At 70.1% G+C, this 57,671-nt stretch carries 50 protein-coding genes and 2 pseudogenes (2 of these 52 only partly in view); 33 read left to right on the top strand and 19 right to left on the bottom strand.

All coding sequences use genetic code 11. From position 1 onward, the window contains the following. Together G3I71_RS12775 and G3I71_RS12780 are read right to left on the bottom strand one after the other, a co-directional pair. Window positions 1–267, bottom strand: partial view of an HtaA domain-containing protein gene (locus G3I71_RS12775; protein WP_164314128.1) — the start only. The gene continues 1,272 nt to the left of window position 1, outside the view; the window shows 267 of its 1,539 coding nt (coding positions 1–267); its start codon is at window positions 265–267; the stop codon falls past the left edge of the window. Between the two features lie 71 nt (window positions 268–338). Then, window positions 339–1,808, bottom strand: a complete 1,470-nt coding sequence (locus G3I71_RS12780) for an HtaA domain-containing protein (RefSeq protein WP_164314129.1) — start codon at window positions 1,806–1,808, stop codon at window positions 339–341. A 131-nt stretch (window positions 1,809–1,939) separates the two neighbouring features. On the opposite strand from G3I71_RS12780, the gene G3I71_RS12785 reads away from it, so the two are divergent. The 7 genes from G3I71_RS12785 (at window position 1,940) to G3I71_RS12815 (ending at window position 9,583) form a co-directional block, all read left to right on the top strand. Beyond that, window positions 1,940–2,992 (top strand): ABC transporter substrate-binding protein, encoded by a 1,053-nt coding sequence (locus tag G3I71_RS12785; RefSeq protein ID WP_164314130.1) that lies wholly within the window; start codon window positions 1,940–1,942, stop codon window positions 2,990–2,992. After that, entirely contained in the window at window positions 2,989–4,077 is a 1,089-nt protein-coding gene (locus G3I71_RS12790) for an iron ABC transporter permease (protein ID WP_164314131.1), read from the top strand. The genes G3I71_RS12785 and G3I71_RS12790 overlap by 4 nt, the downstream gene beginning before the upstream one ends. A gap of 134 nt (window positions 4,078–4,211) precedes the next feature. Further along, window positions 4,212–5,027, top strand: a complete 816-nt coding sequence (locus G3I71_RS12795) for a heme ABC transporter ATP-binding protein (RefSeq protein ID WP_164314383.1) — start codon at window positions 4,212–4,214, stop codon at window positions 5,025–5,027. 218 nt (window positions 5,028–5,245) lie between these two features. Continuing rightward, window positions 5,246–6,385 carry an iron uptake system protein EfeO gene (gene efeO / locus G3I71_RS12800; RefSeq protein WP_164314132.1) on the top strand — a complete coding sequence of 380 codons (1,140 nt, stop codon included), beginning with the start codon at window positions 5,246–5,248 and terminating at the stop codon, window positions 6,383–6,385. A gap of 15 nt (window positions 6,386–6,400) precedes the next feature. After that, window positions 6,401–7,702 carry an iron uptake transporter deferrochelatase/peroxidase subunit gene (gene efeB / locus G3I71_RS12805; protein WP_164314133.1) on the top strand — a complete coding sequence of 434 codons (1,302 nt, stop codon included), beginning with the start codon at window positions 6,401–6,403 and terminating at the stop codon, window positions 7,700–7,702. 5 nt (window positions 7,703–7,707) lie between these two features. Further along, window positions 7,708–8,619, top strand: coding sequence for an iron uptake transporter permease EfeU (efeU, locus tag G3I71_RS12810; RefSeq protein WP_164314134.1), 912 nt, complete (start codon window positions 7,708–7,710; stop codon window positions 8,617–8,619). A gap of 25 nt (window positions 8,620–8,644) precedes the next feature. Then, on the top strand, window positions 8,645–9,583 hold the full coding sequence (locus G3I71_RS12815) for a hypothetical protein (RefSeq protein ID WP_343242946.1): 939 nt from the start codon (window positions 8,645–8,647) through the stop codon (window positions 9,581–9,583). A gap of 22 nt (window positions 9,584–9,605) precedes the next feature. On the opposite strand, the gene G3I71_RS12820 is transcribed toward G3I71_RS12815, so the two are convergent. Then, the gene (locus G3I71_RS12820; RefSeq protein ID WP_164314135.1) at window positions 9,606–10,355 is read right to left on the bottom strand and encodes a bifunctional DNA primase/polymerase; all 750 of its coding nucleotides are present in this window, start codon (window positions 10,353–10,355) and stop codon (window positions 9,606–9,608) included. 165 nt (window positions 10,356–10,520) lie between these two features. Further along, a complete protein-coding gene (locus tag G3I71_RS12825; RefSeq protein WP_164314136.1) occupies window positions 10,521–11,192 on the bottom strand; it encodes a TetR/AcrR family transcriptional regulator in 672 nt (223 codons plus the stop codon). Between the two features lie 100 nt (window positions 11,193–11,292). Between G3I71_RS12825 and G3I71_RS12830 the strand changes: the two genes are divergently transcribed. After that, window positions 11,293–11,526 carry a DUF6243 family protein gene (locus tag G3I71_RS12830; protein ID WP_203730076.1) on the top strand — a complete coding sequence of 78 codons (234 nt, stop codon included), beginning with the start codon at window positions 11,293–11,295 and terminating at the stop codon, window positions 11,524–11,526. Between the two features lie 32 nt (window positions 11,527–11,558). On the opposite strand, the gene G3I71_RS12835 is transcribed toward G3I71_RS12830, so the two are convergent. After that, window positions 11,559–12,644 (bottom strand): helix-turn-helix domain-containing protein, encoded by a 1,086-nt coding sequence (locus G3I71_RS12835; protein WP_164314137.1) that lies wholly within the window; start codon window positions 12,642–12,644, stop codon window positions 11,559–11,561. 99 nt (window positions 12,645–12,743) lie between these two features. Between G3I71_RS12835 and G3I71_RS12840 the strand changes: the two genes are divergently transcribed. Further along, window positions 12,744–14,006, top strand: coding sequence for an MFS transporter (locus G3I71_RS12840; RefSeq protein ID WP_164314138.1), 1,263 nt, complete (start codon window positions 12,744–12,746; stop codon window positions 14,004–14,006). A gap of 120 nt (window positions 14,007–14,126) precedes the next feature. Continuing rightward, entirely contained in the window at window positions 14,127–14,540 is a 414-nt protein-coding gene (locus G3I71_RS12845) for a cytidine deaminase (protein ID WP_164314139.1), read from the top strand. Window positions 14,541–14,656: 116 nt separating this feature from the next. Here G3I71_RS12845 and G3I71_RS51055 read toward each other — a convergent pair. The 4 genes and pseudogenes from G3I71_RS51055 to G3I71_RS12865 form a co-directional block, all read right to left on the bottom strand. Beyond that, a pseudogene (locus G3I71_RS51055) lies at window positions 14,657–14,761 on the bottom strand (DUF397 domain-containing protein); the annotation flags it as partial. A gap of 24 nt (window positions 14,762–14,785) precedes the next feature. After that, entirely contained in the window at window positions 14,786–15,166 is a 381-nt protein-coding gene (locus G3I71_RS12855; protein WP_164314140.1) for a VOC family protein, read from the bottom strand. Between the two features lie 346 nt (window positions 15,167–15,512). Beyond that, the gene (locus tag G3I71_RS12860) at window positions 15,513–15,740 is read right to left on the bottom strand and encodes a DUF397 domain-containing protein (protein ID WP_164314141.1); all 228 of its coding nucleotides are present in this window, start codon (window positions 15,738–15,740) and stop codon (window positions 15,513–15,515) included. After that, the gene (locus G3I71_RS12865; protein WP_164314142.1) at window positions 15,737–16,564 is read right to left on the bottom strand and encodes a helix-turn-helix transcriptional regulator; all 828 of its coding nucleotides are present in this window, start codon (window positions 16,562–16,564) and stop codon (window positions 15,737–15,739) included. Before G3I71_RS12865 ends, G3I71_RS12860 begins: the two co-directional genes overlap by 4 nt. 106 nt (window positions 16,565–16,670) lie before the next feature. Between G3I71_RS12865 and G3I71_RS51060 the strand changes: the two genes are divergently transcribed. Beyond that, the gene (locus G3I71_RS51060) at window positions 16,671–16,931 is read left to right on the top strand and encodes a hypothetical protein (RefSeq protein ID WP_343242947.1); all 261 of its coding nucleotides are present in this window, start codon (window positions 16,671–16,673) and stop codon (window positions 16,929–16,931) included. Continuing rightward, complete coding sequence (locus G3I71_RS12870) at window positions 16,928–17,119, top strand: hypothetical protein (protein ID WP_164314143.1); 192 nt, start codon at window positions 16,928–16,930, stop codon at window positions 17,117–17,119. The genes G3I71_RS51060 and G3I71_RS12870 overlap by 4 nt, the downstream gene beginning before the upstream one ends. A gap of 342 nt (window positions 17,120–17,461) precedes the next feature. On the opposite strand, the gene G3I71_RS12875 is transcribed toward G3I71_RS12870, so the two are convergent. The 3 genes from G3I71_RS12875 to G3I71_RS12885 form a co-directional block, all read right to left on the bottom strand. Further along, the gene (locus tag G3I71_RS12875) at window positions 17,462–17,992 is read right to left on the bottom strand and encodes a GNAT family N-acetyltransferase (RefSeq protein WP_164314144.1); all 531 of its coding nucleotides are present in this window, start codon (window positions 17,990–17,992) and stop codon (window positions 17,462–17,464) included. A gap of 58 nt (window positions 17,993–18,050) precedes the next feature. Continuing rightward, on the bottom strand, window positions 18,051–19,061 hold the full coding sequence (locus G3I71_RS12880) for a small ribosomal subunit Rsm22 family protein (protein ID WP_164314145.1): 1,011 nt from the start codon (window positions 19,059–19,061) through the stop codon (window positions 18,051–18,053). Between the two features lie 319 nt (window positions 19,062–19,380). Further along, window positions 19,381–19,995 (bottom strand): DUF4232 domain-containing protein, encoded by a 615-nt coding sequence (locus G3I71_RS12885; protein WP_164314146.1) that lies wholly within the window; start codon window positions 19,993–19,995, stop codon window positions 19,381–19,383. 445 nt (window positions 19,996–20,440) lie between these two features. On the opposite strand from G3I71_RS12885, the gene G3I71_RS12890 reads away from it, so the two are divergent. After that, window positions 20,441–21,607 (top strand): helix-turn-helix transcriptional regulator, encoded by a 1,167-nt coding sequence (locus tag G3I71_RS12890; RefSeq protein WP_164314147.1) that lies wholly within the window; start codon window positions 20,441–20,443, stop codon window positions 21,605–21,607. Between the two features lie 29 nt (window positions 21,608–21,636). Next, window positions 21,637–21,744 (top strand): annotated as a pseudogene (locus G3I71_RS51065) (SAM-dependent methyltransferase); the annotation flags it as partial. Between the two features lie 19 nt (window positions 21,745–21,763). Here the strand turns inward: G3I71_RS51065 and G3I71_RS12895 are convergent. Together G3I71_RS12895 and G3I71_RS12900 are read right to left on the bottom strand one after the other, a co-directional pair. Next, window positions 21,764–22,939 carry a serine hydrolase gene (locus G3I71_RS12895; protein WP_164314148.1) on the bottom strand — a complete coding sequence of 392 codons (1,176 nt, stop codon included), beginning with the start codon at window positions 22,937–22,939 and terminating at the stop codon, window positions 21,764–21,766. Continuing rightward, window positions 22,900–24,318 carry a multidrug effflux MFS transporter gene (locus G3I71_RS12900; protein WP_239149118.1) on the bottom strand — a complete coding sequence of 473 codons (1,419 nt, stop codon included), beginning with the start codon at window positions 24,316–24,318 and terminating at the stop codon, window positions 22,900–22,902. Before G3I71_RS12900 ends, G3I71_RS12895 begins: the two co-directional genes overlap by 40 nt. 116 nt (window positions 24,319–24,434) lie before the next feature. On the opposite strand from G3I71_RS12900, the gene G3I71_RS12905 reads away from it, so the two are divergent. The 4 genes from G3I71_RS12905 to G3I71_RS12920 all read left to right on the top strand — a co-directional run bounded on the left by G3I71_RS12905 (window position 24,435) and on the right by G3I71_RS12920 (window position 28,935). Next, window positions 24,435–25,439: a Gfo/Idh/MocA family protein gene (locus G3I71_RS12905; RefSeq protein ID WP_164314149.1), complete on the top strand. Its 1,005-nt coding sequence runs from the start codon at window positions 24,435–24,437 to the stop codon at window positions 25,437–25,439. Next, window positions 25,436–26,215: an SDR family oxidoreductase gene (locus G3I71_RS12910; protein WP_164314150.1), complete on the top strand. Its 780-nt coding sequence runs from the start codon at window positions 25,436–25,438 to the stop codon at window positions 26,213–26,215. The genes G3I71_RS12905 and G3I71_RS12910 overlap by 4 nt, the downstream gene beginning before the upstream one ends. 471 nt (window positions 26,216–26,686) lie before the next feature. Beyond that, the gene (locus G3I71_RS12915; protein ID WP_164314151.1) at window positions 26,687–28,177 is read left to right on the top strand and encodes an ABC transporter permease; all 1,491 of its coding nucleotides are present in this window, start codon (window positions 26,687–26,689) and stop codon (window positions 28,175–28,177) included. Between the two features lie 68 nt (window positions 28,178–28,245). Beyond that, window positions 28,246–28,935, top strand: a complete 690-nt coding sequence (locus G3I71_RS12920) for an ABC transporter ATP-binding protein (RefSeq protein WP_164314152.1) — start codon at window positions 28,246–28,248, stop codon at window positions 28,933–28,935. Window positions 28,936–28,989: 54 nt separating this feature from the next. Here the strand turns inward: G3I71_RS12920 and G3I71_RS12925 are convergent, their stop codons facing one another. Continuing rightward, window positions 28,990–30,027 (bottom strand): aldo/keto reductase, encoded by a 1,038-nt coding sequence (locus tag G3I71_RS12925; protein ID WP_164314153.1) that lies wholly within the window; start codon window positions 30,025–30,027, stop codon window positions 28,990–28,992. 67 nt (window positions 30,028–30,094) lie between these two features. Further along, window positions 30,095–30,418 (bottom strand): nuclear transport factor 2 family protein, encoded by a 324-nt coding sequence (locus tag G3I71_RS12930; protein ID WP_164314154.1) that lies wholly within the window; start codon window positions 30,416–30,418, stop codon window positions 30,095–30,097. A 101-nt stretch (window positions 30,419–30,519) separates the two neighbouring features. On the opposite strand from G3I71_RS12930, the gene G3I71_RS12935 reads away from it, so the two are divergent. Further along, window positions 30,520–31,080, top strand: a complete 561-nt coding sequence (locus G3I71_RS12935; protein WP_164314155.1) for a DoxX family membrane protein — start codon at window positions 30,520–30,522, stop codon at window positions 31,078–31,080. A 106-nt stretch (window positions 31,081–31,186) separates the two neighbouring features. After that, on the top strand, window positions 31,187–31,513 hold the full coding sequence (locus tag G3I71_RS12940) for a MazG-like family protein (RefSeq protein ID WP_164314156.1): 327 nt from the start codon (window positions 31,187–31,189) through the stop codon (window positions 31,511–31,513). A gap of 95 nt (window positions 31,514–31,608) precedes the next feature. Here G3I71_RS12940 and G3I71_RS12945 read toward each other — a convergent pair whose 3' ends face one another. After that, a complete protein-coding gene (locus G3I71_RS12945) occupies window positions 31,609–32,271 on the bottom strand; it encodes a response regulator transcription factor (protein WP_164314393.1) in 663 nt (220 codons plus the stop codon). A 326-nt stretch (window positions 32,272–32,597) separates the two neighbouring features. Here G3I71_RS12945 and G3I71_RS12950 point away from each other — a divergent pair, with 326 nt between their 5' ends. Both G3I71_RS12950 and G3I71_RS12955 read left to right on the top strand, forming a co-directional pair. Further along, window positions 32,598–35,540 carry a LuxR family transcriptional regulator gene (locus G3I71_RS12950; protein ID WP_239149134.1) on the top strand — a complete coding sequence of 981 codons (2,943 nt, stop codon included), beginning with the start codon at window positions 32,598–32,600 and terminating at the stop codon, window positions 35,538–35,540. Between the two features lie 195 nt (window positions 35,541–35,735). Beyond that, window positions 35,736–37,859, top strand: a complete 2,124-nt coding sequence (locus G3I71_RS12955; protein WP_343242948.1) for an NB-ARC domain-containing protein — start codon at window positions 35,736–35,738, stop codon at window positions 37,857–37,859. A 457-nt stretch (window positions 37,860–38,316) separates the two neighbouring features. On the opposite strand, the gene G3I71_RS12960 is transcribed toward G3I71_RS12955, so the two are convergent. After that, entirely contained in the window at window positions 38,317–39,573 is a 1,257-nt protein-coding gene (locus G3I71_RS12960) for a hypothetical protein (RefSeq protein ID WP_164314160.1), read from the bottom strand. Window positions 39,574–39,800: 227 nt separating this feature from the next. Here G3I71_RS12960 and G3I71_RS12965 point away from each other — a divergent pair, with 227 nt between their 5' ends. The 3 genes from G3I71_RS12965 (at window position 39,801) to G3I71_RS12975 (ending at window position 44,386) form a co-directional block, all read left to right on the top strand. Beyond that, window positions 39,801–42,977 (top strand): tetratricopeptide repeat protein, encoded by a 3,177-nt coding sequence (locus tag G3I71_RS12965; RefSeq protein WP_164314162.1) that lies wholly within the window; start codon window positions 39,801–39,803, stop codon window positions 42,975–42,977. A 489-nt stretch (window positions 42,978–43,466) separates the two neighbouring features. Next, entirely contained in the window at window positions 43,467–43,817 is a 351-nt protein-coding gene (locus tag G3I71_RS12970) for a type II toxin-antitoxin system Phd/YefM family antitoxin (protein ID WP_164314163.1), read from the top strand. Next, window positions 43,814–44,386: a Fic family protein gene (locus G3I71_RS12975; protein WP_164314165.1), complete on the top strand. Its 573-nt coding sequence runs from the start codon at window positions 43,814–43,816 to the stop codon at window positions 44,384–44,386. Before G3I71_RS12970 ends, G3I71_RS12975 begins: the two co-directional genes overlap by 4 nt. 89 nt (window positions 44,387–44,475) lie before the next feature. Here the strand turns inward: G3I71_RS12975 and G3I71_RS12980 are convergent, their stop codons facing one another. Continuing rightward, on the bottom strand, window positions 44,476–46,158 hold the full coding sequence (locus G3I71_RS12980) for a serine/threonine-protein kinase (protein ID WP_164314167.1): 1,683 nt from the start codon (window positions 46,156–46,158) through the stop codon (window positions 44,476–44,478). A gap of 625 nt (window positions 46,159–46,783) precedes the next feature. On the opposite strand from G3I71_RS12980, the gene G3I71_RS12985 reads away from it, so the two are divergent. From G3I71_RS12985 to G3I71_RS13020, 8 genes are all read left to right on the top strand, one after another. Further along, a complete protein-coding gene (locus G3I71_RS12985; RefSeq protein WP_343242949.1) occupies window positions 46,784–47,398 on the top strand; it encodes a transposase in 615 nt (204 codons plus the stop codon). Window positions 47,399–47,679: 281 nt separating this feature from the next. Next, window positions 47,680–48,270 carry a cysteine hydrolase gene (locus G3I71_RS12990; RefSeq protein ID WP_164314169.1) on the top strand — a complete coding sequence of 197 codons (591 nt, stop codon included), beginning with the start codon at window positions 47,680–47,682 and terminating at the stop codon, window positions 48,268–48,270. A 78-nt stretch (window positions 48,271–48,348) separates the two neighbouring features. Further along, complete coding sequence (hypE, locus tag G3I71_RS12995; protein ID WP_164314171.1) at window positions 48,349–49,374, top strand: hydrogenase expression/formation protein HypE; 1,026 nt, start codon at window positions 48,349–48,351, stop codon at window positions 49,372–49,374. Between the two features lie 31 nt (window positions 49,375–49,405). Further along, window positions 49,406–51,769, top strand: a complete 2,364-nt coding sequence (gene hypF / locus G3I71_RS13000) for a carbamoyltransferase HypF (RefSeq protein WP_164314173.1) — start codon at window positions 49,406–49,408, stop codon at window positions 51,767–51,769. Further along, entirely contained in the window at window positions 51,766–53,079 is a 1,314-nt protein-coding gene (locus tag G3I71_RS13005) for an acetyl-CoA carboxylase biotin carboxylase subunit family protein (protein WP_164314175.1), read from the top strand. The genes hypF and G3I71_RS13005 overlap by 4 nt, the downstream gene beginning before the upstream one ends. A gap of 7 nt (window positions 53,080–53,086) precedes the next feature. Further along, on the top strand, window positions 53,087–55,720 hold the full coding sequence (locus G3I71_RS13010; RefSeq protein ID WP_164314177.1) for an ATP-grasp domain-containing protein: 2,634 nt from the start codon (window positions 53,087–53,089) through the stop codon (window positions 55,718–55,720). Continuing rightward, window positions 55,717–57,021, top strand: a complete 1,305-nt coding sequence (locus G3I71_RS13015; RefSeq protein WP_164314179.1) for an MFS transporter — start codon at window positions 55,717–55,719, stop codon at window positions 57,019–57,021. The genes G3I71_RS13010 and G3I71_RS13015 overlap by 4 nt, the downstream gene beginning before the upstream one ends. Window positions 57,022–57,144: 123 nt before the next feature. Next, a protein-coding gene (locus tag G3I71_RS13020; protein WP_203730080.1) for a pyridoxal-dependent decarboxylase crosses the window boundary here: on the top strand, window positions 57,145–57,671 show its 5' portion. The gene runs 994 nt beyond the window's last position; only the first 527 of its 1,521 coding nucleotides appear in the window; the start codon lies at window positions 57,145–57,147; its stop codon lies beyond the right edge, outside the window.

Genomic DNA, 57,671 nt, shown 5'->3' on the forward strand with positions numbered 1-57,671 from the left:
GTAGGACCCCGTGCCCTCGGTGAAGGTGAACGCGCCGTTGTTCGCGGCCTGCGTGGCGCCGTCCGCCGGGGTGAAGGTGCCGGCCGCCATGCCGGTCACGTAGGTGCGGTAGGACTGCTTGATGCCCCAGGTCAACTCGTAGCCGCTGAGCGGGATTTCGGCGGCCGACGCGGTGGAGGCGACGGTCGTGGCGAGCGCGGTGGCGCCGAGGGCGACGGCCGTGGCCACGGCGGCGGCGAGAGCGAGGGGTCGTCTGGCGGCAGGCATGATCGTGGTTCTCCTAGGTGAATGGTCCGCGCGGCAAATGGTTCGCCGACTGGCGTGCGGAGTGCGGGAGTTCAGGCCTGGGGACGGTCCGACGCGTCGGCGGCCGGCCGGGCGCGGCGCCTGCGTACGGCGTACGCGAAGGCCGCGGCCACCAGCAGCAGGGAGCCGGCCGCCAGGCCGACGGGCAGCAGCGGGCCGCCGGAGTCGGAGGTGCTCGCGGTGTTCTCGGTGTCGGCAACCGGTGTGGGTGTGGCGTCGGTTGTCGAGGGCTCCGTTGTCGCGGACGGCTCCGTCCCGGTGGCCGCGCTGCCCAGGTCGGGCAGGGCGGGGAGCCGGGCGTCGTCGGTGAGGGCGACGGCGAGCGAGACGGGGTCCATCTCCGTGCCCGCCTTGTACATCCCGCCGAAGGCCTTCGCCCCGCGTTCGGTGAGTTTCGCGGGCGCCTCGGTCAGCGCGACCAGGCCGTTCCTGGGGGCGATCTTCCCGGCGGTGAAGGTGACGATCGGGACGTCGGTGCCCGTGAAGTCCGTGCCCGCCACCACGTCGGCGTAGAGCGTGCCGGTGCCGTTGGCGCCGACGGTGGCCCGCAGCCCGCTCAGCGCCAGGTCGAGCCCGTTCTCGCCGGTGAAGCGCACCGCGCCCGCGAAGGAGGCGGTCAGCTTCCCGTCCCTGTACGTTCCTTCGCCGCTGGGGAAGCGGAAGAGCGCGCCGCCGTCCTGGGCGCCGGAGGAGAGCGTCCACTTACCCTTGGCGATGTCTCCGGTGACGTACTCACGGAAGGTGCGGCGCACGCCCCAGTCGACGGCTCCGTCCTTGATCGTGCCCGAAGTCTCCTTCGGGGACGGGGACTTGGAGGCCGACGTCGTGGGTGCCTTCGTCGTTGCCGCTCCTGTCGGTGTGGCCGTCGGCTGTCCGGTGGCCGCCGCCCGGACATCCGCCGAGAGGCTCACCGGGTCGAGTGCGGTGCCCGCCTCGTAGTACCCGGCGAAGGACTTGGCTCCCTCGGCGGTGAGTCTGGCGGGGAGGTTGTTGAGCGCGACCGCGTTGCCGCCGCCCCGCATGTCGATCCCGCCCAGGGTGAGGGAGGCGAAGGGCACCTGCGTGGACGTCGTGACCGTCCCGGTGTCCTTCGCCTTGCTGCTGACGTCGACGTAGAGGGTGCCCGCGCCGCCCGAGATGCGCACGGTGGGGCGGCTGATCGTGAGGTCGAGCTGGTGGGTCCCGTCGGCCTTCCGGTGGCCGACGAAGTGGACTCCGCCCAGGAAACCGGCACGGAAGGCGCCCGTGTCGCCGTCGTAGGCGCCCGTCGCCGAGTGGAAACGGAACTGGCTGCCGCCGACGGTCGCGGCGCCCGCCGTGAGGGAGTAACTCCCCTTCGCGATCGGGCCGGTGACGTAACTCTGGAAGGACGACTTGATGCCCCAGTCGAGCCTTCCGCCCTGCACGGTACGGCTCGCGGCGTGCGCGGCGTCGGCCGGGAGGAGAGCTCCCAGAACGGCCGCGCACAACACGGTCACCAGGGCACGAAGGTGCGCGGGCATGGATGTCCTCCGGATCCGACCACCAGTAGCGAACAAAGGTAAGGCTAACCTAAGCTTCGCTCAGCTGAAACGTAAGAAGGCCGAGAGAGTCCAAGAGAAATCCACGGACACCAAAAGAAACGGACGGCATCGTGGGACGCTTGCGCACGCGAATAGCGGGAGCACTACTGTCCGCACTCGCCCTCACCGCGACCGGTTGTGCCGGGACCCAGGACGCATCACAGGACACACCGCAGGGCACTTCACAGGGCACGAGCAAGGCCGTCGCAGGTGTTGTCGCCGCAGATCGTGTCGAACCCCTCGCGAACCCTGCCGAGCCTCAACTCCCCGTCACAGTACGGTCGTCCGACGGCGTCGAGGTGACCGTCGAGGCCGCCGGGCGGATCGTGCCCCTCTCCGGCAGCCTCAGCGAGATCGTGTTCACCCTCGGGCTCGGCGACCGGGTCGTCGCCAGGGACATCACCGCCACCTTCGCGCAGGCGGAGAAGTTGCCCGTTGTCACCCGCAACCATGACGTCTCCGCCGAGAGCGTGCTCTCCCTCAAACCCGACCTGGTCATCGCCGAGACGACGACCGGGCCGCAGGAGGCCGTCGGCCAGATCCGCGATGCCGGAGTCCCGGTCCTGGTGATCGGCCCGGCGAAGGACCTCGGCGACGTCGGCCCGCGCATCCAGGCGGTCGCCGACGCACTCGGCGTACCGGCCGCCGGGAAGGAGCTGACGAAGCGCTCCGAGGACCGGATAGCCGCCGTACGCGCGGAGATTCCGCAGTCCTCCGGGTCCGGCGAACAGCCCCGCGTCGCCTTCCTCTATCTGCGCGGCTCGGCCTCCGTCTATCTCATCGGTGGCAAGGACTCCGGTGCGACCTCGCTGCTGGAGGCCGCCGGGGCCGTCGACGCGGGCGCCGACTCGGGGCTGGAGAAGGACTTCACGGCCATCACCACCGAAGCGCTCGCCCAGGCCGCACCGGACGCGATTCTCGTCATGACCAAGGGACTCGAGTCCGTCGGCGGTATCGACGGCATGGTCGGGATCCCCGGCGTCGCGCAGACCCCGGCCGGGATGGACCGCCGGGTCGTCTCCGTCGAGGACGGCGTGCTCCTCAACTACGGGCCACGGACGGACCAGGTGCTGAAGTCGATCGTGGCGCAGCTGTACGCGGACGGCAGCGGGGATGCCCGATGACCCTGCTGGACAAGGTGGTTGAGGCTGAGAATACGAAGGAGAAGCCCGTGCGCCGGGTGCGCGGCGGCACCTGGCTGCTGACCGCCGGACTGGTCGTCGCGCTGCTCGTCCTCGTCCCGGTCGCCGCCGGGCTCGGGGCGTATCCGATCCCCACCGGTGACGTGCTGGGCTCGGTGCTCCACCGGACCGGTCTCGGCGGCGCCGAACTCGACCGCGTCCCCGAGTCCGTCCTGTGGAACGTCCGCTTCCCGCGCATCGTGCTCGCGCTGCTCGTCGGGGCGTCGCTGGGCTGTGCGGGGGCGCTGATGCAGGGCATGTTCAGCAATCCGCTCGCCGAGCCGAGCATCATCGGTGTCTCCTCGGGCGCGGCGGTCGGCGCGGTGGGCGCGATCTCGCTGGGCCTCAACTTCCTCGGCACGGTGACGATTCCGGCCGTCGCCTTCGTCACGGGCCTCGCCACGGTGCTGCTGGTGTACTCGATGTCGCGCTCCGGCGGCCGTACGGAGGTCGTGACGCTGATCCTCACCGGCATCGCGGTGAACGCCTTCGCGGGCGCGCTGATCGGTCTGTTCCTGTTCTTCGCGGACACGGCGGCGGTCAACCAGATCACCTTCTGGCAGCTCGGCTCCCTCGCCCAGGCCACCTGGTCCAAGGTGCTGGCCGTCCTGCCCTTCGCGGCCGTGGGCCTGCTGGTCGCCCCCTTCTACACCCGCCGCCTCGACCTTCTGTCCCTCGGCGAACGCCCCGCCCGGCATCTGGGGGTGGACGTGGAGCGGCTGCGGATCGCGCTGGTGCTGGTCGTCGCACTGCTCACGGCGGCGGCGGTCGGCGTCTCGGGAATCATCGGCTTCGTCGGCCTGGTGATCCCCCATCTGCTGCGGATGGCGGCGGGGCCGGGACACCGGTTCCTCGTCCCGGGCAGCGCGCTTGCCGGTGCGGTGGTTCTGCTCGGCGCGGACTTGGCAGCGCGGACGGTTGCCGCCCCCGCGGAGTTGCCGCTGGGTGTTCTCACCGCCCTGCTCGGGAGCCCGTTCTTCTTCTGGTTGCTGCGGCGGACGCGGCGCGGGCAAGGGGGGTGGGCGTGAGCGGTTGTATGTCGGCTGCCGGCCCGTGGGGGCTGGTCGCGCAGTTCCCCGTGCCCCTAGGTAGGTCTCCGGTGCCGCCCGATTTCACGTTGCCCCTGCTCCGCTGACCCTCAAGGACTCTTCCCGTGAGACTTATGCGCCCCCGTCCGACCCCTCCGCCCGCCGCCGAACCAGGAGATGTTCTCGCCGAGGCCGTCGGGCTGCACATACGGCTCGGGGCGCGGGAGGTGCTGGCCGGTGTCGATGCGACCGTCCGGGCCGGTGAGGTGCTTGCCCTCGTCGGACCCAACGGGGCCGGAAAGTCGACCCTGTTGGGCGCGCTCGCCGCCGATCTTCCGGCCGCCGCAGGGGTCGTACGGATTCACGGGCGGCCCGCCGGCGAGTGGCCGGCGGCCGAACTCGCGCTGCGTCGGGCCGTGTTGCCGCAGGCGGCGTCGCTCTCCTTCCCGTTCACCGTCGAGGAGGTCGTCCGGATGGGCCGGGCGCCCTGGGCCGGTACGGAGCGGGAGGACGAGGACGACGTGGCGGTGGCCGCGGCGATGGGGGCCGCCGAGGTGGCCGGGTTCGCCGTACGGCCGTTCTCGGCGCTCAGCGGCGGTGAGCGGGCCCGGGTGGCGCTCGCCCGGGTGCTCGCCCAACGGGCACCGCTGCTGCTGCTCGACGAGCCGACCGCCGCACTGGACCTGCGGCACCAGGAGCTGGTGCTGCGGGTGTGCCGGGAGCGGGCGCGGGCCGGGGACGCGGTGGTGGTCGTCCTGCACGATCTGGGGCTCGCGGCGGCGTACGCGCACCGGGTCGCGATCCTGAGCGCCGGGCGGGTGGTGGCGGACGGACCGCCGGCCGGAATTTTCGACGAGCGCGTGTTGTCGGAGGTCTACCGCCAGCCCATCGAGGTGTTTCCGCATCCACTCACCGGAGCTGTCCTGATCTCGCCGATCCGGGACTCTTGACCTGTGCATTGCCTGTGCATGGGATTTTCTTTAGGCCACCTTTAGGTCGTCATTAAGCAGTCGTGATCAGGGCGTGGCCCGCACCCCCCATGAGAGGTGAATCACCGATTGCCCGGGTATCACTGAGGCAAGCCTTAGGTAAGTTAGGGCCGCCTCACCAAACCTGTGTGAGCCCGGACACGTCGTTTTTTCGCCACTCGCGATTCCCAGGAGCCCGCATGCGAGCCGTCAGACTCTCCGTCGTCACCGCCGCCGCCACCGCGGCGGCCCTGGTAGCCGTCACGGGGTGCACGGAGAAGGGCAGCTCCGGGAGCGGCGACCGGGTCATCAGCGTCACCGCGACGGACGACAAGTGCGAGATCTCCAAGAAGGAGTTCCCGGCCGGGCACATCGAACTGGCCATCGAGAACAAGGGCTCCAAGGTCACCGAGGTCTACGTCCTCTTCCCGGACGACCGGATCGTCACCGAGCGCGAGAACATCGGCCCCGGCACCAAGCAGAAGGTCACCGCCGAGGTGAAGGCCGGCGACTACACGATCGCCTGCAAGCCCGGTATGAAGGGCGACGGCATCCGGCAGGCCGTGAAGGCCACCGGCGGCAAGGTCGCCAAGCGCGACCCGCGCCTGGACGCGGCCGTCGCCGCCTACCGCAAGTACGCGCAGGAGCAGGCCGACGCGACGCTGCCGCTCGCGGAGACCTTCGCCAAGGCTGTCAAGGCCGGCGACCTCGATGCCGCGAAGAAGGCGTACGCGCCCTCCCGTATCGGCTGGGAGCGCACCGAGCCGGTCGCCGAGTCCTTCGGTGACATCGACCCGAAGGTCGACGTCCGCGCGGACGGTCTGGAGGCCGGCCAGAAGTTCACCGGCTGGCACCGCCTGGAGAAGTCCCTCTGGGAGGACAAGAAGATCACCGCCGAGGACAAGACCCTCGCCGACGAGCTGATCACCGACCTCACCGACTGGCAGAAGCGGGTCGGCAAGGCGGAGATCACCCCGACCTCGATGGCCAACGGCGCCAAGGAACTCCTCGACGAGGTCGCCACCGGCAAGGTCACCGGCGAGGAGGAGCGCTACTCGCACACCGACCTGGTCGACTTCAAGGCCAACGTCGAGGGCGCCGAGCAGTCGTACGAGCTGCTGAAGCCGGTCGCGAAGGAGAACGACGCGGCACTGGTCACGGAGCTGGACAAGCAGTTCGCGGCCCTGAACACGCTGCTCGACAAGTACCGCACGGACAAGAACTCGTACGACTTCACCTCGTACGACAAGGTCGGCGACGCCGACCGCAAGCAGCTTTCGGACGCGGTGAACGCGCTCGCCGAGCCGCTGTCCAAGCTCGCCGCCGCCGTCGTGAAGTAGAGGGGACCGACTGTCATGACGGAGACACCGGAGACACCCGAAACCACCGAGACCACCGAAGCCACCAGCAGTGCCGAAGGCAGTACCTCGCGGCGGGCGCTGATCGGCTGGGGCGGGGCCGGGCTCGCGCTCGGGGCTGTCGCGGCCGGGGGTGGCGTGGCGATGACCCGGGCCAGCGACGAGGTGCAGACGGTCGCCGCCGACGCCGGCGGGGCCATCGGCTTCCACGGCGACAACCAGGCGGGAATCGCGACGCCGGTGCAGGACAGGCTACACTTCGCCGCGTTCGACCTGGCGACGGACGACCGAGCCGAGTTCGTGCAGATGCTCAAGGACTGGACGGCGGCGGCCCGGCGGATGACCGGCGGGCAGACCGTCGGCGAGGGCGCGTACGGCGGTCTTGCCGAGGCTCCGCCGGACGACACCGGTGAGGCGCTGGGGCTGAAGCCGTCGCGGCTGACGCTGACGATCGGGTTCGGGCCCGGCCTGTTCGAGAAGCTGGGGATGACGGACCGGCGGCCCGACGCGCTCGTCGATCTGCCGCAGTTCCCCGGCGACAACCTCGACAGGAACCGCAGCGGCGGCGACGTGTGCGTGCAGGCGTGTTCGGACGATCCGCAGGTCGCGGTGCACGCGATCCGCAACCTGGCCCGGATCGGCTTCGGCAAGGTCTCGGTGCGCTGGTCGCAGCTCGGCTTCGGCAAGACGTCGTCGACGACCCCCGAGGAGCAGACCCCGCGCAACCTGCTGGGCTTCAAGGACGGCACCCGCAACATCGCGGGCACCGAGACGGCCCGGCTGAAGAAGTTCGTGTGGGTGGACGGCGCGGACACCGACGACAACTCGGCCTGGATGGAAGGGGGTTCGTATCTCGTCGCACGGCGCATCCGGATGCACATCGAGCCCTGGGACCGGACCTCGCTGCAGGAGCAGGAGGACATCTTCGGGCGTGACAAGGGCGAGGGCGCCCCGGTCGGCAAGGCGAAGGAGCGGGACGAGCCGTTCCTGAAGGCGATGCTGCCCGACGCGCACGTCCGGCTCGCGCACCCCGACTCCAACCACGGGGCGACCCTGCTGCGCCGCGGCTACTCCTTCACGGACGGCACGGACGGCCTCGGCCGTCTGGAGGCGGGCCTGTTCTTCCTCGCCTACATGCGGGACATCCGCAAGGGCTTCATCCCGGTGCAGCGCAACCTCGCGACCGACGCGCTCAACGAGTACATCCAGCACGTGGGTTCGGCGGTCTTCGCGGTTCCTCCGGGCGTCCGGGACAAGGACGACTGGTGGGGCCGAGCACTGTTTTCCAAGGAGGCGTAGGCGCCGTGTTCGCGAACTATCTGATCGGTCTGCGCGAGGGCCTGGAAGCCAGTCTCGTCGTCTGCATCCTCATCGCCTACCTGGTGAAGACGGACCGTCGGGACGCCCTGAAGCCGATCTGGATCGGCATCGCGGTCGCCCTCACGCTCGCCCTCGGCTTCGGCTGCGCGCTCGAATTCGGCTCCCAGGAGCTGACGTTCGAGGCGCAGGAGGCGCTCGGCGGCTCACTGTCGATCGTCGCCGTGGGTCTGGTGACGTGGATGGTCTTCTGGATGCGGCGTACGGCCCGGCATCTGAAGTCGGAGCTGCACGGCAAGCTGGACGCGGCTCTCCGGATGGGCACGGGCGCGCTGGTCGCGACCGCGTTCCTGGCGGTGGGCCGGGAGGGCCTGGAGACCGCGCTGTTCGTGTGGGCGTCGGTGCGGGCGTCCAGCGACGGCACCGAAGGGCCCCTGATCGGCGTGCTGTTGGGCATCGCGACGGCGATCCTGCTCGGCTACCTCTTCTACCGGGGTGCCCTGCGCATCAACCTGTCCAAGTTCTTCACGTGGACCGGCGGCATGCTGGTGGTGGTCGCGGCGGGCGTCCTCGCGTACGGCTTCCACGACCTCCAGGAGGCCGACTGGGTGCCCGGCCTGACGAACAAGGCCTTCGACATCAGCGAGACGATCCCGCCGGACAGCTGGTACGGCACGCTCCTCAAGGGCGTCCTCAACTTCCAGCCGGACCCGACCGTCCTCCAGGTCACGGTGTGGGCGCTGTACCTGGTCCCGACGCTCGCGCTCTTCCTGGCCCCGGTAGGGTTCGCCTCCGGGAAGGGGAAGGTGAAGCCAGCTGATGAGCACGGTGAGCACGGGTCGCAGCCCTCGAAGTCCGCGGACCCCGCGGACTCTTCGAACGCCACGAAGTCTTCTTGACCGGAGCGTCCTCGCAGCGGCCTCGGTGACCGTGTTGTCCCTGGCCGCGAGCGGCTGTGTCGTGGTGCACGGCGAGCGCGAGGTGCTCCCGGCGGCGACCCCGACGGAGGCCGCCGCGGCGTTGAAGGACTTCACGGCCGCGTACAACAAGGCGGACAAGGCGTACGACCGTGCCCTGGACGCCGACTACGTCACCGGTGCCCTCGGCGCGATCGACGCGGCCCGGCTGGACGCCGGTCACGAGGTCAGCCCGGCCGGCAACCCGTCGTACACACCGCTGGAGTTCACGGACACCCGGTTCACGATCCCGAAGAAGGCGGGCTGGCCGCGCTGGTTCGTCGCGAACGCCGACGCCAACAAGGGCAACGAGGCACGCTGGCTGCTGGTGTTCACGCGCAGCAACGTGGCCGAGCCGTGGGCGGTGGCGTATCTGACGCTGCTCGACCCGGACGACGTACCGGTGTTCAAGACGGACAAGGACGGTCTCGCGGAGCCGGTGACGGTGAACTCGGCCGAACTGGCCGTCGCCCCGAAGGACTTGAGCGCGGACTACGCGACCTACCTGAAGGACGGCAGCGGCGACGTCTTCGCGCCGGGTGCGCACACGAGCGGCTGGGTGGAGCAGCGAAAGAAGAGTGCCATCAAGCCCGGGCTCGTCACCCAGTTCATCGACGAGCCGCTCGGCAAGGGCGACTTCGCCCCGCTGGGCCTGCGTACGGCGGACGGCGGCGCGCTGGTCTTCTTCGCCACGCACCACTACGAGAAGCAGACTGCCGCGCAGGGCACCTCGATCCCGGCCCAGAGCGACAGTGTGCTGGCGCTGACGACGGGCGAGATCAAGCAGTCGCTGACACTGGAGTTCGTGTCGAACCAGGTGGTGCTGGACCCGGGGAAGGCTGCCGCGAACCAGGGCGTGGAGTTCCTGAGCCGCATCCAGGGTCTGACGGCGGCGCAGGGCGAGTAACTCAGGCTTGCCGGGCAGCGGTTCAGTTGCGGTGGGGCCAGGCCGCGGTGGCGTGGTCGGGCTCCTCACCGGCGTACCGGGCGCAGGCGTCGGTGAGGACTTCGAGCAGGCTCAGCGGGTCGGGGAGGGCGAACTCCGGTCCACGCACCCAGTAGACGCCCTGCTCACCGGTCAACCGGGCGGGCGGTACGAGGACGTAGGACCCGCGGCAGTGCCAACGCAGGCCCGGATGCTCGTCCATGGTCTCGGGGTGGCAGTCCAGTTCGCAGGGCCACCACTCGTCCTCGTCGTCGGGGGTGCCGCGCGTGAGGGTGAAGAACAGGAGCCGTCCGTCGTCGCTCTCGGCGACGGGTCCGACCTCGATCCCGGCCCCGAGCAGTCGCTCCAGCGCCTCGCGGCCCGCTTCGAGAGGCACGTCGAGGACGTCGTGGACTATGCCGGTCGCGGTGATGAAGTTGGCCTGCGGCTGGTGCCTGGCCCAGCGCTCGATCTGGGCGCGGTCGGTGGTGGACTGCGTGTGCCAGGCGAAGGAGATCGGGTGCCGGGCGGGCATGGGACAGCCGACGCGGTCACAGGAACATCGGTAGGCGGAGGGGTGCGCGGCGGGCGCGATGGGCAGTCCGGCACGGGCGGCGGCGAGCAGCAGTTCCTCACGGCGCCCGCTCTCGGCGGCGGTGGCGGCGTCCGCCCGGGCATTCGTACGGCCTCCACGCAGCCACTGGAAGATCCTGCCCTGCCAGCCTGTCGTACTACCGCCGAACTCCGCGCTCATGTATCGCCTCGCCTCGCTGCTGTTGTGCGGACAGCCTGCTCCATGCTCCCACCATCCTGCGGTGTGGGAGGCCGGAGTCGACATCCGGGGTAGGGGGGACGAGGCGTACGGGGAGTGGAATAAACCGTTTTCAGGCTGATTAGCAGGATTTACCACCCACCACTTTCAGCCATTCCCGCTCCGGCCGTCGCCGGGTGCGGCGATCCCGCCCAGGGCGTAGTCGACAAGGGTGTCCGTGTACTCGTACGAGATCGGTCCGGTGCGCTGGAGCCAGCGCTGGGCGAGCGGGGAGACGAAGAGTTCGAGGGCGATACGGGGGTCGACGCCGGCCCGGACCTCCCCCGCGTCCTGGGCGGCGCGCAGTCGCTGGACGTAGAGCTGGAGGGAGGGTTCGAGCAGCCGGGCGACGAACCTGCGCCCGAGCTCCTCGTTGACGAGGCCTTCGGCGGCGAGGGCGCGGGAGGGGACCTCGAACGCGGGATCGAGCAGTTCGTCGACGGTGGCGCGCAGTACGGCCTTGAGGTCGGCGGCGAGATCACCGGTGTCCGGGATGGCGTACTGTCGCCCGGGCTGGGCGGCTTCGGCGGCCTGCTCGCTCAGATCGACGAAGGCCTCCATGAGCACGTCCCCTTTGGAGGCCCACCAGCGGTAGATGGTCTGCTTCCCGACGCCGGCCCGGGCGGCGATGCCCTCGATGGTCGTCTTCTGATACCCGACCTCGCCGACGAGCGCGAGTGCGGCACCGTAGATGGCGCGGCGGGACTTCTCACTGCGGCGGGTGGAGTCGGGGCCGGGTTTGGCTGGGGTGGGTTTGGCTGGGGTGGGCTTCTGGACCATTTCGGCAATTTATCAGGTTGACAAGACGGAGCGTCTCGCCTCAGGGTGAGGTCGAACCGAACGAGACGATACGTTTCGTCAGAAACGAAGGAGATGGGTCATGGCACGAGGTGGCGGAAACATGCTCGGAGTCGGCGGCACCCGCAGCAACCTGGGCAAGGGCGCCCTGCGGGGCGGCGGCCGGGGCAAGCAGACGGGCGGCGGGGCCGACCCGCAGGCCCAGAAGCGGGAGCTGGTGCGCAAGCTGCAGGAGAAGCGCGCCGAGGAGGAGGGCGCACAGGAGAGCGCGCAGGACGGGCCTACGTCGGACGGGGCCGACCCGACGGCCGAGTGACCGGGGCCGCTCACCGCAGTACCGGGGACCGCTCACCGCAGTACGGCCGCCAGCAGGTCGGTTCCGAGCGCCGTCAGGTCGGGCAGATTGAGGGTGTAGCGGACGTAACGGCCGTGCCGGCGGGCCGTGAGCAGGTCCGCGCGGCGCAGGACGGCGAGATGGCGGGAAACCTCCGGTGGTGAGAGGTCCCACACATGGGCCAGTTCACGGGTGGTGCGGGGACCGCGGGCCAGGGTGCGCAGCAGCCGCAGCCGTACCGGATGGGCGAGTGCCTCAAGCCGCAGGGTGACCGTTTCCAGCGGCACCGGCTCCGCCGGACCCGGCTCGGCCACGGGGTACTGGACCACCGGCTGCCAGCCGGGCGCGTGGACCGCGACCAGGTGCGGGCGGCCGAAGACGCTGGGGATGAAGGTGACTCCGGTGCCGTGGGCGGCGGTCGCCTTGTCCTGCAGCTTGTCGACGATGATGCAGTCGCCGTCCGGTGCCAGGGTGACCGCGCCGGAGACCGACGCGAGTGCCGCTCCGACGCCCTGGCGTTTCAACAGGTCGTTCTTCAGGCGCAGATCGGTCGCGAGCCGCACGGCGACGTCCGTCCAGGCGGCGTCGAAGAAGGCCTCGGCACACTGTTCGAGGGTGTCGCGCACCCGTGCCCGTACGGCGGCCGGGTCCGCGAGCAGGCGTTCCGCGAAGGCCTCCTGCCGTGCGCCGCGGGCCTGGGCCAGACCCAGGGCCCACTCGCGCGCGGTCGCGTCGGCGAGCGGCGACGGCGCGCCGAAGTGGACCCGGTTGCTGCCGCAGGTGGTGACGAGCGCGGCGGTCACATACGTCTCGTCGTCGATCCGGTCCACGTCGTCCAGCTCCTCGGCGAGGGTCGACCGGGGCCGGGCGGGGATCAGGAAGTCGGCCTGCGAGGAACGCCAGAGGAAGTCCGCCTCCCTGAGCCGCTCGGCCAGCTCCGGCCGCAGGCCCGCCCACACGTCCGCGGCCCAGCCGGCGAGCTGCGGATGATGCCCGGGTTCGGCCAGCACGTGCAGCATCGCGGTCAGCTCGGCCAACGGGGAGGCGGCGAACCGCAGTCGCTCGGACGGCAGTCCGCTGATGTCGATGCGCAGCGTCATCCGCCCATCATCGCTGGCCGGACGGCCGGCGACGGCGTCGGTTGACGGTGTCCGTCAACCGACGCGGCCGACCGGGCGGCCGTACGCACCGTTGACGCCATGCCGACCACTACGGCCACCACGACCACCACGACCACCACGACCACCAGTACGAAGATCCGGCCCCGCGCCCTCGTCCGCGCCTCCGGAGGACCCCGCTATGCCGTCGCCCTGGCCGTGGACGCGCTCGGCACCGGCCTGCTGCGGCCCTTCCTGCTGCTCTACGGGGTGACGGTGCTGAGGCTGTCCGCGCCGGCCACCGGCGTCGCCATGACGGTCGGCATCGTCGCCGGACTGGTGTGCATGCCCGCGGTGGGCCGATGGCTGGACCGGGGCGCCCGCAGCACGGTCGTGGCGGCGTCGATGCTGGTGCGGGTACTGGGCGTGGCGCTGTTGCTGGCCACCCCGGCGGGGCACATCGGGCTGTTCGCGACGGCGGCGCTCTTCCTCGGCATCGGCAACCAGACCTGGCCGGCCGCCCACGCGGCTCTCGTGGCCACGATCGCCCACGGCCGGGACCGCGACGCCGCCCTCGCGGCGGGCCGCGCCCTTCGTAACGCCGGCCTGGGCGTCGGCGCGCTCATCGCCACCGCGAGCCTGACGGGCGGCGCCGCCGCACTGCAGGTCCTGGCAGCCGTCACCGGGCTCTCCTATCTCACGGCTGCGGCCCTGGCGTGGTCGGTCCAGCTGCGCGCGCATCCCGCCGCCGCCGGGGCCACGGACGGACCCGCCGCTCCCGCCCCTCGGATGCGCGCGGTGCTGGCCGCGAACGTGGTCTACGTCTTCTGCCTCAACGTCCCCGAGATCGCGCTCCCGCTGGTCCTGGTGACCCAGTTGCACGCGTCCCCGGTGTGGTCGGCGGCCATCTTCGTGGCCAACACGGTGCTGGTGGTCACCCTGCAGATCCCGGTGACCGTCCTGCTGTCCCGCTTCCCCAGGCGGACCGTGCTGGCCGGCGCCGGCGTCGTACTCTCCGTGTCCTACCTCGGTTTCCTCGCGGCCACCTCACTGGGACACGGCTGGGCGGCCCCGGCCGTCGCCGCGGTGTCGGTGGTCTGCACGATCGGCGAGATCGTCTACGCCGGCAGCGCGACCGCGCTCGTCAGCGCCCTCGCCCCGGCCCATGCCCTGGGCCGCGCCCTCGCCCGCTTCCAACTCTCCACGGGCTTCGGCCTCGCCGTCTCCCCGGCGGTCATCACCTCCCTCGCCCCCCACGGCCCGACCGCTCTCTGGGGCAGCCTCGCGGCCGCGACGCTCGTCTCCGCCGCAGCCGTTGCCGGCGAGAAGAACGAGGAGGACGGGCAGGACAAAGAGGCAGGATGAGCAGGGTGAGCAGGGTGAGCAGGGTGAGGAGGACGAGGATCAGGAACCGCGGCGGATACTGACTTGCGCGCCCTCGTCACCTGGGTCAACGTCTCCTGACACCTCACGAAAGCGGAGAAGATGACCAGCCGACCCCACCCCGTCGACCACGAGCTCATCGAGGCCGCGGCGCACATCGCCCGCACGCGTTGCCGGGGCGACAACCACACCATGGCTGCCGCGGCCCGTGCCCAGGACGGCCGCATCGTCACGGCCGTGAACGCCTACCACTTCACCGGCGGCCCCTGCGCCGAACTGGTCCTCATCGGCACGGCAGCCGCTCAGGGCGCGTACGACCTGGACACGATCGTCGCCGTGGGCGACCGCGACCGAGGCGTGGTCCCGCCGTGCGGCCGGTGCCGTCAGGTCCTCCTCGACTACTTCCCCACGCTCAAGGTCATCGTCGGTACGGGCGACAGCATCAGAACCGTCCGCATCACCGACCTGCTTCCCGAGAGCTACGTCTGGGCCGACCATCAGCTGGACGCCGAGTAGGCCCGCCACCAGACCCGGCGCCGCACTGCCGACGACGGTCGGCGTACCGATGCCGGCAAGCAGTTCATCCGGCCGAAGGTCCCGGTACACACCATCGGCCAAGGCTGGGCGGAGCCAAAGGACGAGAACGCGTCGGCGGCGAAGCCCAGAACCCGGCCGCCCGGGTCCTTGGAGCCACGGGCGGGGACCACCCCGCGCGAGGCGAGCAGGTTTACGGCAACCGCTGCGCAAGCGCCGTCACCGCATCAGAGCGGGTTGAGGCGGGCCTTGAGCAGGCAGAACTCATTGCCTTCGGGGTCGGTCAGGACATGCCACTGCTCCTCCCCTGTCTGGCCGATGTCGGCCGGACGCGCACCGAGTTTCAGCAGGCGTTCAAGCTCGGCGTCCTGGTCCCGGTCGGTGGCGTTGACGTCGATGTGCAGCCGGGTCTTCCCCGGCTCCGGCTCGTCCCTGCGGCTGAGGATGATCGTCGGCTGCGGACCGCCGAACCCCTCGCGCGGCCCGATCTCGTACATGTCGTCGCCCTCGCGATCGAGCACGACGAAGTCCAGGACCTCGCACCAGAACCGCGCCAGCACCTCAGGGTTGCGACAACCGAGCACGAGCTCACTGATACGACATGCCATGACGAAACCTGCTCTCAACCTGGGAACCGCCGGGGGCCACACGTGAACCCCACGTGCTCCCAGCAGTGAAAACAACCTCGCGACCGTATCGAACGAGGCGAGTGCGGGCGAATGATTTCAGGGCGGCTACGGAGAGCGGGCGCCAGGGCCACCGGGAAACGGGTGGGGCGGCGACGTGGCCGAACTTCTCGTCCTCGTACGGGGCCCACAGACAGCCGTGAGAAAGGCTGGGCGACGCAGCAACAAAGCCCCACCATGCTCCCTCCTGACAGGGGGCGCGGCGGGGCCTCTGCTGCTGCGCACTACGTGCGGAGCCAGACGGTCAGACGGTCAGACGGTCGGACGGTCAGACGGCGCCGAACTCTCCGGCCCTGACGCCCTTGATGCTCTTGACGCCCTCGACAAAGGACGAGAACGCGTCGACGGGAAAGTCCAGAACCGGGCCGCTCGGGTTCTTGGAGTCACGGACGGGGACCAGGCCGCGCGAGGCGACGAGGTTTGCGGCGACCGCTACGCATGCGCCGCCGTTGTTGCTGTACGAAGACGTGAACCAACGCGGGGATTCGGTCGTCACGAGGTGCCCTTTCGTAACTGCTCGATCATGGCCACAGATGCCGCCTGAGAGAGCGCTTCAGCCTGCAACTGATGGTAGGCCGTCAGCATCGGCAGTACGAAAGTGCTTTCCCGTTCGAGATGACCGCGGTGAGCGGACTCGGCGTAGGACACCAGCGATCGGTCCGGCAGAGTCAGGATGTAGATCGGCAAGTCGAACGGACGACGGGACCCCATCGCGAACGGAGCGACCTGGAGGACAGTGTTCGGCAGCTCCGCGAACTCGACCAACCGCGCCAACTGGGCCTCCATGACGGCGGGTTCACCAATGGGCACACGGACGCAGCTTTCGTCCAGCACCACGAAGACCATCGGCGGGGGTGTCCGGACAAGCGTGGCCTGCCGTTCCGCGACGAGCGCGACGCGTTCGTCCGCCTGGTCGCTCGTGATCGCACCCCGCCGCACGGCGCTCCGCGCGAGAACCGCCGCGTACTCGGGCGTCTGGAGCAGACCGGGGACGACACCCACCTCGTACAGCCGGATCTCCACCGCCTGCGCCTCGTGGTCGACGAACTGCGGGAAGCCTTCCAACAGCCCCGCGTTCCGCACCTTGCGAAATGCGCGCTCGAACGTGTCGCCTGTCCCCAACGCCGAATCCGCACTCCGCGCGAGACGCAAGGTTGGAAGTTTGCGACCGGTTTCGACCGACGAAATGTGTGTGCTCGAGTACCCCATCCGCTCTGCCAACTCATCCTGCGTCCAGCCGCGCGCCTCTCGTGAACTGCGCAGTCGCGCCCCGAAGGCCGCCTGGGGCGAGCTGTCCGGGTCCAACTCCTTGCGGTTCAAAGTTTTTCCATCAACCTTCCGTCCTCGCCTGACAAGTTGAAGGGTTCCCGCCTCTGGGTCACGCTGAAACGCCTTGGTAGTGGAACGACTACGGAGAGGAGGGGTTGTGTCCGGAGAGAGTGTTCCCGCACACAGGCGAGAACCCCCACACCTGCCGACCCCCGGCACACTCGTGGTGGACACCAGCCGTGAAGGCCGAGTCGGGGAGTTCCGGGGTACGGCCGGCCCGTACTGGTCACTGCGTCCGGTCTGCGGCGGAACGGAGTGGGACGCGGACCCCGAACACGTCCGGCCCGCCACACCCGCCGAGTGCCTCAGCGCCAGGACGGCGCGCGAGAACGCCAGAAGCCGGGGAGAAGTGGCGTGACCGACACCAATACCGACACCGACCTCAACAGCAACGCCAACAGCGCCCAGTCCGACGGATGTTGGGGCTGCCAGGAACTCGACCGGACCGAAGCCGCCGCCAGAGCCGAACGGGACGCGAGCAAGGTGAGCGACTGCCGCGTGCTGCGTACTCGGCACCGGGTTGCCGAACACGGGGAGCGATCGTGAATCGGGAGAGAAGAGCCGGCATGCTCGGCGGCATAGGTTCTCCGCGAGGGAGAAAACGACCCGCCCGTGTGGAGCAAGTCGCCTACGCAGAGCGGTCGTTAGTCATCGGCGGCTGCCGGGGCCGCCAGACTGCACGCCGACCACGCGACGCACGGGCGACTCGGAGCGGGGCTGTCGCTGCTGGACCTGGGCATCTCGCGCGAGATCCACCAAGCCCTCCTCCAAGCCCTCCTCGCCTCCGAGAGGAAATCCCCCAGCGCCAACTCCCGCCCGTCGACATCCATCGGGCCATCAAACTCACGGTCCGCCACGAAGTGACCATGACGGGTGCGCCCTTGCTGCCTACAGATTGATCCAGTAGCGGCGCTTGATGCCGTCGTCGGTGGTACGGACGTCTTCCAGGACGCCGCCGTTGCGCTCGATGGTGCACGCCGATCCGACATTGTCGTCGTCGCAGGTGACGAGGACCCGGCCAAGCCCGAGCGTACGGGCCTCGATGAGAATCGCCCCGAGGGCCCACGTGGCCAGGCCACGTCTCCGGGCGGAGGGCCGGATGCTGTAGCCGATGTGCCCGCCGAGATCAAGCAGAACGGCGTTCAGATAGTGCCGTAGATCGATGGCACCCAGATAGCTGTCGCCCTCGACGATCCACCAGTGGGTGGCGTGGACGTGCCCTTCTCTCACGGCAACCGATCTGTCCGACTGCTGCCGCAGTCGCTCGACCCACTCCGCGAAAACCTCGGGGCTGTCGAGGCCCGTTTCAGGTGCGAGACGCAAGCCGGTTCCGTCCTGGTGGGCACCGGGAGACCACTCGTCGCGCGCCGCGAGCCATGAGGACTGGAGCCGGCCTGTGGGTGGGATCAGTTCTGGCATGCGGGCGACGATAACACCCGTCTAGCCCCTGTGATCAGGCATTTTATGCGATCCACTTTCACCTCAGGCCCTGGTTCCCGTCCGCCGCGGCCTGCGGCCAAGCGTCCCCCCAGTCCGCGTCCCGGGCGGCCCGGTAGAGAACACCGTGCCGCTTCGTGACCGTTTCCCGGCGGAGCGAGAGGTCCGTCTCGCACAGGTCCAGGAGCACCTGCCCCTTGCGGATCTGCGGCCTGCGTACGATCCGGGCAGGCACCGGGGTCACCGGGAAGCGGGTGGCGGCGACGTAGCTGAACTTCTCGTCCTCGTACGGGAGGGAGCCGCCCTTCACCTTGCGGTGGAGGGCGGAGCGGCTGACCCGGGCGGAGAAGTGGCACCAGTCCTCGCCGGGGACGATCGGGCAGGCCGCGCTGTGCGGGCAGGGGGCCGCGATGTGGAATCCGGCGCGGACGAGTTGCTCGCGGGCCGCGATGACGCGGAGGTAGCCGTCGGGGGTGCCGGGTTCGATGACGACGACGGCCTGGGCGGCGCCGGCCGCCGCGTCGACCACGGAGGTGCGGTCGGCGTCGGTCAGTTCGCCGAGCACGTAGGCGATCGTGACGAGATCAGCGCTCTCGATCTTGAGCGCCGCTCCGATACGAGAGCGCTGCCACTCCGCACCCTTCAGCTCCGGGTTGGCGGCGGCGATCTCCCGCCCGAGGGCGAGCGCCGGCTCGGCCCAGTCGAGCACGGTGACGGGCCGTACGCCCGCCCACACGGCGTTGACCGCCCAGGTCGCGGCCCCCGTCCCGCCCCCGACGTCGACATGGCTGCCGGGCACCCATCCGGGCGCCGCCCCGGCGAAGGCGTCCAGCGCCGAGCACACCGCCTCGAAGGTGGCCGGCATCCGGTAGGCGGCGTACGCGGCCACGTCGGACCGGTCCCGCAGCACGGGCGCGTCGGTCGGCGTCCGCCCCCGATAGTTGGCGATCAGCCGCTCGACCGCCTGCGTGGCCGCCTTCGGCGGCAGCCCGTGAAGCAGACCGGCGAGGGAGGCGCGTAGGGCGTCGGCTGGGGAGACGGGGGAGTTCACGGGGTGATTCTAGAGGTGGGGGTGAAGGTGACGAGTTTCCCTCGAGAATGACCGGAGGCCGGGGTGCATGAGCCGCGCGAATGCCGGCCACCACGGCGGGCGCGCCGACCGATCACGCACGCGTGCGTCCCGCTGTACCCCACCCGCCTCACCTCGCGTCCTGGGCGGTTGAGGACATGGGTGTCCCAGGGGCGGGCGCATGGTGGGTGGGGGTGTTGTGGTGCTGCCGCGCCATCGGCCGACCTCGGCCGGTGTTCAGTAGGCCGTGTGAGCGTTCCGATCAGCCGCTGGGAGGCGGTTCCGATCGGGGACCGTCACGTCACTTCGACATGATGAAGTCCAGGGCGAAGCCGGGAGCAGTCGTCCAGTAGGTCACCCGCTGAAAGTCGTTGGCGTACAACGTGTCGACGGGCATGGGGACATCGATCGGCTTGCCCGCGGGGCTGCCGGTCTCACGACCCTGGAGGCTGAGGGTGATGCTCTTCGCCTCGTACTCGTCCATGGGGCCGTTGACGAGCAGTGCGGCATATGCCTCCTTACCCGGAGCGAGGGTGACGGGCACGCCCGGGGTCGCGTCGCTCTCCTTGATCACGGGGGCTGTGGTCCGACCGTTGCCAAGCCGCACGAGAGGGTAGCGGTAGAGGTTGCACTTCCTGTCGCCGGCGTTCTGGACGGTGAGGAGGAGGTGCCTGGCGTCCTTGCTGTCTGCGGGCTCCGTCACGGCGGACACCCCGAGGTCCTTCTGGGAGCAGGCGGCGATGGTGCCCTTGGCGCCGCTGCCGCCCGAGCGGTGCGTCACCGCGGCATCGGCGGCCTTCCCGCTGATCGTCTGCGGCCCGGTGGTGGAGGCCTGTCCCGACACACCACACCCAACAGCCAGGACGAGACCTGCGGCCACGGCCACATGGTGGACCGCAAGGGACTTCATGTTCATTTGCTTGTTCCTTTTCTGATCGGTACGAGTCGGCCGCTTCAGCCGGTGCGACAACCACAGCGTCGGGTGCCCCGTGGGGCTGGGACAACGGCTGCCCTCAACCTGCAACGGTGGGACGATCCCACCCCCGCCGACCTGCGGGGACGAGGAAGCCTGGGATGTCTGTCCGGGATGGGAAGCCCCCTGGGACCGGCGTCCGGACGCCCGGGGGACTCGATCCGCCCCCGCCGCCTCGGCCTTCGAGTGAGCGGGGCAGCCGGCCGGCGGCGCGGAAGGCGGCGCCCCAGGGCCGCTGGTGAGGGTGGTCCCGAGGAGAGGGATGGCGCAACCCTGCAACCATCCCGGCCTTATTGACGTGCAGGTATGGGGAGTGCCCGGGATGCCGTCCCGGATCTGGACATGACGGGACGGCACAGGCCGACGGATGGATGCGAGTACGGACCACATGGATGCAATCCACGACGACGTAGCGGAGTTCGCGCTGCTGCTGACGCGTCTGAAGGACCGCACGGACCGCAGCTACGCGGCACTGGCCCGCCGTCTGGGCCTGAATGCCTCCACGCTGCACCGCTACTGCGCCGGTGAGACGGTTCCCATGGAGTTCACCCGGATCGAGCGGTTCGCCGCACTCTGCGGAGCCTCCCCCGAGGAACGCGTGGAGTTGCACCGCCGGTGGATCCTGGCAGTCGCGGCACGGCAACGGCCACGCCCATCCGATGCCCGGCGGGCACCGACGCCCCACGACACCACGAGCACCGTGGCGCCGTCCGCATCCGCGAGCCACAGCAGCCATGCGGACAAGGCACCCGAGTCGGCCTCACCGGCCGACCGGCGGCCCCATGCCGGGCGCCCCCGACGACGGCCCCTGCGATCGACAGCGCTGGCGGCCTCGCTCGCCATCGCGCTCGCCGGCCTCACCACGTCCGCTGCCGGTCCCTCCTCCGGTGGCGGAGGGTCGTCGGCGAGCGCCGGCACGGTCCCACCGCAGGCCCCGCTCACCTGGACGGCCAACTCCCAGCTCTGGCAGGACGAATGCGACCACAACTACGTCATCGCCAAGCCACCGCAGGAGGTCCCACCGCCGCCGGCCCCGGCAGACGCCGCGGTGTGGGCCGCATCCCAGGGGGCGGTGCACGGGCGCACCACCAATCTGCGGATCTCGGTGCAGGGACGTGACTCCGCCGCAGTCGTCCTGGAGGCACTGCATGTGCGCGTGGTAAATCACACCACCCCCGCCTCCCGCCGGGGCATCGCCTACTCCACGTATGAAGGCTGCGGCGCCATCCTCGTCCCCCGTTACTTCTCCGTGAACCTCGACGCGCGCCGACCCCTGGCCCGTTCGATGCCCGGCAACGACCCGGACCGGCCGGCCCCCGCGATCGGCTTCCCCTACCAGGTGTCCCTGCGGGAGCCGGAGGTCCTGCTGCTCGCCGCGCGCACCGAGTCCTGCACCTGCGACTGGTATCTCGAACTCGACTGGTCCTCACAGGGTCGAACCGGCTCGGTGCGCATCGACGACCACGGCCGCCCGTTCCGCACCACCAGCATCAAGGGGCTACCGCAGTACTGGTACCGCGCCCCCCATGGCTGGGTCCCCATGACCGGCGGCTGACGAGGCAACAGGCCGCGCAGCCCGTCCGACAGGTCGAGAGGGAGTTGCTGTCCCAGGGTTACGAGGTACGGGAGGTGCGCGACGCACCCGACCGCCCCGGCCGGGAGTTCGTGTTCGTGGCACGGCGGCCTGCCTGACGGACAGCGTGGCGCGCCCTCATCTTCCCCGCACCCCTCGAGCAACCCGGTCCCCCACCCTCACCCGGGGCCCGTTCCCCACGCGTCCCCAACTCCGTTTCGGATGCACCGCGTTCGTCAGCAGCACCACGAACGTGTCCGTGGCCCGGTCCAGGACCAGGGACGTACCCGTGAAGCCCGTGTGGCCGGCCGCGCCCCGCCCCGCCAACTCCCCCATGAACCAAGGCTGGTCGATGGCGAAGCCCAGACCCGGCGGGGTCAGCAGCAGTTCCACGTGGTCCGGGCCGAGGATGCGTGCCGGGCCGTACGCGCCGCCCGCCAGCAGGCAGCGGCAGAAGACCGCCAGGTCGTGGGCCGTGGAGAACAGGCCGGCGTGGCCCGTCACCCCGCCCAGCGCCCACGCGTTCTCGTCGTGGACCTCGCCCCGCACCATCCCCCGTTCCGCCTTGGCCCACGGCCTGCGCTGGTCCTCGGTCGCCGCCGCGTCGGGGCAGGGGCCGAAGTCGGTCGCCGTCATCCCGAGGGGGCGGGTGATGCCGTCGCGGATCAGGACGTCCAGGGTGCGTCCCGTGACGCGCTCCAGGACGTACTGGAGGAGCAGCATGTTCAGGTCGGAGTAGGCGTAGTGGCCCGGCTCGGACGACGGCGCCTCCGCCCGTAGCAGTGCTCGGCGGGCCGCGTCGTCCGGGCAGTCGTACAGCGGGAGTTCGGGGCGCAGGCCCGAGGTGTGGGTGAGTAACTGTCGTACGGTGATGCCGTGTTGGGCCGCCGCCGTGAAGTCCGGCAGGTACGCGGCCACCCGGGCGTCCATGCCCAGTGTGCCGCGCTCCAGTTGCTGCACCGCCGCCACCGCCGTGAACAGCTTCGTGAGGGAGGCGAGGTCGAAGGGCGTCGACGTCGTTGCCGGGATCCGTGCCGCCGCCGGGAGTTCCACTCCCGCGTCCGTGCGCTCGTCGTACGAGGCGTACCGCACCGCCCAGCCCGCCGCCGCCTCCACCGCGATCACCGGGCCGCGCCCGACGATCACGACCGCGGCCGGGGCCCAGGGGCGCTCGCCGGTGGTGAGGGTGCGTACCTCTCGTGCGAGGTGACGCATCTCCTCGGGGTCCAGGCCGGCCCGTTCCGGGGTGTCGGCGCGCAGTCTGGGTACGGCGCTCAGCTCTCCACTCCCTCCAGGGTCGTACGTCTGTTCCAAGGACGGCACAGTCCCACGAAGCAGCCGACCGCCACCAGTGCCGCCACCAGTTGGACGACCGCCATCGGGACGGCGGTGTGCTCGCCGGCGATGCCCACCAGCGGGGAGGCGACCGCGCCGATCAGGAAGGAGGTGGTGCCCAGAAGAGCGGACGCGGCGCCCGCCGAGTGGCGCGTACGCATCAGGGCGAGGGTCTGGGTGTTGGGCATCGCCAGGCCCATCGCCGACATCAGCACGAAGAGCGCGGTGGCCACCGGGAACAGGCCCGCCTCGCCGAACACGCCCGTCGACATCAGCAGCAGCGCCGTCGCCGACAGGGTGATCACCGCCAGGCCCACAGCCAGCACCTTGTCCATCGACACCCGGCCGACCAGGATCCTGCCGTTGATCTGGCCGACGATCACCAGCCCGACCGAGTTGACGCCGAACAGCAGGCTGAACGTCTGCGGGGAGGCGCCGTAGATCTCCTGGATCACGAAGGGGGACGCGGCGATGTACGCGAACAGGGCCGCGAAGGCGAAGCCGCCCGCCAGGACGTACCCGGTGAAGACCCGGTCCGCGAGGAGGACGCGCATGGAGTGGAGCGCCTCACCGACTCCGCCGGCGTGACGGTCGGCCGGGTCGAGGGTCTCGGGGAGGCGGAACCAGACCAGCACCGCGAGTGCGATCCCGACCACCGTGAGGACGGCGAACACGCCCCGCCAGTCCGTCACGCGCAGGATCTGGCCGCCGATGAGCGGCGCGACGATCGGGGCGACGCCCGAGATCAGCATGAGGCTGGAGAAGAAGCGGGCCATGGCCACGCCGTCGTACAGGTCCCGTACGACCGCCCGGGCGATGACTATCCCGGCCGAGCCCGCCAGTCCCTGGAGCAGCCGGAAGGCGACCAGGAACTCCAGGCTGGGCGCGAGGGCGCACAGGACGGTGGCCACGACATACACCACCAGGCCGGCCAGCAGGGGGCGTCGGCGGCCCCATCGGTCGCTCATCGGGCCGATCAGGAGCTGGCCGAGGGCCATGCCCGCCAGACAGGCGGTCAGGGTCAGCTGGACGCTCGCGGCGGACGCGTGCAGGGAGGTCGTGACCTCGGGGAGGGACGGGAGGTACATGTCCATCGCCAGCGGGGGTGTCGCCGTCAGCCCGCCGAGCATGAAGGTGACGAGGAGGCCGGTGCGGCGGAGGGAGCGGGCGGAGCCGGGTATGTCCTTCCGTATCTCTACCGCTGCCGCTGCCGCTGCCAGTGCCACTGTCTCCGCCGCCGGCTCTGTCTGCCCCGCTGTCTGTGCCGCCGGCTCTGTCTTTGCCGCTGGTCCTGCCCCTGTGTCCGTCTCCGCCTGGGGACGCTTCCCGTCCCGCGTGGTTTGGCCACGCTCGGGCATACGCCCTCCCTTTTCGAGTAATCCGCCACCTATGCTCTCAGCTCGTACAGGCGGTTCGTACATTCCGTTCGTACAGGATGTTCGAGGTAACAAAGGTCACGGGACTAGGGGCTGGCATGTCGGCTGAGCGCGTGCGGTGGGGAATTCTGGCTACGGGAGGGATCGCGGCGGCGTTCGCGGCGGATCTGGTGGATCTGCCGGACGCGGAGCTCGTGGCGGTCGCCTCACGGACGGAGGCCTCCGCGAAGGCGTTCGCGGAACGTTTCGGCATCCCCCGGGCCTACGGCGACTGGGCGTCGCTGGCCGAGGACGCCGACGTGGACGTGGTGTACGTCGCCACTCCGCACGCGGCGCACCGAGCCGCCGCGGGCCTGTGTCTGGAGGCCGGGCGGAACGTGCTGTGCGAGAAGGCGTTCACGCTGAACGTGCGGGAGGCGGAGGAACTCGTCGCGCTGGCGAGGGAGCGCGGCACCTTCCTGATGGAGGGCATGTGGACGTACTGCAACCCGGTCATCCGGCGGCTGAAGGCGCTGGTCGACGATGGTGCGATCGGGGATGTACGGACCGTTCAGGCCGACTTCGGGCTTGAGGGACCCTTCCCGCCCTCGCACCGGCTGCGGGACCCGGCGCAGGGCGGCGGGGCGCTGCTCGACCTGGGCGTCTACCCGGTGTCGTTCGCTCATCTGCTGCTCGGGGAGCCCGACGGCATCTCAGCGAGAGCGGTGCTCTCCGAGGAGAACGTCGATCTCCAGACGGGAGCACTGCTCTCCTGGGAGAGCGGTGCTCTCGCCTCGGTGCACTGCTCCATCGTCGGCGGTACGTCCACCAGCGCGTCGGTGACCGGTTCCAAGGGCCGGATCGACGTTCCCGGCGGGTTCTTCTTCGCGGACCGGTTCGTGCTGCACCGTGACGGCCGCGACCCCGAGGAGTTCGTCGCCGCCCCCGACCACGGCGCCCGCAACAGCTTCCGGCACGAGGCCACCGAGGTGATGCGCGCTCTGCGGGCCGGCGAGACCGAGTCCCCGCTCGTCCCGCTCGACGGCACGCTCGCCGTGATGCGGACGATGGACACCATCCGCGAGCAGATCGGCGTCCGCTACCCCGGCGAGGCCCGCGCGTGAGCGAGGGGAAGATCGCGGTCGTGACCGGTGCCGGTTCCGGTATCGGGCGCGCGGTCGCCCTCGAACTGCTCGGCGCGGGCTGGTCGGTGGCGCTCACGGGCCGCCGTACCGAACGCCTGGAGGAGACGGCGGCGCTCGCACCCGAGGGCCTCCCGTCCGAGGGCGCACACAAGGGCGCCTGTCTCGTCGTACGCGCCGACGTGGCCCGACCCGACGACGTGGCCGCCCTGTTCGCGGCCGTGCGTGAGCGGTTCGGGCGGCTCGACCTGCTGTTCAACAACGCGGGGACGTTCGGTCCTGGCGGGGTGGCGGTGGAGGATCTGGCGTACGAGGCCTGGCGGCACGTCGTGGACACCAACCTCAACGGGGCGTTCCTGTGCGCGCAGGCGGCGTACCGGCAGATGAAGGAGCAGGATCCGCAGGGCGGCCGGATCATCAACAACGGTTCGATCTCCGCGCACACGCCCCGGCCGAACTCGGCGCCGTACACCGCGACCAAGCACGCGCTGACGGGGCTGACGAAGGCGCTGGCGCTGGACGGGCGGCCGTACCGTATCGCGGTCTCCCAGATCGACATCGGGAACGCGGCGACGGACATGACCGCGCGCATGCAAACGGGCGCCCTGCAGGCGAACGGTGAGATGGCGCCGGAGCCCGTCATGGACGTGGCGGACGTGGCACGCACCGTGCGTCACATGGCGGAGCTGCCACTGGAGGCGAACGTTCAGTTCGCGACGGTTCTGGCGACCGCGATGCCCTATGTGGGACGGGGTTGAGGCGGCCTCGCGCACGCATTCGAAGACTCAACCTGCACAAGTGGAATTGATTGCTCCGTAGCGTTCGGTCCGGTCGCAGGCATATGCTCAACACGCCTTCTCCACCGGAGCTTCACACTTGATGCTCCGGGGTTCCGGTAACACACAACGGACCATGCCGAGGGGTGGGAAGACGACAGCCGCTCCATGACACATCCGGGTGGGGGTGGACCTCGCGTGGGACCGCGAGGTACGCACCGGGTCATGGAGCGGCTGTCGCGTGCTCCGGCACACGAACATCACAGGCCGCACCACGGGCAGCGCCAACAGCCACGCGACGCGCCTTAATTGTTCGTGATTGTTTCGGTCCCGCTTTCTCAGCCCGCACACATCGTTTACCCAGTTCTCCACAAAGGTTCCTCCTTAGCTTGTGACAGCGCCCACAGTGGGCGCCGTCCGCAGCTGGGCGCCCATGAACCTTTGAGGAACGGGATGTTTGGCATCTATCTCAAGCGTGAGCTGAGCCGGCGCAAGAAGGCCGCTCTGGTCATCGCCATGGGTCTGGCGCTCGGTATCGCGCTGGTCATCACCGTCAACTCGGTGTCGGCCGGCATGCAGCAGGCACAGGAGAAGGTCCTCCAGTCGCTGTACGGCCTCGGCACCGACATGACCGTCACCAAGGCCAGATCGGCCCCGACCGGCACCCAGTCGGGCCGGCCGAGTTTCGACTTCGACGCCAGCTCGAACGACTCGACCGAGACGCAGAGCAGCGACCGCGTGACGACCCAGGGCGGACAGACCCTGAAGTCGGCGCTGGTCACCAAGGTCGCCGCCCAGAAGGGCGTGGCGACCGCGGTCGGCGCGCTGAGCCTCAACGTCACCAAGGTCGACGGCTCCTTCACCCAGGGCAAGGCGAAGACCGACACCTCGTCGTCGTCTTCGTCGTCGTCCTCCGGCCAGGGTGGTCCCGGCGGCGGCCAGGGCAACAACTCCGGCAGCACCGCCCCGCCCGAGATCCAGGGCGGCGGCGCCTCGTTCGACGTCAACTCGTACTCCGTCACAGGCGTCGACGTGACGAACCAGGCGCTCGGCCCGCTCGCCACCACGACGATCACCAGCGGCAAGACGTTCACGACGGCGCAGGCCAACGCGAAGGTCGCGGTGCTCAGCAAGTCGTACGCCAAGGAGAACAAGTACACGGTCGGCAAGACCGTCACGATCTCCGGTACGAAGTACACGGTCATCGGCATCGCGACGCCCGAGAGCAGCGAGGCCACTACCGACGTCTACCTGCCGCTCAAGCAGGCGCAGACGCTCGGCGACTCCGCGAACCTGGTCTCCACGATCTACGTCCAGGCGACCGACTCTAAGCAGATCGACACCGTCAAGTCGACGATCCAGAAGAACATCTCGGGTACGACCGTCACGACCTCCGCCGACCTCGCGGAGACCGTCTCCGGTTCCCTCTCCACTGCCTCGAACCTCGCGACCAGCGTCGGCAAGTGGCTGTCCATCGCGGTGCTCGCGGCGGCGTTCCTGGTGGCCGCGCTGCTCACGTCCTCGTCCGTGTCCCGCCGGGTGCGGGAGTTCGGCACGCTGAAGGCGCTGGGCTGGCCCTCCCGCAGGGTGACCCGGCAGGTCGTCGGCGAGTCCATCGTGAACGGTCTGCTCGGCGGCGCGCTCGGCATCGGCATCGGCCTGGCGGCGGCGTACGCGGTGACCACGTACAGCCCCAAACTGACCGCACAGCTCGGCAACACCGGCGGCGGCGGCGGCATGGGTGGCGGCCCCGGCGGTGGCGGCGGCCCGGGTCAGCAGTCGGCGGCCAACACGATGGAGATCGCGCTGTCGGCGCCCGTCTCCCTCACCACCATCGCGCTCGCGGCGGGCCTCGCCATCACCGGCGGTCTGATCGCCGGGGCGATGGGCGGCTGGCGGGCCTCCCGGATGCGGCCCGCGGACGCGCTGCGCAGCGTGGCGTAGACCCCCCTGGTTCCCCTTCCAGCTCCACCGTCCCCCTGCCCCAATTCCCGTACGTCACGGAGTCGTTCATGTACAAACTCACCGGTGTCACCAAGAGATACTCGCGGGGCAAGGAGACGGTGGAGGCGCTGCGCGGCATCGACCTCGTCATCGAGGACGGCGACCAGCTCGTCATCCAGGGCCCCACCGGCGGCGGCAAGTCCACCCTCCTGCAGATGATCGGCGGCCTGGACCGGCCGACCGAGGGCAGCGTCGAGCTGGACGGTGTCGACCTCGGCGCCATCAGCGAGGCCAAGCTGACCCGGCTGCGCGCCGAGAAGATCGGCATCATCTTCCAGTCGTTCAACCTCATCCCGACGCTGACCGCGCAGGAGAACGTCGAGACGGCCCTCGTACCGCTCGGTGTGAAGGCCGCCGAGCGGCGCGAGCGGGCGGCCGAGGCACTGCGCTCGGTCGGTCTCGGCGACCGCCTGAGCCACGCGCCGGCCGAGTTGTCCGGCGGTCAGCAGCAGCGGGTCGCCATCGCCCGCGCCCTGGTGAAGAAGCCGAAGGTACTCCTCGCGGACGAGCCCACCGGCAACCTCGACGAGGGCACGCGCGACGACATCATGGCGCTGCTCGAAGGGCTGTGGCACGAGTACGGGCTGACCTTCATCCTGGTCACCCATGACTCGTCGATCGCCCGGCGCGCAACCCGCGTGGCGACCATCAAGGCGGGCCAGCTGACGGTCACGGACCAGGACCAGTACGTCAGTTGATCGCCTGCTCACCTGATCACCCGGTCGTCTGACACATGACGGCCCGTGGGCCGTTCACCGCCCGAGCAGTTGGTCGATCTCGGCCAACTGCCCTGCGGTGAGCGGCCCTTTCGCGATCGCGCCGGCGTTCTCCTCGGCCTGCGCGACAGACCGGAAACCGGGGATGGGGACGGTACGGGGGCTGCGCGCCCACAGCCAGCCGAGGGCGCCCTGCGCGAGCGTACGGCCGCCGCTGGTGAGGACGGAGCGGAGCGCGTCCACGTGCGTCAGCCAGTCCGGGTCGGCGCCCGCACCGGCCGTGAAGCCCGGCAGCCAGGTGGGCGGCGCGTTACGGATGTCCCCCGCTTCGAGCGCCTGCCCGGCGGTCCGCTTCCCCGTGAGCAGCCCCATGGCGAGCGGACTCCGGTTGATGCTGGCGAGCTCCAACTCCTCACAGAGGGCGAGCATTTCGGGCGCGTCCTGGATGATGTTGAGACGGTGCTGTACGGCGGCGCAGTGCGGCCCCTGGGCGAAGAGGGCTGCGCGGGCCGGGTCGTCGGTGCTCCAGGCGTAGGTACGGATGAGCCCTTCGGCGACCAACTCCTCGCACACCTCCCGGAGTTGAGCAGCCGCGTCCAAGTCGCCCTCGGACAGGTGCAGTTGGTACAGGTCGACGTAGTCGGTGCCGAGGCGGGCGAGGGAGGCGGTGAGGGCGCGGCGGATGTACGCGGGGCTGTCGTCCTGGCCGTCCGCGATCCGCGTCCGCTCGTCGAAGAGGTTGCCCCACTTGGTGGCGACCACGACATCCGTACGGTGCTTGCCGAGGGCCCTGCCGAGGACGCGCTCGCTGTGTCCGGTGCCGTACACGTCGGCCGTGTCGAAGAAGGTGACGCCCAGGTCGAGGGCGCGCCGGACCGCCCGTACCGACTCGTCGTCGTCGACCTTGCCCCAGCCCAGGGGCTGCCCGTCCGGGGCGCCCCACTCTCCGCCGATGGCCCAGCAGCCGAAGCCGAGGGGGCTGACCTCGATGCCGCTGCGGCCCAGGGTCCGGTTCGCGAAGGCCTGGGTGGTGCCTGTGCCGTTCGTGCTGTCCGTGCTGTCCGTGGTCTCCATGGATAAGGACACTAGGAGTTGGAGCCCACTTCAGCACAAGGGGACGTACCTGCGACTCCTGCGAGTGTCAGGCCTGGCCCGTCTCGAAGCGGAGGATGCGGCCGTCGTCGACGGTGAAGCTCCACTTGGTGCGCATCTCGCCCCAGGTGTCGTTGCTGTAGTTGGCGACGAGGACGTGGCCTCCCCGTGACTCGTTGTCGACCTCCATGTGCCCGTGGGAGGAGAAGATCTCGCGCTCGGTCCAGTCGGCGACGTCACGGTCCGAGCCGTCGTCGGACATGGTCGCGTCGGGCGCCAGGACGGCCTGGAAGGCCTCGCGGTCGTGCGCGTTCACGGCGTTGACGAAGGCCCGGACGGCCGGGTCGCTGAGCTTGGCGGTCTGAATCGTCATGCCGGTCACACTGGCACCGCGCCCGGGCACCCGCCACCCGAACGGCAGGCATGGACGGCCCCCGCAGGTGCGGTGGACGCGATCGGTGCGACGGTGGAGGCATGACCTGTGACGACCGATGCAACCGTTACGACCGGCGTGATCTGGGTCTCCTGTTGCTCCGGCTGGGGACGGGCGGGGTGCTGGCGGCGCACGGCGCGCAGAAGCTTTTCGGGTGGTTCGGCGGGCACGGCCTCGAAGGCACCGGCGCCTTCATGGAGTCCGTCGGCTTCGCTCCCGGGAAGGCCAGCGCCGCGGCGTCGGGCCTCGCGGAGACGGGCGGCGGTGCGCTGCTCGTACTGGGCCTGGCGACTCCGGCGGCCGGCGCCGCGGCAGCGGGCGCGATGGCGGGCGCCACCGCCGTGCACGCGCCCAACGGATTCTTCAACACGGGCGGCGGCTACGAGTACGCCGCCACCCTCGGCCTGGCCGCGGCGGGCCTCGCGGTGACGGGCCCGGGCCGGCTCTCCCTGGACCACGCGCTGGGCCACGTACTCGACCGAGGCTGGATGGTCCCGGCCGCCCTCGCCGGAACGGCCGCGGTCACGGCGGTGGTCGTGGGGGCGCGGAACCGGCGGGTGCGGGAGCGTCAACAGGGCACGCAGGACGCGCTGTTCGAGTAGTAGAGGAGTAGGGGGCGCAGAGGCGCAGGGCGCAGGGCGTGGGGCGTAGGGAGTAGAGGACCAGGCGGATTCGGGGGGTGTCGGGGTCGCGTGGGAGGCTTCTCCCATGGCCGATGACGACGTCTGGGCAGTGATCGACGACCTCTGGACCTGGCTCGACGCCAACCAGACTCATCCCGACCGCGAGTCCCTGCTCCTGCGCATGCTGAAGCTGACCGAGGAGGTCGGCGAGGTCGCCCAGGCGGTCATCGGCGCGACCGGCCAGAACCCGCGCAAGGGCACCAGCCACACGTGGGACGACGTCCGGTCGGAGCTGTGCGACGTCGTCATCACGGCGATGGTGGCCCTGCGCACCCTGACCCCGGACGCCCGGGAGGTCTTCACGACCCACCTGGAAGGAGTCAGGGAACGCTCGCTGGGCCCCGCGTCATGACCGGCTCATGACCGGCACGATGCCTTGCGGCACCCAAAGGACAGGCGAACGGGCACGAGTTGATGTCCGCGCGCCTTGTTCGATTACCCGTTCGGTCAGATGTAGCCTTCGCGCAAGGCATAGGCCACGGCATGCGCCCGGTTGCGCAGATGCAGTCGGGTGGTGAGTCCATGCATCACGTTCTTGACCGTGCGCTCGGAGTAGGACAGCTTGCCGGCGATCTCCCCCGTGTCGAGCCCCTCGGCGACGAGGCGCAGGACATCGACCTCGCGCGGCGCGAGGCCCGAGGTGGGGGCACCGGGCTGGCCGGCCGCCGTGCGGTGCAGTGTGCCCACCTGGCTGATGAGCCGGCCGAGCAGGTCGGAGGGCAGGTCGCCGTCGCCCCGGGCGGCCGCGAGTACGGCCTGCGCAAGCCGGTGTCCGGTGGCCTCGTGGCGCCAGACGATGGCTCCGACGCCGCACTCGATGACGTCCAGGAGTTCGTTCTCCCGCAGCACGCCCACCACGAGAACGGCCTTGGCGCCCTCGCTCCGGACGAGTCGGCGCAGTCTGGACAGCGTTGTCTCGTCGAGGATCTCACTGACCAGCAGGGCAACGACGCCGGGCCCGCTGTCGGATTCCTCCCGGAGTTCGACCACCGGGTGCTGCCGCAGCTGGCTGACCGCGCCCGCACGGGAGATCGGGTCGGCCGCGTGCACGGCCACGGGTACACGGCGGCCGGCTTCGGGCGGCCCGGTACTGGCCCTCGTGCCGGCCACGGCCCCCGTGCCGGGGCCTGTGGTGCAGAGTGTGGTGCGCAAGAACTGCCCCCAGGGTCAGGTGCCGCCACCTTCGAGGGGTCGGTGGCCGACGTACACAGCCCAGACTTCTGTGACACATGGGGCGCGCACAATCGTGGACCACCACGAGACACACCACGAGATCGGCCACCAGTTCGACCACGAAACCGGCCAGTAGCTACCCAAGACAGGAGGCAGGCATGCCACCCCCATCCGGATCCCCATCGTCATCCGCGTCCTCACCGTCACCATCATCGTCATCGTCATCTGTGTCCCCATCTGCGTCCTCATCTGCGTCCTCATCGCTGTACGAGCGCCGGGAGGCACTGGCTCTGGTGGCCGACGAGGCAGCCCGCGCCCGTGAGGGGACGGGCCGTCTGGTCCTGCTGCGCGGCGCCACCGGCACCGGCCGCACCGCACTCCTGGAGGCCGCCACCGAGCACGCGGAGGCACACGGCATGCGCGTCCTGCGCGTCCGTTGCTCCACCGGGGGCAGCGCGCCTGACGTCCGCCTGGCCGTCATAGAGCAACTGCTGTCTCCGCTACAGGAGTTGACCACCTCACCCCTGCCCGGCTCCCCAGCCGAAGCCACCGGCGCTCCGGACGGGTCGCTGCCGCCCGCCGCCCGGCTCTGGCGGTTGCTGCGCGCGTACGCGGCCGAGGGTCCGGTGCTGGTCGCCGTGGACGACGTACACCTCGCGGACGAGGACTCGCGGTGCTGGCTGATCGAGGCGGCTCGCAGGGTGGACCGATTACCGCTGCTGCTGCTGGTGACCGAGCGCAGCCAGTACGACGTGGACCCGCCGTCCGCCGGTCTGGTCCACACCCTCTCCCCCTCCCTCGTACGCACCCACACCCTCGCCCCGCTGAGCCGCGACGCGGCGGCGGAGCTGGTGCGTTCGGCCGTCGGCGACGACGTACCGGAGAAGTGGGTGACGGACTACGTTCGGGCGGGCGCCGGCAACCCGCTGCTCCTGCGCGCGCTGCTGGAGGACCTGAACGCCACCACCGCCGCACCGGCCGCGCTGCCGGAGACGTGCGCGGCGCTGTATCCGGGGGCGTATCCGGCGGCGGTGTCTTGGTGGCTGGACTGTGCCGGGGCGGCGACGGCCGAGGCGGCGCGTGTGCTCGCCGCGCTGGACGAGCTTCCGGGGGGCGCCGACGTCGACGTGTTCGCCGAGACCGCGGACGCCCTCGGTGCCGACCCGGCCCGGGTACGGGGCTGGCTGACCGCCATGCCCCGGCTCGGCATGCTGCGCTTCGGCGACGACGGGCTGCCCCGCTATGCCCACCCGCTGCTTCGGGACGCGGTGCTCACCGGCTGGTGCGCCGCCGACCGGCAGGCGGCGCACGGGGCGGCGGCCGAGGCGATGCTGCGGCGCGGCGTCCCGACGGCGACGGTGGCCCAACTCCTGCTGCGCTCGGGCACGATGGGCGAGGTGTGGGCAACGGAGGTCCTGCTGGACGCGGCGGGCGGCGCCGTCAGCGACGACCGTACCGACGACGCGGTGGTCCTGTTGCGCCAGGCGCTGGACGAGCCGATGTCGGACGGCCGCCGGGCCGAGGTGCTGACCGAACTGGGCTCGCTGGAGTTCACGGCAGTACGTTCCTCGACGGGCATCCCCCGCCTGACCGAGGCGATGCGGCTGCCGGGCCTGCCGCAGTACCGCGTACAGGCGGCGGTGGCCCTGGGCACGGCGCTGGCCAGACGCGGCGAGGCCCGCGCGGCGGTGACCCTGCTCCGCGACCTGGACGGCCAGTTGACGGACCACCCCGATCTGCTCCGCACGGTCCAGACGGCCTCGGCGCTCCTCTCCGACCACGACCAGATGATCCGCGAGGAGATGTACCGCCGACTGCACGAGACCGCCCAACACTCCCCACAGGCACTCGGCCCCGCCGGCCACGCCCTCCTCGTACGGTACGAGGCGACAGCGGGCCTGATCTCGGCGGACGCCGCCATGAAGCGCGTACGAACCCTGCTGTCGGAGCCGGCCGGCCCACTGGCGGAACCCTTCCTCCTGGGTACGGCGGCGGCGGTGGCCCAGTGGGCCGACGAACTGGACGAGGCCGAACGCCTGACGGACCGAGGCCTGACCGGCCAACGCCCGACCCTGCTCCACCCGATGCACGAGGCCTTGCTGAACGTACGCGCCGACATAGCCGCCGCCCGCGGTGACTACGGGCAGCTGCTGAGCGAGCATGAGTCGTGGCGGAGGGATGGGGCGGGGCCGGGAGCGGGGACCGGTGAGGGGTCTGGATTCGGTGGACTCGGGTTCAAGTTCGGGCTGGAGTGCGCGGCCGGGTCCGGGACCGGGACCGGGACCGGTGAAGCCAAGGTTGTGGCTGTGGCTGAGTCCGGGACAGGAACCGGCACCGTTCCCGGTACCGGGAACGGACCGACGAACGTGGAGGCGCACGTACTGCTCGCGCTCGTCGAGACCGGCCGTGTCGACGAGGCGTGGCAGCTCGCCGACGCCTTCGACCTGCGGGAGGCGCACGACTCCTGGGAGTTGAACCGTTTCCTCTACGCGCGGGGAGTGGTGCGCGCCGCCTCCGGTGATCCGGCCGGCGCCCTCGGGGACTTCCTGGAGTGCGGACGCCGCCAGTCCGCACGCGACGTACTGAGCCCGGTGGTCACCCCTTGGCGGGCCGCCGCCGCACAGTGCCAACTGGCCCTCGGCCACCACCAGGAGGCACTCGCGCTGGCGGAGGAGGAACTGCGGCTGGCCCGGGTGTGGAACACGCCACGCCTGGTGGGCCGTTCACTGCGGATACTCGGCACGGCGACGGGCGGGCGTCACGGCCTCGACCTGACCGGCGAGGCGGTACGAATCCTGCGTGAAGCCGCCATCGAAACGGAACTGATCCCGGCCCTGATCGCCCGGGGCCGTCAGCTGACCGCCGCCGGCGAACGCGCCCGAGCCCGCAAGTCGCTGCGCGAAGCAGCCGAACGCGCCGAACTCCTGGGTGCCGTACGCCTGCGTTCCGCAGCCGACGAGTCCCTCCGCGAGGGCGGCGCCCGCAGCACGACGACGACACTGACGGCGAGCGAACGCCGGATCGCGGAACTCGCGGTGAAGGGCCGCACGAACACCGAGATCGCGGAACTGCTGCACGTGGCCCGCCGCACGGTGGAAACCCATCTGACCAGCGCCTACCGGAAGTTGGGCATCCGGAGGAGGGGCGAGCTGACGGCGGCGCTGGGCCGCGTTCCCGGAGCCGGCCATCGGACCGACCCGACGTAAGGACTTCTCGCCCCCTGGCCCGGACCGCAGCAAGAAGCGATCCAGCGATCTTCGGCTGAATCCTTTCACCGACCCGCGGATATCGGTCGCCTGTGCGGAAAGGATTCATCTAGGGAATCGGTGCTTACATACGCAGGGTCGGGGGCGCGAGTGCGGAGGGACGGGCGCGAGTCCCACAATGAGTTGAGTGGCACCGTGCACGGCCCCGCCGTCCAGGCAGGTGCCGTCTACGGCGGTATTCACATCGGGTCGGAGTGGAACTCCGCCAGGCCGACGCCTCTGCAACTTCCGCCGCTCGTGCGGGTGATCGACCGGTCGCCGGAGCTGACGGCGCTGGAACGCCATCGTGCCCGTGCCGCGAGGGACGGCCGGTCGGCGCTAGCCGCGGTGAGCGGTCTGGGCGGAGTCGGGAAGACCACCGTCGCGCTGAGATGGCTGCACACGCTGCGCCCCCAGTTTCCGGGCGGACAACTCCACGCCGACCTCGGGGCCCAGTCACCCGACGGACCTGAGCACCCCGGAGAGATACTCGCCCGCTTCCTACGGGCCCTGGGCGTCCCGGCGCAGCAGGTCCCCGCGTTGCTCGCGGAACGGACAGCGCTGTACCGGTCATTGACCGCAGACCAACGCCTGGTGGTGCTCCTCGATGACGCCGCGACCGCGGCCCAGGTACGGCCATTGCTGCCCGCGGGCGGAAGCGTCACCGCGGTCACCAGCCGAAGACGGCTGCCGGGGCTGACGGTCGACGGCTGCTTCGCGGTCCACCTGGAACCGCTCGGCCCCGAAGCGGCGGTCGAACTGCTCGCGGACACCCTTTCGGACGGGCGGGTGGCCGAACAGCCTGACGACGCCCGCGCCCTGGTCGAGTTGTGTGCCGGCCTGCCGTTGGCCGTTCGTGTCGCCGGTGCTCGGCTCGCGGCACGCCCCGAACGGAGTATCACCACGATGGTCCGCGCGCTCACCAAGGAGCACCAACGACTGGAGGCACTGGCCATCGACGGCGACCACAATGTCCGAGCCGCGCTGGACCTGTCGTATCAGGCGTTGCCTCCGGCTGCCGCCCGGCTCTACCGGCTGTTGGGTCTGCACCCCGGTCGGGAGTTCGACGGCTCGGTGGCCTCGGCGTTGTTCAGTTCGGGGGACGAGGCGGAGAGGGACGGGGTTGCGAGGGACGCGGCGGACTCACTGGAAGTGCTCCATGACGCGAGTCTGCTCGTCGAGGCCGCAGGAGAACGGCATCGCTTTCACGATCTCGTCCGACTGCACGCCATCGCGAAGGCGAGGGAGGACGAATCACCGCAGGAGCGTGCGGAGTCGATGCGCCGTATCGCCGATCACTACCTCGCGAGCGCCACTCGCGCCGAGGAGATCATCGACCCTCAGCACCGGACCACGGCCCGGGACTACGGGCCCGAGCCAGTGGCGGTCGCGGATGTGGGCCCCGGCTCCGAAGCCGCTCTGGACTGGCTGGAGCGTGAGTTGCCCAATCTGATGGCCGTGATCCACCAGGCTCGTTCCGCCGGATTCCCGACCGTCTGCTGGCAGCTCACGGACGCCCTGTGGCCGCTCTTCCTGCGACGGAAGTTCTACGACGACTGGTGCGCCGCGCATGAGGAGGGGCTGGCAGCGGCACGGGACCTGGGGGACACGGCGGCCGAATGCCGGATGCTCACCTCCGGCGGGGTCGGCGAACTCGGTGCCGGGAACCCTGACCGCGCTCTGGAGATGTTCGAGCGAGCGGCCCGACTGCTCCTGGACAGCGGCGACCGACTCGGTCATGCCCGCACGCTCAACTACCGTGGGCTCGCCCTTCAACGCCTCAGCCGTCCGAACGAGGCAGCGGAACTCTTCCTGCGCGCCACCACGGAGCTTCCGGCGAACGGGGACCAACGGGCCGGGGGGTTGGCCAGGCTCAACCTCGCCGATGTCCAACTCGCCACGGGGCAGGCCGAGCAGGCGATCCGCGAGGCCGATGCCGCCCACGGCACCCTTCGAGCAGCGGGCGACACGTACAACGCCGCGCGCGCGGCCACACTCCTGGGCCGCGCGCATCTCGTTCTGAACCGACTCGACCAGGCGGAGGAGTCGCTGTCCTCAGCGCTGTCGGTCCTGCGTGGCATGACAGCGAACTACGAGTCTGCCCGCGCCCTCAGGAGCCTGGCCGAGGTCGCCGAGCGGCGCGGGCGGACGCGCCTGGCCCGGGACCACTACCAGGAGGCGCTTGACCTCTACTCCTCCGTGGGCCGGTCGCAGTCGGACGAAGCGGCGGCGACCCACAGCGGGCTCCGCCGGCTGGCGGACGACGAGTCCGGGGCCTGAGTCCGCAGGATGCCTGCGGCCACGGGCACCAGAGCCGCTGCGGGCAGTCCGGCCACCAGACAGGAATGAGCCAGCGAAGCGAGAGTTTCCCAGACACTCTCCGGCCGGCCCGGTCCTCCGGCCTCGACCTCGAGTGCGTGGCCGCCCAAGCCGAGCCGTAGCCAGCAGTGAGGACCGTGATGCACCGCCACGACCAGAGCACCTGGACAGGAAGCGGCCAGCCGAGCGGCCTGCCACGCTCCCACGCCGGGCCCGATCAGCACGTCGGCGAACGCGGACCACTGTTCCCGTGCGGAGAGTCGGACTCTGACGTGCTCGTCCACGGACAGGGTTCCGGAAGCCGAGTGCAGGAGCACGGTCCGGATCCGGCGTACCGGACTGCCGACGTCCCTGCCCCTGCCCGTGCCCGTGGCTGTGGCTGTGCGCACCGACGTCTGGGACACCACGGCGAGGAGAATCATCGTGGCATCACGCTGCCGGGTTCCTCGTAACGCACCGCCAGCGGGAGTCGTGCGGGCTCCGTGGTCGTCTGTGCGACAGGTGCTCGCAGATGGAGCTTCCGGTAGAGCAGGGCACGCATCCGGCGCGCGAACCGGCCGGGTTCCGAAGTGATCCGGGCTGCGACCCGCTCGTATCGCTGCGAACGACGGATCACGGAACTCCGCCTGAGCTGGGGACGCATCGGACGGTCTCCGTGCAGTCGCGGTGCGAAGGACATGAGTTCGGCCATCGGCGAACCCGGGTCGATGTCGGCGTCGGAGCGGCCCGCCATCAGCACAGGCACACCGGTCATCGCGGCGTAGAGCGAAACCGAGCCGTGATCGCCCACTATGTGATCGGCGGCGACGACCGCGCCGGTCCAGTCTCCGCGCGGGCTGAGCAGGATCAGGCCCGAGCGCACCAGCCCGGCGAGCCAGGTGCGGACCTGCCAGTCGCCGTGCGCGTTCCAGACATGGGGATGGAGCAGCACGGCGATCTGGTACTCGTCTCCGGGTAATTCGGTGACCAGCCGTTCCAGCGTGCCCCACCCTTGTCCCAGCAGCGAGTCGGGCCCCCAGGTGGAACAGACGAGGACCAGTCGTTGCCGGGCCCCGACCGCCAGTGCCTCCCGGTACAACGCTCGGGAGGGAAGGCTCGCGACGATGCGGTCGAAGCACGGGTCGCCCACCACTTCCGCCACCGGCAGCGCCTCGGGGCATTCGCGGCCGAGCCTGGTCAGCTCCTCGCTGTGGGCCAGAACGATCGCCTCGGGCACCACCGCACCGTCCCGCACCAACCGCTGCCTGCTGAGCCCGTACACACCCCGCTGGGCCGCTGGGCGGCCACGCTGCCCCATCGAGGTGATCTTGTTGTGTCCGGCCCCGTGCGGTAGTACGACGACGGGCGCCTGCAGGTCGTACAGGCTGCCATGGCTGGCGGCCAGAGCAAGGTCGAAATTCGTCTGTACCGCCTGACTCCAGGGCAGCACGAGGCCGCCCAGCCGTTCGAGGAACTCGCTCACCCCGTTGCTGAACACGTCCGGTGCCTGGGTGAAGAATGTCTGCACCCTGAGGTCGCCTTCGAGCAGGCGAATCACGTCGAGTAATCGCTGGCCCGCGATCACGGTGTGCACCACGACCAGAACTCTCCTGCGGGTCCGGCGAGTTGCCCAGCGCTCGACATCCAGCCGCACCGGCACATGCCGCCAGTGCGGTTCCGGAACAGTCACGCTCATCGTTGAAATCCCCCGGTTCTTCCTTCATGGCCTTCGTGGCCTTCGTGCCGCGACTTTTCGCGGCCGTGTCAGGGGGATTCCCAGAAGGCTGGATGGTGGGCTTGCAGGAATCCTGCACTACCACAACAGTGGTACAAGTCACACGAACGTACGTCGCGCGAACGCATGTCACATGAACATACGAACGATGCCGAAGGCCGTGGGAAGAAGCACACCCGTCGGGGGAGATGGTGGAACTTCTTGCTCTGGGACCTCTTGAGCTCTGGCACGACCAGCAGCAGCACGAACTCGGATCACTGAAAGAACGCTGCGTGCTGGCCGTTCTGATCCACGCGCGCGGGGAGCCCGTCTCGGCGGACGCGCTGATGGACCGGGTCTGGGACGGTGACCCACCTCCAACTGCCGTGGACACACTGCACAGTTACCTCTCCAGGCTCCGCGGACGGCTGCGCCGGGCCGTCGGCGACGACAGAGCGCGGGTGGAGCGGCCTTCATCCCGGCTGTACCAACTGCGCGCCGATCCTGAGGACATCGACCTGCTGCGCTTCCAACGACTGCGGTCGGACGCCGTGGCAGCGGCAGCACGGGGCGAACACGAGCTGGCCATCGGCCTGTTGCGTACCGCGGAGACCCTGTGGCGCAGCGAGCCGCTGACCGAGTTCGCCGACAGTTCCTGGGCGCAGGCGGCACGCGCCCGGCTGATCGAGGACCACCGTCGAGTGCGGGAGGAACGGATCGGCCTGGAGATGGAGTTGGGCCGTCACGCGGACCTCGTGGGCGAACTCCAGGAGCTCGCCTCACAGAGTCCCTTCGCCCAAAAGGTGATCGGCTCCCTGATGCTGGTCCTGTACCGTTCCGGCCGTCACGACGAAGCACTTGCCGTCTATCGGAACACGCGCGCACGACTGCACGAGAGCCAGGGCATCGAGCCGGCCGCGGAACTCCAGCAGCTTCATCTCCGCATGCTCGAACAGGATCGCGGCCTCCTGCGGACAACGGCCGAACCCCCCGTCTCCGCCCCGTCTCCGGAGCCCCGCAACTGCCTGCCGCGCGACATCCGGGACTTCACCGGCCGGGTCGGCGAACTGCGCATCCTGCTCAACGAATCCGCTGCCGAGCACGGCAGGACGAGCGCTCTACCGGTCACCGTGATCCACGGGATGCCCGGTATCGGCAAAACGTCCCTTGCGGTGCGCGCCGCTCACGAGCTCTCCACGGCCTATCCGGCCGGCCAGTTCTACGTGGACATGCGCGGCTACAGCGGTCAGCAGCCGCTCGATCCGGCGGACGCCCTGGCCAACCTGCTGCACTCGGCCGGATGGCCCGGTGAGCTGCCGGCCACGCTGGACGAACGAGCGACCAGATGGCGCGAGTGGACTGCCCGCCGCCGCGCACTCGTGGTCCTCGACAACGTGCGGGACGCCGCTCAGGTCGGCCCCTTGTTACCCGGCTCCCCCACCTGCCGTGTCCTGGTGACCACCCGGAGCCGGCTGGCCGGACTGGACGGCGCCACCGACCTGTTCGTGGACACCCTGTCCAGGACGGAGGCTGCGGCGCTCTTCACCCGGATCGTCGGTGCGTCAAGGGTGGCGACCGAGCCCGGGGGCCTGAGGCAGATCGTGGACGCGTGTGCGTGCCACCCCTTGGCCCTCCAGATCCTGGCGAGCCGCTTCCGCCACCGGGAATCGTGGGACCTGCAGCACCTCCTCGACCGCCTGACACACGCGAGCGACCCGCTGCAGGAGTTCGACGGCCTGATGACCGCGGTCTTCCAGTGCTCATACACGGAACTCAGCGGTCCCGTGCGAGAACTGTTCCGCCTCCTCGCCCTGCACAGCGGCCCCGACATCACCCTCCGGGCGGCAGCGGCGCTGGCCGGTCCGGACTTCGGAAGTGAGCCGGGGCTACTGGAGCGATGCGTGGAGGATCTGCTCGACTCCAGCCTGCTGGAGGAACCGGTCCGTGGACGCTACCGACTACACGATCTGACCCGCGCCTTCGCCCTGCAGGCCGGCGTCCACACGGATTCGGACAAGGCCCGGCATGCCGCGGCCGGCCGCCTCATCTCTCACTACGTCACCACAGCGCACCGGGCCGACCGGCTTGCCCATCCTCATCGCCGCGCGATGCCTCTGCCCCCGGACCAGGAATCCCGCCACGCACCGACGCTCTCCGGGCCGGACGAGGCGTCGGCGTGGCTGACCGTGGAACGCGGCAATCTCATGGCGGTCGCGCGCACGGCCGCCGCCGAACACCCGGAGTACGCCGCGCTGTTCCCGCGTGTCCTCGCGAGATCGCTCAAGTTGTGGGGTGCTTGGGACATCGCAGCCGAACTCTTCGACGCGGCCGTACCGGCTCTCCGTGCATCCGGCGACCGATCCGCACTTGCCCGGACCCTCACGGACCACGCGGATCTACTGGCCCAGCGAAACCACGGCGAGGCCCTGCGCTGCGCGACCGAGGCCCTGGCCATCCACGAGGACCTGCACGACGCGTACGGCCGTGCCGACGCCCTGTTCCAGTCGGGCCGCGCCCACCTCGCGGCGGGCCACGGCGGCACGGCGTTACGCGTTCTGGAACAGTCACTGAAGCTGTACCGCGAGGTGGGCGACCGCTCCGGCGAGGCCGACTGTCTCAACGTCGAGGGCGCGGTCCTCCACTACGCGGGACAGTACGCCGAGGCCCTCCACAAGGTGGAGCAGATGGGGGCGATCTACGAAGAACTGTCCGACCCGCACGGCTTGGCGCAGGCTCTGAACAACCGCGGCGAACTCCATTTCCTCCAGAAACGCTACGCCGAAGCCCGTGACTGCTACGAACGGTCCCTGGTCCTGATGCGGCAGCACGGCGGGCGCTGTGACCTGGCGATTCTCGACACCAACCTCGGGGCCGTGCATCAAGCTGTCGGCCAGACGGACCAGGCACTCACCTACTTCAAGAGGGCGCTCGCCGCCCACCGAGCCAGCGGCGACGCCTTGGGGGAGGCCGACGTCCTGATCAGCATGGGTACGGCCTACGCCGAGTCAGGACGCCGCGGCGAGGCCCTGCTGCACCTCACCATGGCCGAACAGGTCGCCACCGCCATCGACAACCCCTTCGAGACCCTGCGCGCGATGATCGGCGCGGCGGACGTCCAACGGGAATCGGGACGGCTCGACACCGCGTCCAAGGGCTACGAGCAGGCTCTTGAGGTGGCTCGCCGCATCAACTTCCCCATGGGCTCCGCACACGCGCTCGCGGGACTCGCCCGGACGGCTTCCCTGTCCCATCGTCCGGTCGAACGGGCCGTGGAGTACGGCGATCACGGCGAACAGGCGGTCGCTCTCTATCGGAGCCTGGGCGCGGAAACGGAAGCGGTGAAGCTTCTCCGGTTCCTGACACGGCACAGATCGACCGGCTCCTGAGCCCCGCCCCAGGAGCCGGCACTTCCACCCTCCGGGCCTCGGTCAGCCGAGGCCCCGACCGACGATGCCTACACCGGTGTCGCCCACATCCAGCGGAGCACCTCAAGCGCCACCTGGGTGACAGGCAGGACAGAGAGGGAAATGACGCACAGCGTGTAACGCTTCACGTGGCTCCTAGCACTAGTTCTCTGACAAGACCGGCGCCAAACGATCTACCGGTACGCGCAGAAGTTACGTGCTCAGAAGCCTGACTGGAAATGATTTGCGAAACTAGCTCACATGTGCTAAAAATCCGCCCTTCTCTTCGCCATTACCCCTGGGCATCGACCCCGCTCGGGGCGACCTCGTCCGACGGGAACGCCAAGGACCCGGCGACGCACACGGATTCCATCGAGCAGGACCACCCTGACATCGTCGAACCGCCCACACAGCGAAAATCCGTACTAGAATCTGTACAGAAACAAGACTCTATATGGGTACGGTGACAGCATGCAGATCCCCGAGGTCGTGACTGTCAGCGACGCGCGCACCAGGCTGTCGCGGATCCTGACCGACTTGTCGGAGTCCGGCGCCGATGCCGACCCGGTCCTGATCGGCGCCCATCGAAAGCCCCAGGCCGTCCTCCTGTCCGTCGAGGCCTTCGAGGCACTGAGCGGCCGGGCTGCACGACGTACGGCCGTCGCCTCGGCCACCGGCTCCATCGAGGCCGAAGGGCTCCACGCCTCCGAGGCCTCCGACCGCGACACCGAGGCGTACGTAAAGGGTGACGTCGACGCGGACACCCTGGTTGCCCGCGCGATTGCCCGCCACCAACAGACCACGGAGCGACGAGCAGGGTGAACGATCCGTACGCCATGCCCAACGGCGTGCTGCGCAACAAGCTCGGTATCACCGACGATCAACTGCTCGCGGCAGCGGAGGCGGACATCACCCGGGCGCGCCTCGTCCTACTCGCCGAACGGCCCCTACCAGGCAGGTATGACCTGGACCATCTCCAGGCGTTCCATGCCACGATCTTCGGCGACATCTATCCCTGGGCAGGCGAGTTGCGCACCGTGAACATCGCCAAGCGCACACCGTTCTGCCCGGCAAGAAATCTGGTGCCCTACGCCGGAGAGGTCTTCGGCCGCCTCGCCTCGTCCGGCCACCTACGGGATCTCCCCCGGCAGGAATTCGTCATCCGACTTGCCGCACTGTACGGCGACTTGAACGTCCTCCACCCCTTCCGCGAGGGCAACGGCCGCACCCAGCGGGCGTTCCTGACCCAGGTCAGCGCCGACGCGGGCTACATCCTGAACTGGTCGACCCTGGACCCTCAACTCAACGAGGACGCCTCGGTGAAGAGCTTCCTCGGCGACAACAGCCTGTCGGAACGACTACTGGACGAGCTCATCACGTTCGCGGGGTGACGGAGTCGTCGACCCGGAAGTCTCTCATCCCGGGGCTACCGGAGAAGCTGCGTACGCACGCGAGAGCATCGCGGCACATGCCCATCACGTCACTGCTCTTCGACGTCGGCCGAGACGATCACGCCGTCGCGAACGGTGTACGTACCGGCGAACAACTGATGTGTCCCGTCCGTCTGCAACGCGTCGAGTCGCATGGCCACGGTGTCCCCTGAGACGGAGTCAATGGTGACCGTATCCGAGACGGTGTCGGAGAGGCCCTTGACGAAGGAGTCGTAGGTCCCGCCCAGGTTCTTCGCGCCGAGGTCCCATGCGTGTGGATAGTCCCCGGCGTTGATGGCTGCGAAGTACTTCTCGACGACCTGTTGGGCAGGCGCGACGGCGGTGGTGGTCGGAGAGGCTGATGTCGGTGCGGGGGTGGGTTGTGCCGGTGCCGGGGGCTCCTCGGCCTTGGTGGGAGGGCTTTGTGTGGCCGTCCGGGTGACAGTGGCCAGCGAAGTGACCGTGTTCTCCGAAGTGACTGTGCTCTCCGAGGTGGCGAGTGCGGACGAGGCAGTGGGTGTGGACGAGGTGGCGGGTGCGGACTGCGGGGTACCCCCCGAGTGGCTGGTCATCACCACAGCCGCGGCGCCGCCGCCCACCAGTGCCACCGCCAGGGCCGCCCCGGCGATCAGCAACGACTTGCGCCGCCCGGGCCGACCGTCGCCTGCGCCGCCGGGATGGGCGTAGTGGTCGGCGGAGAATATCCGTACCGTCGGCGGGGTGGACGCCCGGTCCTCGTCGTAGGCCGCCGGGCCGGGCTCGGTTCGGTTGCCCAGGCCGTATGCCGGCACCGGTGTGGGCGGTGTCGTCTGCGTCGGTTCCCGGGCGAAGCGCTCCCTGCCTGTGCTGGGGGTCGGCGACGCCAGCTGCGTGGGCGGGTGCTCCTCCGTCCCGGGCGCAGGCGCGCTCACCGGCAGGCCCGCCGCCACATCGCCCAGCATCCGCTGAGCCTGCTCAGCCGTCGCGCGCTCATTCGGGTCCTTACGAAGCAGCGCTTCTATGACAGGGGCCAGCGGGCCCGCGTGCCGGGGTTCCGGAAGCTCCTCGGCGACCACCGCCTGCAAGGTGCTCATCGTCGTGGCGCGGCGGAACGGTGACTGGCCCTCCACCGCGGCGTACAGCGTCACGCCGAGCGACCACAGATCGGACTCCGGGCCCGGACGGTGTCCCGTGGCACGCTCCGGGGCGAGATAGTCCGGCGAACCGACGACGTCGCCGGTGCGGGTCAGGCCGCTGGAGCCCCCCATCACCGCGATGCCGAAATCTGTGAGCACCACCCGACCACCGCGCTCAAGCAGCACGTTGGCGGGTTTGACGTCCCGGTGGAGGACCCCCAGTTGATGCGCCCGGTCCAGCGCTGCCAGCAACTGCGCTCCGAGCCGGGCCGCGTCTCGTGGCAGCAGTGTCCCCTCCGTGGCGATGACGTCGGCGAGTGACTGGCCGTCGATCAGCTCCATCACGATCCACGGTTGACCGTCCTCTTCGAGCACATCGAAAACGGTGACGACCCCCGGGTGCTTGACGCGCGCCGCAGCCCGCGCCTCCTGCTCCATGCGAGCGTGCAGCACCGCGAGCTCTTCGCGCGGCAGGCCGCTGACCGTCAGCTCCTTCACCGCCACCTCACGGCTGAGCACCTGATCCTGAGCCCGCCACACAGTGCCCATCCCGCCACGTCCGAGCTGCTCGACGAGGAGATACCGGCCGGCCAGCAGCCGTCCTTCGGGGGCACTCATGGTGTTCCGGAACCCGAGCCGTGATCGGGCAGGCGTGGGCACCGTGCGGAAGATGTACGCATCTTCATAGCTCCTCACTTCCGCCGTCATGCGGCCGAGGATCCCGCCTCTTTCCATGCTGAGCCGATCGCTCCGCGTTGTCGCGCCGAACCGCGTGGGAAGACCCCTCGTAAAGATGCGTCACCCCGCTCTGGGACCGTCCAGCATGTACGTAGGCGCGCGGTCCGGTATGAACAGGTACGGAGTGGGTCCAACCACGTCCCCTGATCAGACAAAAAGGACCCTGTCCAGCATGTTCGCCGGTCAGGGTCCTTTGGCGGCAGACGAGCCGGGCCGTACGCCGGATAGAGTCCCACTCAGGGAGCGATCACGCTCTGACCTGTATGTTTGCTGGCATCCGGCGGCTGGTATCGCCCTCTGGGACTTCTCATCCTGACTCTGCCGGGGATCTTGGAGTTTCCCGGTGCGCCGACTTGATCAGCGGGCATGCTCGGGGCTGTTTCGCAGGCCGATGCAGTTGCCGAGGTGTCTGTTGTCGCTCCGTGCTCGTTCCGGTGAGCAAGTCCCGTCTCTGACCGCGCGGATCGCGCGGGCGAGCAACCCGGGCGGGACCACGGCGATGTGGGTGAGAGATCGCCTCGACGGGCTGTGGTGCGACGAGGACTTCGCCAACTGGTATTCGCGTGACGGTCGTCCGGGTCTGTCGCCCGCCCGGCCGGCGGCTGTCCGCGTGCTGCAATTCCTGCTCGGCCTGTCGGACCGTCAGGCCGCGGAAGCGGTCCGCTGCCGCATCGACTTCAGGTACGCCATGGCCCTGGAGCTGGACGATCCCGGCTTCCACCACAGCGTGCCGGCCGACTTCCGCGACCGTCTCGCCGAGGGCGACCGCGCCGACCGCCTCCGCAGCCTCGTACTGGCCCGTCTCAAGGAGGCCGGTCTCGTGCGAGAACGCACCACGCAGCGCACCGACTCCGCCCACGCCCTGGCCGCGGTGCGCGACCTGACCCGGCTGGAACCGGTCACCGAGGCCGTCCGCGCCGTCCTGGAAGAAGTGGCCCGCACCACTCCGACAGCGGGCGGCTCACCGCCGAAGCCAGAAAGTCGGCGCCGACCCCAGGCATACCGAACCCCACGAATCACCCGCACGAGATACGCACCTTTTCGGTTTGAGGCCGAGGGGCTCGTCGGCCTCAAACCTCCGACGCCCACACATACCGGCCGCACAATCTTCACAATGTGATGATCTTGACGTGTTCTCGCCACGTGTGCCAAAGTCAGTGCGCCATGAGGATCTCCGACACTCCGCCTCGGGCTGCATAACGTCCCTCGCGGCGCATGCCGTTGAGGGTTGTCCCTTCCGTCAGCAGTGTCTGCGGTGCCCCGTCCTGGGCTGTCACCGCCAGATCAACACCTCACGCATCACCGCACCGCACCACCATCCCGGGCGACTTCAGCCCAGGCACTCGCGCGCCACCACATACCGCTGGCTCCACCGCGCTTCGAACATCCCGAGGGGATCACATGGGCAACATCGCGTTACTCACCAACGACCTGCAGGCCGACGTCGTCCACAAGACCCCCGAGCGCACCGCCGCGATGGCCGAGGCGCAGCCTCAGTTCGTGAAGTTCCTGGACGACATGCGTCAGCGCGGACACGTGGTCTACCACCTGCAGTTGGTGAACCTACCGGACGACCCCAACGTGGAGCGCGACCTCGACGGCACTCTGCCCCTGCAGCGCGGCAGCGCCGGAGGCGCCATCCTGCAGGACTTCACCGCCCCGGGCGACGTGGTCGTGGAGAAGAACAAGGACAGCGGCTTCTACGAGACCGAACTGCACGATCTGCTCCAGAAAGCCGGTGTCGACACCGTGGTGGTGACCGGCCTGCAGACCCAGATCTGCGTCCAGACCACGGCCGCGGACGCGTTCTTCCGCGGCTACAACATCTGGGTTCCCTCCGACTGCGTGGTGTCCGGTGACCCCGAGGCCCGCGACCGGTCCCTGGAGTGGCTGCGCGGGTACTGCGCCACGGTCGCCACCTCGGCCGAGATCCTCGAAACCCTGGACGCACAGGGCGAGTTGCCCCGCAAGGTCGTCAAGATCCTCCCGTAGTCCCTTCTGTTCCACTCGCTGCGCGGCTCGCGTCCGGGCTCGCACACCCCCGACCGGCATGACCCGAAGGGACACCGGATGACCACCTTGGAAGCCGACCTCGGCGAAATCGTTCTCGACCACGGAAGCGGCACCCAGCTCAGCCACGAGCTGGTCTCGCTCATCGTGGAAACGCTCGGCGATGTCTACATCGGCGAGATGGAGGACAGCGCCATGCTCCCCATCACGGGCGGGCAGATCGCCATGACCACCGACTCGTTCGTCGTCGACCCGCCCTTCTTCGGCAACGGGGACATCGGCAAGATCGCGGTCTGCGGAACGGTCAACGACCTCGCCGTGGTCGGCTCCAAGCCCCTGTACCTCACGCTCGGCATGATCCTGGAGACGGGTCTGCCGATCGCCCGCCTGGTGCGGGTCCTCACCTCGATACGGGAGACGGCCCGGGAGGCCGGCGTCCAGATCGTGTGCGGTGACACCAAGGTGGTGCGCAAGGGTGAGGCGGACCAGATATACCTCAACACCGCGGGCGTCGGGGTGTTCGAGCGCACCCCGCTGCGGATGCGCAACGTCAAGCCGGGCGACCGGGTCATCCTCAGCGGCCCGATCGGCAACCACACGGTGCACCTGCTGTCGATCCGTGAGGGTCTGGGGTTCGAGCAGCGGGTGCTCAGCGACTGCGCGCCGGTGAACGGCATGCTCGACGCCCTGTTCGCGAGCGTCGCTGAGGGCGAAGTGCACTCTGTGCGCGACGTCACCCGGGGCGGGCTGGCGGCGGTGCTGCAGGAGTACTCGGAGGCGGTCGGGCGCACCATCCAGATCGATCAGGCCTCCCTCCCCATCCAGTTCGAGACCGTCATGGCGATGGACATGCTCGGGATCAACCCGATCCACTCCGCCAACGAGGGGTGCGTCTGCCTGTTCGTCGACCCGTCGGCCGAGCAGGAGGTGCTGGACGCGCTGCGCTCGCACCGCTACGGCGTCGGCGCGGTGACCATCGGTGAGGTCACCGAGCAGGCCAAGGCCCAGGTGCTCCTGCGGGACGCGGACGGCCGTGACTCCGTGGTCGAGGAGCTCGCGGGCGCCGAGCTTCCCCGGCTCTGCTGACCCGGTGCGGACCGTGGAAGAGACACACGACATGGCAGGCGCTACGGCCCGCCGGAGTATCCGGGTCACCGGTGTGGTCCAAGGCGTCGGCTACCGGCCCTTCGTCTACAAAGCGGCCCTGGCACGGCAGTTGACGGGCTGGGTCCTCAACGACCCGGAAGGCGTGTTGATCGAGATCACCGGGCCGGCCGGGGTCCTCGACGCCTTTGCCGTGGAGCTGAGCGAGCAGGCGCCGCCGCAGGCCCGCGTCATCGCCGTGCGGGTCGAGGAGCTGCCGCTGTCGGAGACCGAGCCGGAGGGCTTCCTCATACGGGAGAGCGTGCACACCGGCAGCAGGAGCGCGATCGTCCCCGCCGACGGTCACGTCTGCGGGGACTGCCTCGCCGAACTGCGCGACCCGGCGGACCGTCGCTACCACTACCCGTTCATCAACTGCACCAACTGCGGGCCGCGTTACTCGATCGTGCGCGCCCTGCCGTACGACCGGGCACAGACCACCATGGCGGCCTTCACCATGTGCCCGCCGTGTGCCGGGGAGTACGGGGACCCGCTGGATCGGCGCTACCACGCCCAGCCCAACGCTTGCCAGGACTGCGGGCCCGAGCTGCTGCTCGCGAACGCGGCCGGGGACGTGCGGCGGGGCGAGGAGGCTTTGGCCGCCGCCGTCCAGGCGCTGGCCGGGGGGCGCGTCGTCGCCGTCAAAAGCGTGGGCGGCTTCCACCTGGCCGTCGACGCACGCAACGCCGAGGCGATCGACCGGCTGCGGGCGGGTAAGCGGCGGGACTCCAAGCCGTTCGCCGTGATGGCCCGCGATCTGGACACTGTCACCGGGTTCGCGGAGTTCAGCCCGGCCGAGGCCGCCCTGCTCAGTTCCTCGTCCCGCCCGATCGTCCTGATCCGCAAACGGACCGGCGCCCTGCCGGAGGCCATCGCCCCGCGCAACCCCAACCTCGGGGTCATGCTGCCCTCCGCACCCCACCACCACCTGCTGATGGAGGGCGGCGAGCTCAGCGCGCTCGTGATGACCAGCGGGAACATCTCCGGCTACCCGATCGCGTACCGCAACGAGGAGGCGCTGGACCAGCTCTTCCGGATCGCCGACCTGGTGCTCTACAACGACCGTGACATCGAGACCCGGGTCGACGACTCGCTGGTGCGGCACTCGGCGCATCCCGCACTCGACGAGCCGGTCGTCAGTTTCCTGCGTCGGGCGCGCGGCTATGCACCGTACCCGGTCGAGGTGGGCATCGAACTGGCCCCCCTGGTGGCCTACGGCGCGGAGCTGAAGACCACAGTGGCGCTCTCCAGCGGCAGCCGGGTCTATCTCAGCCAGCACATCGGCGACCTGAAGAACGACGAGACGTGGGAGTCGCACCAGCAGACCGCCCGACACCTCGCCGACCTCCACCAACTGACGCCTCGACACGCGGCGGTGGACCTGCACCCGCAGTTCCGGGCCACCCGGCTGGCACTCAGGGAAGAGGGCGGCGAGTTCGGCCGGGTGGTCCAGGTGCAGCACCACCACGCGCACATGGCCTCATGTATGGCCGAGAACCGACTGACCGGCACCACCCTCGGGGTGATCTTCGACGGAGCGGGATACGGCGAGGACGGCACGACCTGGGGCGGGGAGTTCCTGCTGGGCACGTACCGCGAGGTCCGACGGGTCGCCTCCTTACGTACCGTGCCGCTGCTGGGCGGGGACCGCGCGGTGCAGGAGCCGATCAGGACGGGCTTCGCCCTGGCCCTGGACACCTTCGGTGACGCCGATGCCGCAGGCAGCGCCTTCCCGGTGCTGGACAGGTTCGACGCGCGGCAGCGACATGTCTTCGCGGCCATGGCGCAACGCGGCATCAACGCACCCCTGGCGTCCAGCATGGGACGGTTGTTCGACGCCGTCGCGGCGCTGCTGGACGTCACCACCCATGCCGAGTACGAGGCTCAGGGCCCGATCGAGCTGGAGGGTCTGCTCGCCCGGGACCTGTCCATGGCCGCCCCGGCGGAGCGTTACCGGTTCGGGTGCACGACCCCTGCGGGTGTCCCCGAGATCGACCCGCGGCCCGTGGTGCGGAGCATCGCCGCCGACCTCGCGGCGGGCGTCGACACCGCCACCGTCAGCCGGCGCTTCCACTCCGGGGTCGTCGACATGGTCGTCGAACGCTGCCGGGCGGTACGCACGGAGGAAGGCGAGGCGGCGATCGAGCAGGCGGTGCTCTCCGGGGGCGTCTTCCTCAACGAGTTCCTGCTCGTCAACTGCCTCGTGGAACTGCGCGCGGCGGGCTTCGACACGTACTGCCAGCAGCAGGTGCCCACCAATGACGGGGGCATCGCCCTGGGACAGATCATGGTGGCCAACGCCCAGCTGGCACCGGAGACCACCGGGATGGTCCGATGACGGAGCCACTCGGGCACATCGTCGTGCTGCACCGCTGGCGCGACCGGCACGCCCACTACGCCGACTACATCGACCACGACGCGTACCGGGTCAGCTACGTGACGACGGAGCTGGGTCGGGTCTCCGTCCCGGCTGGCGCCGCCGCCGTTGTCATCGTCCCCGCCACCGACTCGCTGACCGGGACCGACGCGGCGATGGCGGAGCTGGTCGAGCGGTTCGGGCCGGTCCGGCATCTGGTGGCGCTCAACGAGGGCGACCTCGACACGGCCGCCGCGCTGCGCGCCTCGTTCGGCCTGCCCGGGCAGAACACCGAGGAACTGGCCCGGTTCCGGGACAAGCTCGCCATGGTCACCGTGGTGGACAAGGCCGGAATTCGAGTCCCCCGCTACGCCGACGTCGATGGCCCGGAGTCCATCCGGAGGTTCGGCGAACGCCACGGCTGGCCGGTGGTGGTCAAACCGCGGCGCGGCACCGCGAGCCGTGGCGTCATGGTGGTGCGCGGCCCGGCCGATCCGGATGACCCCGCTTTCGGCGAGGCGCCTGCGGAGCCCTGTATCGTCCAGTCCTTCGTCGCCGACCCGGTGTTCCACATCGACGGCCTGTGGACCGGCACGCAGCTGGGCCCCTGGCGGGCGTCGCGCTACGTCAACAGCTGTCGGGATTTCACCGAGGGGACGTTCCTCGGCTCGGTGGAGGTCGATGATTGCGAACTGCGCTCCTCTCTGGAGCAGTTCACCGCCTCGGTGGCCGCGGCACTCGGGGAGGGACGGCCCTGGGTCTTCCACCTGGAGGCGTTCGTGGGGACCGGCCCGGATGGTGCGCCCCGGCTCACCTTCCTGGAGGCGGGCGCCCGGGTGGGCGGCGGCGAGATCCCCTTCGTCTGGCGGGAGGTCCACGGCCTCGACCTGATGGCCGCGGCGGTGGACATCCAGCTGAACCGCCCACCGACCGTGCCCGCCGTGCCCGTCGATCCCCCTGGGTCCGACGACCCCGCGGGGGCCGACCGCGCGGGCGGGACCGCCGGCTGGCTGCTCGTACCGGTACCCGTGCCGACGCCCTGCCGTGTCGTCGAGGTGACCCTCCCCCCGGGCTCAGCCGACTCGGGCGGGAACCCGTACGCCCATGTGGTGCCGGAGCCGGGCGCCGTCATTCCGCGGACGGGCGGCTACGAGCACGTCGCCGCCCGCTTCCGGTTTCGCGGTGCGTCCAGCCGCGAGGTCGAGGCCGCGATCGAGAAGACCGCGCAGGGCTTCCGTATGCGCTGCGAAGCCCTGCCGGTCCGATTACCACAACCATCGAAAGAAGTGTGAGCATCCGATGCGAGAGCCCAAAAACCGTCTCATAGTGGTGGGAAGCCGGTTGAAGGCCTACCGCGAGTATGCGATGGCCTCGCTCGCCGGAGAGTACGAGATCGCTCTGGTGACCTCCCAGGAGATCACCTGGGAGAAGCCCTACGTCTCGACGTATCGGATCGCCGACACCACCGACGCCGACGCCCTGCGTGTCGCCGTCGAGGAGCTCCTGGACGAGATACCGGCCGGGGCGGGGCTGTTCACCTGGGACGAGCTGTCGCTGATCGCCACGGCCGAGGTGGCCGAGCAGCTGGGCCTGCGGCATCTTTCCCTACGGGCGGCCACCGCGTGCCGCGACAAGTACACGACCCGGAGCCTCCTTGACCAGGCCGGCCTGCCGGGTGTACGGCACCGCCTGACACACTCCGCCGAGGAGGCCTCGGCCGCCGCCGCCGAGATCGGCTACCCGGTGGTACTCAAGCCTCGTTCGCTGGCCGGCAGCATGGGCGTCACCGTGGTGCGGGAGGCCGCCGGCCTCCCGGCCGCCTACGCGGCGGTCGCCGCAACGACGTTCGCCGGGATCCGTACCGCGTCCGGCGTCCTGATCGAGGAATACCTGCAGGGTCCTGAGATCAGCGTGGACAGCTGTGTGGTCGACGGGAAGGCCGAGCTGGTCTTCGTCGCCCGCAAGCGGCTCGGCTTCGACCCGGCCTTCGAAGAGGTCGGTCACCTCGTCGGCCCGTGGCGCCAGGAGCCCTGGGCCGCGGAGGTCGAGGAACTGGTCACGGCGGCCCACCGGGCGCTCGGCGTCGACCTGGGCCTCACCCACACCGAGATCCGCCTGACGCCCACCGGCTGCCGGCTGATCGAGCTCAACGGCCGCCTCGGCGGCGACCTCATCCCCCACCTGGGGACCCTGGCCACCGGGATCGACCTGACCCTGGCCGGAGCCGCGCTGGCTTCGGGCCGACGCCCCGACCTCACCGCGGCCCGCGACCGGTGGGCCGAGGTCCGCTTCCTCTACCCGCCGCACGACGGGGTGCTGGAGCGGCTGGACCTGGGCGACGCGGCCGAGGTCCCGGGAGTAGCCGAGGTCGTCGTACTGGCAGACCCGGGCGACGAACTGCTGCTGCCGCCGCAGGCCCTCACCCCTCGGACCGCGGCGCTGATCGCCGTCTGCGACGACGCGGCGGGCTGCACCACCGCGCTGGACCGGGCGGAGGCCGAGGTGCGCCCCGTGCTGACCGGGTCCGCGCTGGACGGTCTGGGCGCGCTGATGGAAAACCCCATCACCCGCCGCTACCTGGCGCTGGACAACGGCCTGGAGAACATGGTCGTCCCCGAGCTGCGCAACGACTGGAACAGCTACGGGGCGGGCGGCGGAAAGGCGCTGAACCGCCCGGTGTTCCTGGCGACCGCCGACCGGCAGAGCCTGGAAGCCGACCTCAACGGGCTGTTCGAGCTGCTCACCACCATCCCCGTCCGCCTCTTCGGCGGCGACCGCCGGGCGTTCGCGGAGGCCGTCGGCATGACGCCCACACAGATCGACCTGGTGATGCGCGGCGCGGGCCTGCGCATGCCCGCGATGTCCCGGGCCGACATGTACCGCGAGCCCGGCGGCTTCAAGCTGATGGAACTCAACACCGGCAGTTCTCTCGGCGGCTGGCAGATGGGCGAGTTCTCCCGGCCTGCCGCCGGCAACAAGGCCTTCCGTGCCTTCACCGACGCCGAGGGACTGGTCCACCCGGATCCGATCGGACGCATCACCGACGTACTGCGCACCGAAGCCGCCGATGCGGGCTTCACGCTCCCGGCCCGTCCGGTGCTCGCCCTGACCGAGTGGCCCGACGGCTACGACTACACCAAGCCCTGGCTGGACTTCGTCGTGCCCGACTGGCTGCGGCACGGCTTCGACACCGTGGTGTGCAGCCTCGCGGAGTTCGACTACCGCGACGGGGTGCCGTACATCCACGGCCGCAAGGTGGACGTGGTCTACCGGATCTTCCTGCCGGGCGAGATGGCGGACGAGCAGCGCAGCTACGACCTGGTCGACCCGCTGCTGGACGCTGTGAGCAAGGGCCATACCTTCCTGTTCGCCGGCCTCGACTGTGAGTTGTACGGCAACAAGGGCTCCCTCGCCATGCTCAGTGACGAGCGCAACCGCGGTGCCTTCAGCCCCGCCGAGCACCAGCTGATCGACCGGATCCTGCCGTGGACCCGCTTCCTACGCGACGAGTCCGTGCAGCGCGAGGGCGAAAGCGTCGATCTGGTGCCGTACGTCTTGGCGCACAAGGACCGGCTCGCGCTCAAGCCCACCCTGCTGTACGGCGGGGTCGGCGTCGTCCCCGGCTGGTCGGTGGGCCAGGAGGAGTGGGAGTCGCACATCCGCGGCGCGGTCGGCGGCCCGTACGTGGTCCAGGAACGGGTGCTGCCGGTAGCCGAGCGGTTCGTTGCCGAGGACGGCCTCGGATTCGAGCGGATGGTCGTCGCCTACGGCGTGCTGATGGTCGGCGGCGACTACGCCGGCATGCTGGTGCGCGGCACCCCCGATTCCGGGGTCGGCATCGTCAGCATGTCCAACGGCGCGCAGATCGGCTGCTGCTACCACGTGGCCGACGCCACGGCCGACAGCTCGGGCGCGGCGGAGGTCCGGGCGTGACATCCCCTCGGTTCGGCGGTCTGTGGCGCGACCGGGAGTTCCTGAAGCTGTGGTCCGGCGAATCCGTCTCCCAGATGGGCGCGCAGGTCACCCAGTTGGCGCTGCCCTTGGCAGCGGTCTACCAGTTCGAGGCCTCCTCGACCCAGCTGGGCCTGCTCAACGCGGCGAGCTTCGCGCCGTTCCTCGGCGCCACGCTGTTCATCGGGGTCTGGGTCGACCGGCGCCGACGTCTGCCTCTGATGATCTGGAGCAACATCGGGCGCGGCCTCTTGGTGGGCAGCGTGCCGCTGTGCGCCGCGCTCGATGTGCTGAGCATCGGCTACCTGTACGTGACGGCGTTGCTCATCGGTGTGCTGACGGTGCTGTTCGACGTCTCCTACCAGTCGTACCTGCCCTCACTGATCAAGCGCGAGCAGCTGATCGAGGGCAACAGCAAGCTCCAGGCGACCAGTTCCATCGCCCAGATCGGCGGCCCCGGCCTCGCCGGGCTGCTGGTGGGCTGGCTCACGGCCCCGGTCGCGCTGCTGGCCAACGCGTTCTCGTACGTGGTCTCCGTCGCCGGACTGCTCACGATCCGCCGTCCCGAGCCCGCCCCCGCCGTGTCCGAGCAGCGTGTGTCCACCGGGCGCAGCATCGCGGAGGGCCTGCGGATGGTCTTCCGCAACGCCTCGGTCCGGGCCATCGCCCTGGAGGCCGGGACGTACAACCTGTGCTGGATGTCGCTGCAGACGGTGTTCGTGCTGTACGCCGCCCGGGAGCTGGACATGGGGCCGGCGACCATCGGTCTGATCCTGGGCGTCGGCGCCGTCGGCTCCCTGGTGGGCGCGGTCGGCGCCGGCTGGCTCAAGCAGCGGCTGGGCCTGGGCCGGGCGGTCATCGCCGAGCTGGTGCTGTGCTGTGCGGCGCCGCTGCTGGTCCCGCTCGCGCCGGGCAGGGGCCTGGTGTCGTACGGCATGTACGTCCTCGCGTTCGCGTGCTGCGGGATCGGGTCGACGATGTCGACCATCCATGTGGTGAGCCTGCGCCAGGTCATCACTCCGGATCATCTGCTCGGCCGGGTCAACGCCGGATGCCGGTTCATCGCCTGGGGCCCGCTGCCGCTCGGTGCACTGATCGGCGGGTACCTGGGTGACGTGATCGGGCTGCGGCCCACGCTGTACGTCACGGCGTTCGGGTTCCTGTTCGCGCTGCTGTGGGTGGTGTTCTCCCCCGTCGCGAGGCTGAAGGACTTTCCGGCGGGGCCGCCGCAGGAGCCGGCCGCCGCCTCGGGGTCGCGGCCCGGCGCCGGGCCGCCCGAGTAGCCGGACGCCCCTGCTTGCCCGCGTCGTTCCTCGCACCCGTCGTCGTACTTGCTCGCCCTCGCTGGTCGCCGTGGCGGTCGCCCGTGACTTCTGTCGCCCGTCCCATCCCGTAGGAGATCATTCGTGACCACGACCGTGCCCGACCCGCTGTACCAGCCCGCCGGGACCGCCGCAGGCCTGGAGAGCGTCCGGACGCTGGTGAACACCGCCCTGGACATCCTCCAGGAGGTGTCCGCGGCGCGCCTGGGCCCGGTGGCGCCCGGTGGTCCCGAAGGCGCCAGGGCCGCTGCCCGGCGGGCGCTGGCCGAGCCGCTGCTGCCGGAGGACGGCGGCGACCCCGCCACCGTGCTGGCGGAGCTGATCCGCCCTTACGCCCAGTGGTCGGTGGACGTCACCCACCCGGCCGCTCTGGCCCGGATGCAGCCCCCGCCCGCCGATGTGGCCGCCACAGCGGAACTGGTGACCGCCATCCTCAACCAATCCCTGCACGCCTGGGAGAGCGGCCCCTTCGCGCTTGAGCTGGACCGCTGGCTCATCGCCCAGCTGGCCGAGCTGGTGGGCTACGACGCCACCGAGGCCGGTGGCGCGCTCACCCCCGGCGGGAGCGTGTCCAACCTCATGGCGATGACCATGGCCCGCGACACCACCCT

The organism is Streptomyces sp. SID12501 (assembly GCF_010550245.1).
Lineage (GTDB): Bacteria > Actinomycetota > Actinomycetes > Streptomycetales > Streptomycetaceae > Streptomyces.

Coding starts and splice junctions, on each gene's coding strand:
- G3I71_RS12885 (WP_164314146.1), bottom strand. CDS start 19,995: ATGAACATGAAGTCCCTTGCGGTCCACCATGTGGCCGTGGCCGCAGGT.
- G3I71_RS12935 (WP_164314155.1), top strand. CDS start 30,520: ATGACCTGTGACGACCGATGCAACCGTTACGACCGGCGTGATCTGGGT.
- G3I71_RS12965 (WP_164314162.1), top strand. CDS start 39,801: ATGGTGGAACTTCTTGCTCTGGGACCTCTTGAGCTCTGGCACGACCAG.
- G3I71_RS12835 (WP_164314137.1), bottom strand. CDS start 12,644: ATGACGCTGCGCATCGACATCAGCGGACTGCCGTCCGAGCGACTGCGG.
- G3I71_RS12930 (WP_164314154.1), bottom strand. CDS start 30,418: ATGACGATTCAGACCGCCAAGCTCAGCGACCCGGCCGTCCGGGCCTTC.
- G3I71_RS12790 (WP_164314131.1), top strand. CDS start 2,989: ATGACCCTGCTGGACAAGGTGGTTGAGGCTGAGAATACGAAGGAGAAG.
- G3I71_RS12830 (WP_203730076.1), top strand. CDS start 11,293: ATGGCACGAGGTGGCGGAAACATGCTCGGAGTCGGCGGCACCCGCAGC.
- efeO (WP_164314132.1), top strand. CDS start 5,246: ATGCGAGCCGTCAGACTCTCCGTCGTCACCGCCGCCGCCACCGCGGCG.
- G3I71_RS12990 (WP_164314169.1), top strand. CDS start 47,680: ATGGGCAACATCGCGTTACTCACCAACGACCTGCAGGCCGACGTCGTC.
- G3I71_RS12905 (WP_164314149.1), top strand. CDS start 24,435: ATGTCGGCTGAGCGCGTGCGGTGGGGAATTCTGGCTACGGGAGGGATC.
- G3I71_RS12820 (WP_164314135.1), bottom strand. CDS start 10,355: ATGAGCGCGGAGTTCGGCGGTAGTACGACAGGCTGGCAGGGCAGGATC.
- G3I71_RS12855 (WP_164314140.1), bottom strand. CDS start 15,166: ATGGCATGTCGTATCAGTGAGCTCGTGCTCGGTTGTCGCAACCCTGAG.
- G3I71_RS12940 (WP_164314156.1), top strand. CDS start 31,187: ATGGCCGATGACGACGTCTGGGCAGTGATCGACGACCTCTGGACCTGG.
- G3I71_RS12780 (WP_164314129.1), bottom strand. CDS start 1,808: ATGCCCGCGCACCTTCGTGCCCTGGTGACCGTGTTGTGCGCGGCCGTT.
- G3I71_RS12875 (WP_164314144.1), bottom strand. CDS start 17,992: ATGCCAGAACTGATCCCACCCACAGGCCGGCTCCAGTCCTCATGGCTC.
- G3I71_RS13010 (WP_164314177.1), top strand. CDS start 53,087: ATGCGAGAGCCCAAAAACCGTCTCATAGTGGTGGGAAGCCGGTTGAAG.
- G3I71_RS12900 (WP_239149118.1), bottom strand. CDS start 24,318: ATGCCCGAGCGTGGCCAAACCACGCGGGACGGGAAGCGTCCCCAGGCG.
- G3I71_RS12890 (WP_164314147.1), top strand. CDS start 20,441: ATGGATGCAATCCACGACGACGTAGCGGAGTTCGCGCTGCTGCTGACG.
- G3I71_RS12960 (WP_164314160.1), bottom strand. CDS start 39,573: ATGAGCGTGACTGTTCCGGAACCGCACTGGCGGCATGTGCCGGTGCGG.
- G3I71_RS12915 (WP_164314151.1), top strand. CDS start 26,687: ATGTTTGGCATCTATCTCAAGCGTGAGCTGAGCCGGCGCAAGAAGGCC.
- G3I71_RS12920 (WP_164314152.1), top strand. CDS start 28,246: ATGTACAAACTCACCGGTGTCACCAAGAGATACTCGCGGGGCAAGGAG.
- G3I71_RS12845 (WP_164314139.1), top strand. CDS start 14,127: ATGACCAGCCGACCCCACCCCGTCGACCACGAGCTCATCGAGGCCGCG.
- G3I71_RS12925 (WP_164314153.1), bottom strand. CDS start 30,027: ATGGAGACCACGGACAGCACGGACAGCACGAACGGCACAGGCACCACC.
- G3I71_RS12795 (WP_164314383.1), top strand. CDS start 4,212: ATGCGCCCCCGTCCGACCCCTCCGCCCGCCGCCGAACCAGGAGATGTT.
- hypE (WP_164314171.1), top strand. CDS start 48,349: ATGACCACCTTGGAAGCCGACCTCGGCGAAATCGTTCTCGACCACGGA.
- G3I71_RS12980 (WP_164314167.1), bottom strand. CDS start 46,158: ATGAGTGCCCCCGAAGGACGGCTGCTGGCCGGCCGGTATCTCCTCGTC.
- efeB (WP_164314133.1), top strand. CDS start 6,401: ATGACGGAGACACCGGAGACACCCGAAACCACCGAGACCACCGAAGCC.
- G3I71_RS12825 (WP_164314136.1), bottom strand. CDS start 11,192: ATGGTCCAGAAGCCCACCCCAGCCAAACCCACCCCAGCCAAACCCGGC.
- hypF (WP_164314173.1), top strand. CDS start 49,406: ATGGCAGGCGCTACGGCCCGCCGGAGTATCCGGGTCACCGGTGTGGTC.
- G3I71_RS12840 (WP_164314138.1), top strand. CDS start 12,744: ATGCCGACCACTACGGCCACCACGACCACCACGACCACCACGACCACC.
- G3I71_RS13005 (WP_164314175.1), top strand. CDS start 51,766: ATGACGGAGCCACTCGGGCACATCGTCGTGCTGCACCGCTGGCGCGAC.
- G3I71_RS12970 (WP_164314163.1), top strand. CDS start 43,467: ATGCAGATCCCCGAGGTCGTGACTGTCAGCGACGCGCGCACCAGGCTG.